Annotated in this window: 53 protein-coding genes and 1 pseudogene; 32 read left to right on the forward strand and 22 right to left on the reverse strand. The window is 45.4% G+C overall.

The genetic code is table 11. The features are described from left to right. The 3 genes from QUB44_RS12630 to QUB44_RS12640 all read left to right on the forward strand — a co-directional run. Nucleotides 1-1423 (forward strand): calcium-binding protein (locus QUB44_RS12630; protein WP_445299896.1); only part of this gene is annotated, 1423 nt, incomplete at its 5' end. A gap of 152 nt (nt 1424-1575) precedes the next feature. Beyond that, complete coding sequence (locus QUB44_RS12635; protein WP_333367546.1) at nt 1576-1992, forward strand: hypothetical protein; 417 nt, start codon at nt 1576-1578, stop codon at nt 1990-1992. After that, the gene (locus QUB44_RS12640; protein ID WP_333367550.1) at nt 1989-2570 is read left to right on the forward strand and encodes an Imm30 family immunity protein; all 582 of its coding nucleotides are present in this window, start codon (nt 1989-1991) and stop codon (nt 2568-2570) included. Before QUB44_RS12635 ends, QUB44_RS12640 begins: the two co-directional genes overlap by 4 nt. A 155-nt stretch (nt 2571-2725) precedes the next feature. On the opposite strand, the gene QUB44_RS12645 is transcribed toward QUB44_RS12640, so the two are convergent. From QUB44_RS12645 to lepA, 3 genes are all read right to left on the reverse strand, one after another. Beyond that, nucleotides 2726-3130 (reverse strand): transcriptional regulator, encoded by a 405-nt coding sequence (locus tag QUB44_RS12645; RefSeq protein WP_333367554.1) that lies wholly within the window; start codon nt 3128-3130, stop codon nt 2726-2728. Then, a complete protein-coding gene (locus QUB44_RS12650; RefSeq protein WP_333367557.1) occupies nt 3114-3413 on the reverse strand; it encodes a type II toxin-antitoxin system HigB family toxin in 300 nt (99 codons plus the stop codon). Before QUB44_RS12650 ends, QUB44_RS12645 begins: the two co-directional genes overlap by 17 nt. Before the next feature lie 219 nt (nt 3414-3632). Then, nucleotides 3633-5447: a translation elongation factor 4 gene (gene lepA / locus QUB44_RS12655; RefSeq protein WP_333051855.1), complete on the reverse strand. Its 1815-nt coding sequence runs from the start codon at nt 5445-5447 to the stop codon at nt 3633-3635. A 331-nt stretch (nt 5448-5778) separates the two neighbouring features. Here lepA and QUB44_RS12660 point away from each other — a divergent pair, with 331 nt between their 5' ends. From QUB44_RS12660 to QUB44_RS12670, 3 genes are all read left to right on the forward strand, one after another. Further along, nucleotides 5779-6006: a type II toxin-antitoxin system CcdA family antitoxin gene (locus QUB44_RS12660; RefSeq protein ID WP_333167632.1), complete on the forward strand. Its 228-nt coding sequence runs from the start codon at nt 5779-5781 to the stop codon at nt 6004-6006. A 545-nt stretch (nt 6007-6551) separates the two neighbouring features. After that, on the forward strand, nt 6552-8471 hold the full coding sequence (locus QUB44_RS12665) for an ATP-binding protein (protein ID WP_333367561.1): 1920 nt from the start codon (nt 6552-6554) through the stop codon (nt 8469-8471). Between the two features lie 752 nt (nt 8472-9223). Further along, a complete protein-coding gene (locus QUB44_RS12670) occupies nt 9224-10033 on the forward strand; it encodes a GAF domain-containing protein (protein ID WP_333367564.1) in 810 nt (269 codons plus the stop codon). A 292-nt stretch (nt 10034-10325) separates the two neighbouring features. Here the strand turns inward: QUB44_RS12670 and QUB44_RS12675 are convergent, their stop codons facing one another. Beyond that, complete coding sequence (locus QUB44_RS12675) at nt 10326-11864, reverse strand: PAS domain S-box protein (protein ID WP_333367567.1); 1539 nt, start codon at nt 11862-11864, stop codon at nt 10326-10328. 320 nt (nt 11865-12184) lie between these two features. Here QUB44_RS12675 and QUB44_RS12680 point away from each other — a divergent pair, with 320 nt between their 5' ends. The 7 genes from QUB44_RS12680 (at nt 12185) to QUB44_RS12710 (ending at nt 20662) form a co-directional block, all read left to right on the forward strand. Further along, nucleotides 12185-12835 (forward strand): DUF3386 domain-containing protein, encoded by a 651-nt coding sequence (locus tag QUB44_RS12680; protein WP_333367570.1) that lies wholly within the window; start codon nt 12185-12187, stop codon nt 12833-12835. A 280-nt stretch (nt 12836-13115) separates the two neighbouring features. After that, the gene (locus tag QUB44_RS12685) at nt 13116-13352 is read left to right on the forward strand and encodes a NifU family protein (protein WP_333069956.1); all 237 of its coding nucleotides are present in this window, start codon (nt 13116-13118) and stop codon (nt 13350-13352) included. 208 nt (nt 13353-13560) lie between these two features. Further along, nucleotides 13561-15807: a glycoside hydrolase gene (locus tag QUB44_RS12690; protein WP_333367712.1), complete on the forward strand. Its 2247-nt coding sequence runs from the start codon at nt 13561-13563 to the stop codon at nt 15805-15807. Between the two features lie 357 nt (nt 15808-16164). Further along, nucleotides 16165-18732: a PAS domain S-box protein gene (locus QUB44_RS12695; RefSeq protein ID WP_333367574.1), complete on the forward strand. Its 2568-nt coding sequence runs from the start codon at nt 16165-16167 to the stop codon at nt 18730-18732. Between the two features lie 537 nt (nt 18733-19269). Next, nucleotides 19270-19662, forward strand: a complete 393-nt coding sequence (locus QUB44_RS12700; RefSeq protein ID WP_333367577.1) for a response regulator — start codon at nt 19270-19272, stop codon at nt 19660-19662. A 462-nt stretch (nt 19663-20124) separates the two neighbouring features. Next, nucleotides 20125-20343, forward strand: coding sequence for a hypothetical protein (locus tag QUB44_RS12705; RefSeq protein ID WP_333139831.1), 219 nt, complete (start codon nt 20125-20127; stop codon nt 20341-20343). 196 nt (nt 20344-20539) lie between these two features. After that, on the forward strand, nt 20540-20662 hold the full coding sequence (locus QUB44_RS12710; protein WP_333367580.1) for a hypothetical protein: 123 nt from the start codon (nt 20540-20542) through the stop codon (nt 20660-20662). A 195-nt stretch (nt 20663-20857) separates the two neighbouring features. Here the strand turns inward: QUB44_RS12710 and QUB44_RS12715 are convergent, their stop codons facing one another. The 3 genes from QUB44_RS12715 to QUB44_RS12725 form a co-directional block, all read right to left on the reverse strand. After that, nucleotides 20858-21001 carry a chlorophyll a/b-binding protein gene (locus QUB44_RS12715; protein WP_015176459.1) on the reverse strand — a complete coding sequence of 48 codons (144 nt, stop codon included), beginning with the start codon at nt 20999-21001 and terminating at the stop codon, nt 20858-20860. A 373-nt stretch (nt 21002-21374) separates the two neighbouring features. After that, complete coding sequence (locus QUB44_RS12720; RefSeq protein ID WP_015176458.1) at nt 21375-21629, reverse strand: hypothetical protein; 255 nt, start codon at nt 21627-21629, stop codon at nt 21375-21377. Between the two features lie 74 nt (nt 21630-21703). Beyond that, nucleotides 21704-22063, reverse strand: coding sequence for a hypothetical protein (locus QUB44_RS12725; RefSeq protein WP_333172864.1), 360 nt, complete (start codon nt 22061-22063; stop codon nt 21704-21706). 274 nt (nt 22064-22337) lie between these two features. Here QUB44_RS12725 and rnc (QUB44_RS12730) point away from each other — a divergent pair, with 274 nt between their 5' ends. The 3 genes from rnc (QUB44_RS12730) to QUB44_RS12740 all read left to right on the forward strand — a co-directional run bounded on the left by rnc (QUB44_RS12730) (nt 22338) and on the right by QUB44_RS12740 (nt 24927). Beyond that, nucleotides 22338-23540, forward strand: coding sequence for a ribonuclease III (rnc, locus tag QUB44_RS12730; RefSeq protein WP_333367583.1), 1203 nt, complete (start codon nt 22338-22340; stop codon nt 23538-23540). A 46-nt stretch (nt 23541-23586) separates the two neighbouring features. Continuing rightward, nucleotides 23587-24279 carry a ribonuclease III gene (gene rnc, locus QUB44_RS12735; protein ID WP_333367586.1) on the forward strand — a complete coding sequence of 231 codons (693 nt, stop codon included), beginning with the start codon at nt 23587-23589 and terminating at the stop codon, nt 24277-24279. 219 nt (nt 24280-24498) lie between these two features. Continuing rightward, the gene (locus QUB44_RS12740; RefSeq protein ID WP_333367589.1) at nt 24499-24927 is read left to right on the forward strand and encodes a DUF1824 family protein; all 429 of its coding nucleotides are present in this window, start codon (nt 24499-24501) and stop codon (nt 24925-24927) included. A 105-nt stretch (nt 24928-25032) separates the two neighbouring features. Here the strand turns inward: QUB44_RS12740 and glgA are convergent, their stop codons facing one another. From glgA to hemC, 3 genes are all read right to left on the reverse strand, one after another. Further along, nucleotides 25033-26460: a glycogen synthase GlgA gene (glgA, locus tag QUB44_RS12745; protein WP_333367592.1), complete on the reverse strand. Its 1428-nt coding sequence runs from the start codon at nt 26458-26460 to the stop codon at nt 25033-25035. A 409-nt stretch (nt 26461-26869) separates the two neighbouring features. Continuing rightward, a complete protein-coding gene (locus QUB44_RS12750) occupies nt 26870-27697 on the reverse strand; it encodes a S1C family serine protease (RefSeq protein ID WP_333367596.1) in 828 nt (275 codons plus the stop codon). 357 nt (nt 27698-28054) lie between these two features. After that, complete coding sequence (hemC, locus tag QUB44_RS12755) at nt 28055-29026, reverse strand: hydroxymethylbilane synthase (RefSeq protein ID WP_333367599.1); 972 nt, start codon at nt 29024-29026, stop codon at nt 28055-28057. Nucleotides 29027-29542: 516 nt separating this feature from the next. Between hemC and QUB44_RS12760 the strand changes: the two genes are divergently transcribed. Continuing rightward, on the forward strand, nt 29543-29974 hold the full coding sequence (locus QUB44_RS12760; RefSeq protein ID WP_333367602.1) for a type II toxin-antitoxin system antitoxin SocA domain-containing protein: 432 nt from the start codon (nt 29543-29545) through the stop codon (nt 29972-29974). A 58-nt stretch (nt 29975-30032) separates the two neighbouring features. Here the strand turns inward: QUB44_RS12760 and QUB44_RS12765 are convergent, their stop codons facing one another. From QUB44_RS12765 to QUB44_RS12780, 4 genes are all read right to left on the reverse strand, one after another. Then, complete coding sequence (locus QUB44_RS12765) at nt 30033-30470, reverse strand: type II toxin-antitoxin system VapC family toxin (protein ID WP_333367605.1); 438 nt, start codon at nt 30468-30470, stop codon at nt 30033-30035. Continuing rightward, nucleotides 30467-30703: a type II toxin-antitoxin system Phd/YefM family antitoxin gene (locus QUB44_RS12770; RefSeq protein WP_106147641.1), complete on the reverse strand. Its 237-nt coding sequence runs from the start codon at nt 30701-30703 to the stop codon at nt 30467-30469. The genes QUB44_RS12765 and QUB44_RS12770 overlap by 4 nt, the downstream gene beginning before the upstream one ends. Nucleotides 30704-30773: 70 nt before the next feature. Beyond that, on the reverse strand, nt 30774-31778 hold the full coding sequence (locus tag QUB44_RS12775; RefSeq protein WP_333367609.1) for a hypothetical protein: 1005 nt from the start codon (nt 31776-31778) through the stop codon (nt 30774-30776). A gap of 146 nt (nt 31779-31924) precedes the next feature. Further along, nucleotides 31925-32485, reverse strand: coding sequence for a hypothetical protein (locus QUB44_RS12780; RefSeq protein ID WP_333367612.1), 561 nt, complete (start codon nt 32483-32485; stop codon nt 31925-31927). A 190-nt stretch (nt 32486-32675) separates the two neighbouring features. Between QUB44_RS12780 and QUB44_RS12785 the strand changes: the two genes are divergently transcribed. The 3 genes from QUB44_RS12785 to QUB44_RS12795 all read left to right on the forward strand — a co-directional run bounded on the left by QUB44_RS12785 (nt 32676) and on the right by QUB44_RS12795 (nt 35493). Continuing rightward, nucleotides 32676-33761: a T4 RnlA family RNA ligase gene (locus tag QUB44_RS12785; protein ID WP_333367615.1), complete on the forward strand. Its 1086-nt coding sequence runs from the start codon at nt 32676-32678 to the stop codon at nt 33759-33761. A 228-nt stretch (nt 33762-33989) separates the two neighbouring features. Continuing rightward, entirely contained in the window at nt 33990-34838 is an 849-nt protein-coding gene (locus tag QUB44_RS12790; protein WP_333367618.1) for a phosphatase domain-containing protein, read from the forward strand. Nucleotides 34839-34908: 70 nt separating this feature from the next. After that, nucleotides 34909-35493, forward strand: coding sequence for a Uma2 family endonuclease (locus QUB44_RS12795; protein ID WP_333367621.1), 585 nt, complete (start codon nt 34909-34911; stop codon nt 35491-35493). A 253-nt stretch (nt 35494-35746) separates the two neighbouring features. Here QUB44_RS12795 and QUB44_RS12800 read toward each other — a convergent pair whose 3' ends face one another. Both QUB44_RS12800 and QUB44_RS12805 read right to left on the reverse strand, forming a co-directional pair. Continuing rightward, nucleotides 35747-37282, reverse strand: a complete 1536-nt coding sequence (locus QUB44_RS12800; protein ID WP_333367624.1) for a mercuric reductase — start codon at nt 37280-37282, stop codon at nt 35747-35749. Nucleotides 37283-37298: 16 nt separating this feature from the next. After that, nucleotides 37299-38030, reverse strand: a complete 732-nt coding sequence (locus tag QUB44_RS12805) for a TVP38/TMEM64 family protein (RefSeq protein ID WP_333367629.1) — start codon at nt 38028-38030, stop codon at nt 37299-37301. A 78-nt stretch (nt 38031-38108) separates the two neighbouring features. On the opposite strand from QUB44_RS12805, the gene QUB44_RS12810 reads away from it, so the two are divergent. Further along, nucleotides 38109-39140, forward strand: a complete 1032-nt coding sequence (locus QUB44_RS12810) for an isochorismatase (protein ID WP_333367632.1) — start codon at nt 38109-38111, stop codon at nt 39138-39140. Nucleotides 39141-39336: 196 nt separating this feature from the next. Next, nucleotides 39337-40212: a GIY-YIG nuclease family protein gene (locus QUB44_RS12815; RefSeq protein WP_333367635.1), complete on the forward strand. Its 876-nt coding sequence runs from the start codon at nt 39337-39339 to the stop codon at nt 40210-40212. Nucleotides 40213-40371: 159 nt separating this feature from the next. Here the strand turns inward: QUB44_RS12815 and QUB44_RS12820 are convergent, their stop codons facing one another. After that, nucleotides 40372-41394: a cysteine peptidase family C39 domain-containing protein gene (locus QUB44_RS12820; protein WP_333367638.1), complete on the reverse strand. Its 1023-nt coding sequence runs from the start codon at nt 41392-41394 to the stop codon at nt 40372-40374. 446 nt (nt 41395-41840) lie between these two features. Here QUB44_RS12820 and QUB44_RS12825 point away from each other — a divergent pair, with 446 nt between their 5' ends. Further along, on the forward strand, nt 41841-43298 hold the full coding sequence (locus tag QUB44_RS12825; RefSeq protein WP_333367642.1) for a CHASE3 domain-containing protein: 1458 nt from the start codon (nt 41841-41843) through the stop codon (nt 43296-43298). An 80-nt stretch (nt 43299-43378) separates the two neighbouring features. Here QUB44_RS12825 and QUB44_RS12830 read toward each other — a convergent pair whose 3' ends face one another. Beyond that, nucleotides 43379-43792: a hypothetical protein gene (locus QUB44_RS12830; protein WP_333367645.1), complete on the reverse strand. Its 414-nt coding sequence runs from the start codon at nt 43790-43792 to the stop codon at nt 43379-43381. Nucleotides 43793-44072: 280 nt separating this feature from the next. Between QUB44_RS12830 and QUB44_RS12835 the strand changes: the two genes are divergently transcribed. The 8 genes from QUB44_RS12835 (at nt 44073) to QUB44_RS12870 (ending at nt 55334) form a co-directional block, all read left to right on the forward strand. Further along, the gene (locus QUB44_RS12835) at nt 44073-46838 is read left to right on the forward strand and encodes an HAD-IC family P-type ATPase (protein ID WP_333367648.1); all 2766 of its coding nucleotides are present in this window, start codon (nt 44073-44075) and stop codon (nt 46836-46838) included. Between the two features lie 412 nt (nt 46839-47250). Continuing rightward, on the forward strand, nt 47251-47463 hold the full coding sequence (locus tag QUB44_RS12840; protein ID WP_333367715.1) for a class I SAM-dependent methyltransferase: 213 nt from the start codon (nt 47251-47253) through the stop codon (nt 47461-47463). 112 nt (nt 47464-47575) lie between these two features. Further along, complete coding sequence (locus QUB44_RS12845; RefSeq protein WP_333367650.1) at nt 47576-47833, forward strand: hypothetical protein; 258 nt, start codon at nt 47576-47578, stop codon at nt 47831-47833. Between the two features lie 303 nt (nt 47834-48136). After that, nucleotides 48137-48922 carry a class I SAM-dependent methyltransferase gene (locus tag QUB44_RS12850; RefSeq protein ID WP_333367653.1) on the forward strand — a complete coding sequence of 262 codons (786 nt, stop codon included), beginning with the start codon at nt 48137-48139 and terminating at the stop codon, nt 48920-48922. An 817-nt stretch (nt 48923-49739) separates the two neighbouring features. Next, nucleotides 49740-51035: a CmpA/NrtA family ABC transporter substrate-binding protein gene (locus QUB44_RS12855; protein ID WP_333367656.1), complete on the forward strand. Its 1296-nt coding sequence runs from the start codon at nt 49740-49742 to the stop codon at nt 51033-51035. Between the two features lie 189 nt (nt 51036-51224). Further along, nucleotides 51225-52070, forward strand: a complete 846-nt coding sequence (gene ntrB, locus QUB44_RS12860; RefSeq protein WP_333367659.1) for a nitrate ABC transporter permease — start codon at nt 51225-51227, stop codon at nt 52068-52070. Between the two features lie 249 nt (nt 52071-52319). Beyond that, nucleotides 52320-54320: a nitrate ABC transporter ATP-binding protein gene (locus QUB44_RS12865; RefSeq protein WP_333367663.1), complete on the forward strand. Its 2001-nt coding sequence runs from the start codon at nt 52320-52322 to the stop codon at nt 54318-54320. 168 nt (nt 54321-54488) lie between these two features. Next, nucleotides 54489-55334, forward strand: coding sequence for a nitrate ABC transporter ATP-binding protein (locus QUB44_RS12870; RefSeq protein ID WP_333367665.1), 846 nt, complete (start codon nt 54489-54491; stop codon nt 55332-55334). A 597-nt stretch (nt 55335-55931) separates the two neighbouring features. On the opposite strand, the pseudogene QUB44_RS12875 reads toward QUB44_RS12870, so the two are convergent. From QUB44_RS12875 to QUB44_RS12890, 4 genes and pseudogenes are all read right to left on the reverse strand, one after another. Beyond that, nucleotides 55932-56075 (reverse strand): annotated as a pseudogene (locus QUB44_RS12875) (DUF6745 domain-containing protein); the annotation flags it as partial. 30 nt (nt 56076-56105) lie between these two features. Beyond that, the gene (locus tag QUB44_RS12880; RefSeq protein ID WP_333367672.1) at nt 56106-56600 is read right to left on the reverse strand and encodes a DUF6745 domain-containing protein; all 495 of its coding nucleotides are present in this window, start codon (nt 56598-56600) and stop codon (nt 56106-56108) included. Next, nucleotides 56584-56871: a hypothetical protein gene (locus tag QUB44_RS12885; protein ID WP_333367675.1), complete on the reverse strand. Its 288-nt coding sequence runs from the start codon at nt 56869-56871 to the stop codon at nt 56584-56586. Before QUB44_RS12885 ends, QUB44_RS12880 begins: the two co-directional genes overlap by 17 nt. Next, a complete protein-coding gene (locus QUB44_RS12890; RefSeq protein ID WP_333367679.1) occupies nt 56858-57151 on the reverse strand; it encodes a hypothetical protein in 294 nt (97 codons plus the stop codon). Before QUB44_RS12890 ends, QUB44_RS12885 begins: the two co-directional genes overlap by 14 nt. Nucleotides 57152-57425: 274 nt before the next feature. Between QUB44_RS12890 and QUB44_RS31165 the strand changes: the two genes are divergently transcribed. After that, complete coding sequence (locus tag QUB44_RS31165; RefSeq protein ID WP_445299897.1) at nt 57426-57545, forward strand: DUF6888 family protein; 120 nt, start codon at nt 57426-57428, stop codon at nt 57543-57545. The last annotated feature ends 126 nt before the right edge of the window (nt 57546-57671 follow it).

Raw genomic sequence — 57671 nt, forward strand, 5'->3', positions numbered from 1 at the left:
GCCTGTGACGACTCCGACGCCTGTGACGACTCCGACGCCTGTGACGACTCCGACGCCTGTGACGACTCCGACGCCTGTGACGACTCCGACGCCTGCACCTGTAAAACCGACAGCGTTTGATGAAAAATTCTACTTGGTCAATAATTATGATGTTGCTAAAGCCGTTTTGACTCGTCAAGTGAAAAGTGCTTTGGAACACTACGAGACTGTGGGTAAAGCTCAAGGTCGGGCTAGCGCTCCTTCCCAGGTAAGCACTTTCAACATTACATTCGACTATCGGTTTGATACTGATGGGTTCTTCAATGACCCCAACCGCAAAGCTACTTTGGAAGCAGCAGCAGACTACTGGGAATCTGTCATCCTAGACGAGTTTCCTAATATTGCCACTGGTACCGAGTTTTGGGTACCAAATCCTCAAACTTCAAAATTGGAAAAGGTCGTTTTAGATAACGAAATCGACGATGTGTTGGTATTTGTCGGGGCTCGACCTATCAGGACTTTCGCGGTTGGAGTAACAAACAGTTCTGGTGCTGGTTATAAAGATGAAACCAGTTTTTCGTATGTTTTGCCCGATCGAGTAAATGGAGTCAATTATGAACCTTATTTAGGAAGTATTTCCTTTGGTTCTGATATTGCATATAGTGTTGACAAAACTCCATATGACTACAGCGATACTCCCAGTGAAAATGGTAATGAGGCTAGCCTTTTTATCACTGCCACCCATGAACTGGCTCATGTACTGGGGTTTATGGGGGCACCTATAAATAGTGCCCGAGTTAATGGTACATCTTTTAATGGTGTCAACGCCAAAGCCGTTAATGGAGGCAATCCCATTCCTGTAAGCAGTGCAACAGATATCACTCATCTAAGCAATATTACAACGCCATCAGGTGTATCGTCTCTGATGGGTAGTGGCGGTGCTTCATTTGCATTTATCCCCACAAAAGTTGACTTAGCCATTTTGGCAGATATTGGCTACAAATTTGACGGATTTACCGTTCAAGATTCAACGCCAACCACTGCAACTGAGGGAGATGATAACGTCATTGGCACAGATTTGCCTGATACTCTCAACGGTTTAGGTGGTAACGATCGCATTTACGGTGTCGCTGGCAATGATAGCCTGATTGGAGGTGCTGGGAATGACCTGCTCTATGGTGGTGGAGGTCAGGATACTTTTGTCTTTGGGGTAGCAAACGGTCAAGATGAGATAGGTGATTTAGCGACTGATGACAAGATACAGTTAGCTGCTAGTTTTGGTTTTAGCAGTGGATCTGATGTTTTAGCAGCACCAGGAAACTTCTTTAATGGCCCAAATTCTTTTACTGGAGAGCTTTTTTCTCGGATCACCCTCAGTCCTGGAAATACAATTCAAGTATTCCATAAAGATCCCCTAACTGCCGCAAATTTTATCATCCTCTAGTCTAGTCGTCAGACAAGTTGAGAATTAAAGCGATCGCCCTTAAGCTCCAAAAGTGCGATCGCTCTTTCCATTTACCAAAAGTAATCTTCCATGATTTAATTAAAAGCCAACTATTTTTTACTATAAAATAAAAGGCATTCTCAAAAATTCAAGTGACAAATAACATACCTAAATTACTTCCAGGTGAAAGCACAGTCGGACAGTTTGGCGACTTGAACAAAATCCGCCGTACAGGGGACAACCTTACACCCCACCATATTCCGTCCGATGCTTATATGAAACAAATAGGAATCTCTGGTTACACTAGAAACAAGGGTATTGCTATCTTGATGGAACAACCATATCCAGGAAGGGGTGGCCGTCATCGGCGTACACAATCCTATGGACAAAGACCAGACTTTAGTCTATCACCCCGGCAAGCTCTAGCTCGTGCGGTGTGGGATGTGCGATCGATTTATCGCCAAGATCGGCTGTATACACCACAAATTAGGCGGAATTTACAACAAGTCATCAAACAAAACAAACTGGCATGGTCGGGTAATTTTGAGAAAGTGGGAGAAATAAGATGAACGTTACTCAATTAATAGAAACATTAAATGCTAATAAATTTATGCGCTCTGATGAGGAAGTGATGAGTTTTGAATACGCTTTAGCCGAACTTGCCCTACATCCTAATAGCGAATATTTGCCAGAACTCTATCTGGTTTTAGATGACAGATGCGAACAACATGAAGTCATGTATGGTCTCATTCATTTTCTGGAGTCTTTTGAACTCAAAGACCAGTTGCAGGCGTTTATTGATAGCATAGACCGGATGATTGTTAATGCTAAAGAATGGAAAATGATTCTAATTTATGGAATTCTCAATCAGGATTTAGCCCGGAATTTATATAGCCAGATGTTACATTCTACAGATTCTCAAAATCGGGATTTATGTACGCATTTGCTGCGCGAAATAGCCGCTAATGAATCCCCTCCTTTATCTTCCCATGCTGAGTCAGTTATTTCCAGCGCAACTGCGATCGACATTAATATTGATGAAATTCAGAGGGATTTGTCGAGCTTTCTTAAACTCATCCAAGAGGGGAATATCTTGGTACTCTTGCAAGACGATCGGCCAATAGCCGAAATTAAACCTATCAAATAAAGCCTCTCGCGCAAGTACAGTAGATTGCGATTTACTGTTGGGTGGGGGCGGGTTTGTTAAGATTGTTTGTACTTGTTAGATATTGTTGGTGAACCCGCCCCTACAGAATTTAATCAGATACAATTCTGACTTAAATCGAAATGATTTCACTTCCCTTAATTACAGAACAAACTCGGCTCTACCTGAAAAAAAATTCCCAGAATCAAGGCCAGCTCTTTGCCAATATCTCCCTCACCATTAACCAATTCATACACTCTTTTTTCAGATCCAATGACTCCTACCAAATCCGCAGCCTTTAACTCTCTTTGTTCCATCAAAAACAGCAATATTGAATTAGGAGTAGCTGTGGCTCCCGGTGCATAGTATTCTTGCTCAAATTTTTCAATCAATGCAATCAGCAATTCATATAACTCATCTTCTTCTGGAGTGCGATCGCCCCGGTGCATCAACTCTTCCACCATAGCCAGAGCCTTCTCATTATCCGCTTCATTTCTAATTATTTTCGGCTGATACAGAGACAATAACTCTTTGTATTTATCTGGATTAAAAGTAAGGGTCATTTTTCCATTTCTCCTTATCATACTCAGCATGGGTGAGAATATATTTGATATAAATTAATTTGCTTTCATAATCAATACTAACAATTAATCGATAATTATTACCTTTGATATTAAAAACTATAAACCCTCCAACAGCTTCGGCTTTAGGAAAAACAGATTGTACCTCAATTAAATTAGACCATTTAGCCTTGCTAGCAATTTTAAACCAGTTATCCAAAGCTTCCCCGCAATCAGCATGAGTTTCGCTGTATTCACGCACCCGTCGGTAGCTGATTATGTGCATCTACTATACGCAATTTAAACTAAATTTTAGTTTAGCTCAACCAATTTCTTTGGTCAAGAGCGATCGCCCTTAATCTGCAAAAGGTAGAATAGGCCGGAAAGCCTGTTCCTAGAACCCCATTTGTGGAACAGACCGGAAAGCCTGTTCCTAGAACCGACAAAAAAACAGACTCTTTGTGGAACAGGCATCTTGCCTGTTCCTGACAAAAAGCCACAGAGATTACGAATCTCGATCGAGCTTCAGCACAGCCATAAAAGCCTCCTGCGGCACATCCACAGTACCCACAGACTTCATCCGCTTCTTACCCTTCGCCTGCTTTTGCAGCAACTTCTTCTTCCGCGAAATATCACCGCCGTAACACTTCGCCAACACATCCTTCCGCAAAGCCGGAATGTGTTCCGAAGCAATCACCTTCGCGCCAATTGTCGCTTGAATCGGCACCTTAAATTGATGGCGAGGAATCAACTCCTTGAGTTTTTCCGTCAACCCGCGGCCCACATTGTAAGCCTTATCGCGGTGTACGATCATCGCCAAAGCATCAACCGGATCGCCATTAATTAAAATGTCCATTTTCACTAACGGATTTTCGCGATAACCGATGAGGTGATACTCCATGCTCGCATAACCGCGCGATCGCGATTTCATCTGGTCGAAAAAGTCCGTCACCACCTCCGCCAAAGGCAACTCGTAAACCAGCGTAGTTCGGCCTTGACTCAGATACTTCATATCCATAAAAATGCCCCGCCGACTTTGAGACAGTTCCATCAGCGCGCCCACATAAGTTTCCGGCGACAGCATTTCTACCCGCACATAAGGTTCCTCAATTTTCTCGCGATACTGAGGATCGGGCAAGTGGCTGGGATTGTCAATTGTTAACACTTCTCCTTTAATTGTTGTGATTTGATAAACCACAGAAGGAGCCGTAACAATCAAATCCAAATTGTATTCTCTCTCCAGTCTTTCTTGCACAATTTCCATGTGCAGCAAACCCAAGAAACCGCAGCGGAAACCAAATCCCATCGCACTCGATGTTTCCGGTTCGTAAGAAAGCGCCGCATCGTTGAGTTCGAGTTTTTCTAAAGCTTCCCGCAAATCGGGAAATTGGTCAGCATCGATCGGGAACAAGCCGCAAAAAACCATCGGTTTTGCTTCTGTATAACCCGGCCAAGGCTCCGGTGCAGGCTTTTTGACCAAAGTAATCGTATCGCCGACGCGAGCATCAGCTACTGCTTTAATTGCCGCGCCCAGATAACCCACTTCCCCGGCGTGCAGTTCGTCTACTTGAACTTGAGTCGGTGAAAGGATGCCCAATTCATCGATGACATATTCCTTACCCGAAACCATCAACAAAACTCGATCGCCCTTTTTGACACTTCCGTCCATCACCCGGAAATACACAATTACCCCGCGATAAGGGTCGTAATAACTATCAAAAATTAGCGCCCGCAGCGGTTTGTCAACTGTATCCTGCGGCGGCGGCACCAATTCGACGATCGACTCCAAAATTTCATCTATACCAATTCCTTCCTTAGCCGAAGCCTCAATCGCCCCGCTACAGTCCAGACCGATAATTTCTTCAATTTCCCCTTTTACCCGTTCCGGTTCTGCCCCCGGCAGGTCAATTTTATTTAAAACTGGAATAATTTCCAGATTGTGTCCCAAGGCAAGGTAGACATTTGCCAGGGTTTGTGCTTCCACTCCTTGAGATGCGTCTACCACCAGCAGCGCTCCTTCGCAAGCAGCGAGCGATCGCGACACCTCGTAAGAAAAGTCCACGTGTCCGGGAGTGTCGATCAGATTCAGCACGTACTCCTGACCGTCTTTGGCAGTATAGTTCATCCGAGCCGCTTGCAGCTTGATCGTAATGCCGCGTTCGCGTTCGAGATCCATATTGTCTAAAAACTGCTCCTTCATCTCCCGTGCCTGCACAGTCCCAGTCGCCTGCAACAGGCGATCGGCCAAGGTCGATTTTCCGTGGTCGATGTGAGCAATAATCGAAAAATTACGAATGCGAGATACAGGGACGTTAGTCATGTTTTTTATCGAAGAGCTAATCGGCAAAGGATACTTTTTGTTGTATGATTACACAAGCAAGAGTGGAGTGCTTACTACTTCAACCTCTTACTGGGGATTGAGATGAAACCACAACTGAGGCAAACCTCAAGAGTATCAGTTATTAGCCTTTCAAGTGTCCGACCGAGCCCAGACACCCAAAAGGAAAAAACTTTTCTCTGTCTCATTGTACAGAAAGCTGTTAAGCGGTTGAGGAAAGGTGGGGTGCAAATCAGGGACTGCAAATATCTAGTCCAGTCGGTTGTCATCAAAAGAATTGAAACTTAAGAATTAAAACTAGGATTTTTTAACTATGAGCCAGTCAAGTATACCCCCCCACAGTTCGTCAGAAAAAGTGGAACTATCTATCCATATAGATTCTGAACTCCTAGACCAAATTAAGCACTTGACGAATGACCCCAGCAAAGTCATTGAAACAGCAATCAAGCAGTGGCTCAGAGGCGAGCGTCGCGAAGACGAGCTGGCTCTGAGTTTACGCCGCAACCCCCCAGTCCCGCCGCGTGGTGAATGGAACGACTGAGGTTTCCGGGTACGAGACGGCGCGCGCAAATCTGCTGGCTGTAAAGTTTCTGGCTATGAAATTTCGATCGCGCGAGCGATATCCTGCAGATTTCGCGGCGAAAGCTACAAGTTGTGGGCGAGCGAACTAGGCTAACTCACAACCTCGGAACTTTTCCAGGTGGTGGTTCGCAGCCTCATATTTTGGCGTAATTTTCACACTTGATAGTTAATCGGTGCAGATTCCTAATTTCTCAATCTTAATTTTTATCTTTAAATTACCCAAAACGGCTGAGAACGAATAGTTTTGAGTTTTGAGTTGAGTTCAGAATTAAATAATTAATGTTTTATGAGTTCATTGATGACTCAAAACTCAATAAGAGAAGCCTAAAATTTTTGCTAATTGTGAGTTTTTAGCGATTAATGTTTTAATTAAAAAGCCAACAACTTTTTAATTGATTACTAACTCACAAATTAACAGTATAAGCCCCAAACAATGGGGAGTCTTGAGATATTTATTAAAAACTCAAGACTCCAAAATCCGAACTACTTTCATCCCCTACTCTGATGGACTCTAACACAGATTTTCGGCGATCGAGCCTCGCCTCTACAGTTTTTTTTCAAGAGTTAGGGGCAGAATTAGTATTTACCCAAGACGCCTCTGGTCGATATCTATCTTTTTACTGGCAAAAAGCTGAGCAGTACAACCTTACAGCAGAACAAATTGTCGATCGCCCCCTCAGCGAAACCCTGCAACCCATCGCCCCAGCGCCTTATCTCGATATCCTGCGGCGGGCGCTCGAAACCCTCGTCCCGCAACGGTTCAGCTATCCATTTTGCCACGCCGGACAATATTTTCTCTTCGATTTGACACTCACTCCGGCGATCGACTCAAACGGCAAAGCTACAAAAGTCTTAGTTATGGGAAGGCTGCTGTCTGACAAACCCACAGACAGACGGCCCGACTCCCCAGAATTCATGCTCTATCGAGCTTTGCCATCTCCCTTGGACGCCCGCCAACAAATGTCGCTTCCAGCGAGCCGTATCCCCGGTCGATCGCTCCCTTCCTACTCCGAAATCGACCGTAAAATCATCTCCCAAATCGCTCAAAACCTGCACAAAACCCTCGATTTGGCCACCATTTGGCAGCAAACTGTTAACAGCTTGGGTCAAGTTTTAAACGCGAGTCGCTGCATCATCTGTTCCTACAAAAAAGACAGCGAAAATCTCGAAACATCCCCCTTCCTCGCCTCCGAAAATCAGCAAAAATCGACCGCCGCAGCCGAATTACAACAGTCAATAGCTAGCTACCCCTCGCCCCCGCTTTCTCCAACTCAAATCGAAAATCTCCAATCGAAAACTTTTAAAGTAGTAGCTGAGTACCGCCAAGAAGCTTACTCTTCTATGCTGGGAGTAGAACTGCGCGCAGCCGAACAGCCAGGGTGGATTCAAACTTTAGCTACCTTAAAACCAGTAGCAGTCGATTACGCCTCCCCCGCTACCGATCCCTTCCACCGCCATTCTGTGCTCATAGCAGCTACCTCCTATGAAGAACAACCCAATGCACTGATATGTTTGCACCGCTGCGGCAGTTCCCCGAAATGGAGTCCAGTCGAACTCGAATTCGCCCGCGAGTTAGTGGCTCAAGTCGGCAGTGCGATCGCCCACGCTACACTTTACCAAGAATTAGAACAAGCTCGCGCCGAAGCCGTAGCTCTTTCCCAACTTAAAAGTCAATTTCTTGCTAATACTTCTCACGAACTCCGCACCCCCCTCAACGGCATCCTCGGCTTCCTAAAACTGCTTATGGATGGCATGGCAGATGACCCCGAAGAAGCGCACCAATTTATCGAAGAAGCTTACCGATCAGCAGTACATTTGTTCAATGTGATTAACGATATTTTGGATGTCGCTAAAATCGAAGCTGGCAAAATGGAGTTAGACCTCGCTCCCGTCAAACTCGGTGAACTTTTGCAACAAGTTGAGGATTTTACACGGGTTCAAGTCGAGCAAAAGCGATTGCAATTTCAAATCCAAAAACCCCCTGTGGAGGACGAGATTATTGTGTACGGCAACTACCAACGCCTGCTTCAGGTAATCTTGAACCTCACGGGAAATGCGATTAAATTTACCGGGGAAGGGGGAATTCGCATCAGTGCCGAAATTATTAAGAAAAAGGTGACTGTTCACAACCAGCAGTTTCCCGGAATGGTGAAAATCCGAGTCGCTGATACTGGCATTGGCGTTTCTCTCGACAAGCAGGATAAATTATTTGAGTCGTTTTTTCAGGTGGATGGCGATCGTACCAGGCAATACGGCGGCACCGGTTTGGGGTTGGCTATTTCTCAAAAACTGGTAGAAGCAATGGGGGGTACAGTAAATTTTTACAGTATGGGAGAAGGACTCGGCTCGACGGTTACTTTTACTGTGCCTCTTTATCAAGAACCACTATTTAAAAATCAATCATCGGTAATTAATCATCAGTAATTGGTCATCTGGACGTTGAAGGAATCAGGAATCAGGAATCAGGAATCAGCAAAAATTAAGAAGCAAGAGGGAATCAGGAAGCCGAAAAAACAAACTGCGAGAGCGGTTCTCAATTTTCGTGAGGTACTCCTTAGTTTTCTTACCAATTACCAATTACCAAACTTTACCTGACTCACTTACAAATTGCTATATTCCTGTATTCGTAAGTTCCGTTGCGTGAATAAAAGTCATCGATAATTGGTAATTATCCTACAAACACAGTTCGATCGCCCACCAGCGTATCAATTTTGACTTTTATCCGTCGCCAAGCTCCCTCCTTGGGAGTTTTGGACTCATATCCATCACCCCCGCCACTTCCGAGCCCAACCCAGAATTGGCATAAATCAAATCCGGGGGATACGGATAACAGCAAATCTTTAATCTGTCGGCTGGCAGCTCACACCTCCGAGTAAACCCCCACAAACCGCCAACTTTACAAGAACTTAATGCCTACTTTTAGGACTGATTCAGCTTTCCAATCCCCTACTGTCAAGGACTTTTAAGAAAACAGGATGCTCTCCCTTCTATGTGAAAATCATAAAGATCTTGTAAAGACACCGCAAATACTTAGTAATGTTTGACGGTCTGTGGCAATATTTAAGTAGAATTACGTAATCCATGAGTCGGACAGCGGCAGGCTGGCAAATTCAGTAACTCCCTGCTCTGTTGCCGGAGTGGTAAACTTTTGCCAGTCTAGTAGAAAAAGGGTTGCTATGAATCAGCAAATATCAGCTCAATCGCAAAAGCTTTTACTCCAAATTGGCAGAAATATTCGTCGCACCTTGGATCTCAATACCATCTGGCAGCAAACAGTTAACAGTCTGGGAGAAACACTAGGCGTCAGCCGCTGTATCCTTTGTCCCTATGAAAGTTCTAGCCTGCAAGTCAAAGTAGCTGCTGAATACTGCCAAGAACCATTTTTACCCATGCTGGGAATGGAAATCTCGCTCACAGCAGCACCTCATTTCCTTCAAGCTCTAGCCACCCTCGAACCGGTGGTAGTAGACTCCTTTGCAGCCAATGACCCTTTTGGGCCGCAGTCGCTGCTAGTGGTGGCTACCGCTTACCAAGAGCAACCTAACGGCATAATTAGCTTGCATCAGTGCAAAGGTCGATCGTCCGGGAAGGGTAAGACCGATCAACCTTGGACTCAATCGCAGATCGAATTTGCACAAGAACTTGCCGAGCAAGTAGGAAGTGCGATCGCCCTCGCCACCTTGTACCAAGAGCGCAGCAAGCGAGTACAAGGACTATCCCAGCTCAAAAAGCAATTTTTGTTGAAGGCGTCCCACGAGCTCCGCACTCCCCTAAATCACATCATCGGCTATCTACAACTAACCATAGATGACCAAGCTGACGATCCCATAGAGGAGAGAGATTTTATCGAAGAAGCTCACCGTTCGGCTATCCACCTTTCTCAGGTAATTTCCAATATCTTAGATTACATTGAGTTAAGTGAAGCTTGCCAAACTCACGCAGAGTTAGCCACTTTCAGGAGTCAGGAAAAATCGGGGCATCAGTAAAGATTCGAGTGGCTTATTCAACAAGTCTAATATTTACCGTGCCAACAAGTTTTACCCTGAAAAAGCTGACACTTTATCGATAGATTCCCTCAATAAATTCGGTAGCTGGTTCATCAATTATTTTTAGGGAATTATAGTTTTACACGGTACAGCATAGCAACTACTACACGTAGTAGTCCGGTGTATTTATCATATTATGTCCGATCAAACGACTCCCATGGAATAGGTTATTTAACTAGGAAGGATATTGCACTTTCGCACTTTTAATGCTTTTAAATTGTGATTGGTAGAATTACCCGCCGCCCTTTTTTTTCGGAGTTTTTGGAGGGCTGACATAGCGCGCCCAAAAAGGTTCCTCCATATCTTTCATCGCTGCTAGTTTTTGGCGCTCTTCCTCTATGCGCTTGCGTTCTGAAAGATTAGAAAATATGTTGATACTACCGACAGTCTGGCCGCCCGCATCTCGCACCCGTGCGGCCCAAAGCCAAACATCGATCGAACTACCGTCTTTTTTCAACAAAGATATTTCCAAACCGTTTTGCGGTTTGCCATTAGACGCAGACTTTAGCAGCGCGTAAAAATCTTGCTTTTGGCCTTCAGGAATATTCGGTAAAGGTTTCCCTAAAACCTCAGCCGCAGTCCAGCCAAAAAGTTGTTCGGCGGCGCGGTTCCAAACAACGGTATTGCCGTCATTGCTGGTACAGTTAATCGCCAGCGGCGCCGATGCTATCTGGGCTTGTAAAACTTGGTTAACGAGTTGCAGTTTCAATTCTACTTGCTTGCGATCGGTAATTTCCTGACAAGCGCCCCACAAACGGACAACCCGTTCAGCAGTTTTGTCCCACACCACTTGCCAGTAGTCCTGCACCCAGCGCACCTCGCCTTTTTGATTAATAATGCGATACTCATTAGCTCCAGTGCGGCTGAAAGTACAGCCTTCTAATTGTTTAATTAACATTTCCCTGTCGTCGGGATGAACGAGTTCTGAGTTCCACCAACCAAACGATTCTAATTCTTCAGGAACCATCCCAGTGCAGCGCTCAAAAGCTTCTGTCACCCACTCGCAGGCGAACTTGCCGTCGGGCAGTCCCTTAAAAGAATAGGCAAAATCCGAAGTGATTTGCGACATAACTCTGTAGTGGAGTTCCGACTCTCGGACTGCGATTTCGGCTTGCTTTCGTTCCCCTATTTCTCGCGAATTAATTATAATTCCCTGTACACTAGAATCGTAAAGCAAACTGTTGCCTATCGACTCCATGTAGATCCAAGAACCGTCAGCGTGGCGTTTCCGATATTCGATTGTCCCCCCAATTCCTGGAGATTCTAACAACTTACCAAAATACGTCTGCCAAGCCAGCAAATCGTCTGGATGGATTAACTCACCGTGAAATTTGCCAATTCTTTCTTCTGGGTTGTAACCCAAAAGCCGCTGTAGGGCTCCGCTGTGGTATCGAACTCGCCCGTCGGAGCCGACAATGGTAATTAGATCGGGAGAATTACGCAGCATAGCTTGCAGTTTGGCTTCACTTTTAGTTAATGCTTGAGTGTCCCTGCGATGCTGGCTGATTTGTTTTTCCAACTGCTCCCGTAGCTGTCTGATTTGCCCTACTTGCTGGGCTACAGTGCGTTCCAAAAGGCGATTATTTTTTTCAATTTCAACGAGCTTTGCGGCGTTATTTGTGGCGCTTTCAAACAAGCGGCTGCCTGCCATTTCCTGTAGAGAATTTGATAAATCTTCCAAAACTTTTGTGAAAATTGCCTGTTGCGGGTGTGGCAATTCCCTAGCTTGTTCCTGCAATGTTTCTAAGTGTTTGTAAACAGTTTCTAGCATTTTATTAAGGGGGGAATCTAATAGTTGCCTGCGGGTGCAACCCCTAAAAAGCGGACACAAGTTTTTTCAACATAACCCATAACTAAGACTGGTGTCTGGCGATCGACCCATCGCGCTCTCAATAACCAGGCATTTTGGGACTTTCTCTTCAAATCATAGCAACCGATAGAGAAAGTAAATTCTTGTTGCGCCCTAATTGCCAGCCCAGCAGCAGCACCAAAAAGTGTTCGCCTGGAGTGCGGGTAACTCCCCTACCCAGTGAATGTGGGGCTTCTCGCGGTTAAGCTAAACTAGATGGGTGTCTAGAGAAAGAGGGATTTATGACAGAGCAAGCCAACGCTCGCGATTTGTTTCGCGCTGCTTACGAACACCGCTACACCTGGGATGCCAATTTTCCCGGTTACAGTGCCGATATTGAACTCAAACAGGGCGACGAAGTATATACGGGTCATGTTTCCATCAAACCCGACATGAGCGTGGAAGTCAGCGGCATTGAAGATGAGGAAGTGCAGCAAAGCGTCTACACCCAAATGCGCGATATTGTCACCCACCGCAAACGATCGACATTTGAAAAATCTCACGGCAAAAATAGCTTCACCCTGGGCGAGAAAGACAGCACCGACGCTGTGGACATCTTGGTGCAAGGCGACTCAATGGGGTCTAATTATAAAATCCGAGGTCTCTCAATTTGTCAAGTCAGCCGGGTGATGGGCCGCATGGCTTTCGTAATTGACACGCACAAAAGCTTAGAGACACCCGAAGGTTCTTTGGCCAGTCACTACGATGCCGTTTTCCGCAACCCCCAAACCGACGAAATCATCAAAGAACTCGAATTTGAAGATACCTTTGAGAAGATAGGCGACTATTATGTCATGACAAAGCAAGTAGTTCGATCGAAAGAAAAAGGTCAATTGACAACAACCGAGTTCAACTACTCCAACGTCAAACTGCTAGAACCAGCAGTAGTGTAGCGCGATCAAAAACCCGATTTCTTAAATAAAACGGGTTTTTTTGGATAACGTATCAGAATCAACTTGATTTGGCGGCAAGTAACGCTACGATCGAACCAGAGAGCTAATTCAGATCGAGCATCAGCGTGACAGAAACCGGGTTTCCTGCCGCGGGCTCACCTGAGTGCCTAAGTATTTTATCAAAAAACCCGGTTTCTTAAATCCCGCGCGGGTTGAGAATGCTGTCCTTGAGTCAAATCGAACTTTCATCAACTGCAAGAAATCATCACAGAGGCGAAATATGACACTAGCACTAACCAGAGATAACGTCGAAACAGTTCTCGATGAAATGCGTCCCTACCTGATATCCGACGGTGGCAACGTCGAACTCGTAGAAATTGACGGCCCAGTGGTACACCTGAGACTGCAAGGAGCTTGTGGCTCTTGCCCGAGTTCCACAATGACTCTGAGAATGGGCATTGAACGTCGCCTGCGCGAGGCTATCCCAGAAATTTCCGAAGTCGAACAGGTAATGTAATTAGTCAGTTGGCAATTGGGAGTTGGCAGTTGACGGTTGACTGTTGACGGTTGACTGTTGACTGTTACCAGTTGACGGTTGACTGTTGACTGTTACCAATTACCAAATTTAATTGCCCATGACCAATTACCAATTACCAATTACCAATTACCAATTACCAATTACCAATTACCAATTACCAATTACCAATTACCAATTACTAAATTCAATGTCTCATCCCCTTTATGTAGCCTTCATTTGGCACCAACACCAACCGCTCTACAAATCCAGAGTATCAGCTAGCGCAGGAGCAGCTCAGTACCGACTGCCTTGGGTGCGCTTGCACGGAGTCAAAGACTACTTGGATTTAGTGCTAATGCTGGCCAAATATCCCAAGCTTCATCAAACCGTAAACTTGGTTCCCTCCTTGATTTTGCAGATAGAAGACTGCATCGCAGACAGAGCATTAGACCCTTACTTGACGGTGACATTAAAGTCAGCAGAAATTTTAACCATCCCAGAACAAGAGTTCATTTTAGAACACTTTTTTGACGCCAATTACCACACTCTGATTCAGCCACACCCCCGCTACGCTCAACTCTACACTCAGCGGCAGGAAAAAGGCATTGAGTGGTGTTTGGCAAACTGGAAATTGCAGGATTTTAGCGACTTGCTGGCCTGGCACAATTTAGCTTGGATTGACCCGCTGTTTTGGGACGACCCGGAGATTGCAGGGTGGCTGAAACAAGGACAAAATTTTAGTTTGGTAGACAGAAAAAACATCTACTCAAAACAAAAAGAAATCCTCGCTCGCATCATTCCCCAGCACCGTAAAATGCAAGCTGAGGGACAGTTGGAAGTCTCCACAACCCCCTACACGCACCCGATTTTACCGCTGCTTGCCGACACTAATGGCGGCCGCATAGCTATTCCAAACATGACGCTGCCACAACATAGGTTTCAGTGGGAAGAAGATATTCCCCGACACCTGAGAAAATCCTGGGAAATGTATCAAGATCGGTTTGATTGCCAACCGCGCGGTTTGTGGCCGTCGGAACAAGCAGTCAGCCCGGAAATTTTGCCATACATTGCCAAACAAGGCTTTAAATGGATAGTCTCGGACGAAGCAGTTTTGGGGTGGACAATTAAACACTTTTTCCACCGCGACGCGACAGGGAATGTCTACGAACCAGAATTCTTATATCGCCCTTACCGTTTAGAAACTCCTGACGGCGATTTAGCCATAGTATTTAGAGACCACAGATTGTCCGACTTGATCGGGTTTACCTACGGTTCGATGGAACCGGAAAAAGCAGCATCCGATTTAGTGGGACACTTAGAAGCGATCGGCAGAACTCTCAAACACCGACAGTCCGACGGCCAAACAGCATTAGAAAATCCCTGGTTAGTTACGATCGCCCTAGACGGCGAAAATTGCTGGGAATTCTATCCCCAAGACGGCAAACCGTTCTTAGAATCCCTCTATCAAACTCTCAGCGATAATCCAGATATCAAATTAGTCACAGTCTCAGAATTTCTCGACCAATTCCCAGCAACCGAAACAATTCCCGCAGCCCAACTGCACACCGGTTCCTGGGTGGACGGTTCTCTGACAACTTGGATCGGCGATCCCGCGAAAAATCGCGCTTGGGACTTGTTAGGGGCTGCCAGACAAATGCTGGCAAACCATCCAGAGGCCACAGAAGAAAGCAACCCAGAAGCTTGGGAAGCGCTTTATGCGGCCGAAGGTTCCGACTGGTTCTGGTGGTTTGGCGAGGGTCACACGTCGAACCAAGATGCCATGTTCGACCAGCTATTTCGGGAACACGTAGCGGGAATTTACGAAGCTCTCGGCGAGCCCGTACCCCCGGAAGTGCGACGGCAAGTAGAGGTGCACGAGGCTCAAGGCGACCACCTGCCGCTGAGCTTTATTCACCCGGTGATTGACGGTATCGGCAACGAACAGGATTGGGACAAAGCCGGTCGGATTGAAGTTGGGGGAGCAAGAGGTACGATGCACCGGAGTTCGGCAATTCAGCGGCTTTGGTACGGGGTTGACCACTTGAATTTTTACATTCGCGCCGACTTCAAGGTAGGGGTGCGGCCGGGAATTGATTGCCCGCAGCAGTTAAATTTGTTCTGGTTTTATCCCGATCGCATCATGCACAACAGTTTGATTCCGCTGTCGGGTTTGCCTGACGAAGCACCGCTCAATTATCGGTACCACCATCAGTTAGAGATTAATTTGCTGACGAAATCGATTTGGTTTCAGGAAGCAGAAGAGGGCGATGAGTGGCAGCCCCGCATTAGCCGCGCTCAAGTGGGAGTGGATAAATGTTTGGAGGTAGCAGTGCCCTGGGCGGATTTGCAGATTATGCCCGACTGGCAGGTGAGGCTGATTGCGGTTTTATCGGATGGGAGTCGTTACTCTAGCTGTATGCCGGAAGATGCTTTGATTCCGATCGGAATGCCGTAAAAAGTCATTAGTGATCAGTCATTAGTCATTAGGCTGTAGGGGCGGGTAGCACCAGCTTTCATAGAACTGACAACCCAAATAAATATAAACCCGCCCCCTGAATTAGTCATTAGTCATATTTTGAACCAACAAACAATTAAATAATTATCAAATTATATTAAATTGGAACTTCAACTCTGGCTACTTAATGCCTTGATAATTTCGATCGCGTCCGGCAGAGCTAAGGCTATAAAATTTCTTTGTAGTGAGGTCTTAATTTCTCCTCTAAAAGAGGACTTAAGTCCTGACTACCAAACATATAATAATGGTTAAGTTACCAGACATCATATCATTAGTCATGGGGAAATCAACAAACTAATGAGCCGCATTTTACTCTTGGTAGATCGCCACCAACAACTTAATTTGCCGATCGCCCACCTCAACACCGACCATGAGGTGATTGTACTCGATCGCGCTTTAGATCCCAACTTTGGATTTCCCGTTCCCCAAATCGCTTTTGACTTGTGCATTCTCGACGAGGCAAATTTTGATCGCATCGGGCCGCTAGTAGAATCATTAAAAGCTGCCGCCGATCCGATATTTTTACCGTTCTTGCTGGTTACTAAATCCCAAACGCCCGCTCTTTTTGAGCAGCCATTTTCGCAGCAGGCAAAACAACTCGAACGCCGAATAGACGATTTGATAGTAAGTCCCGCCGAACCTGCCCAACTGCAGTTGCGGATAGAGAATTTGTTGGCGCGCAGGCGGCAGTCGCTAGAAATCCACAGACTTGAGGAACTAATTAAAGAACAGACTTTTACAGAAAGTTTGTTAAAGGACTCGCTGCAAACGGCAAACGAAAACTTGCAACGGGAAATCGCCAAGCGGGCCGAGGTAGAAACTGCATTGCGAGAAAACTCCTATCTCGACTTGCTGATGAATGCCATGCCAGATATTGTCTGCTTCAAAGATGGCGAGGGCAGGTGGCAGGAGGCAAATCAAGCGATATTGGAAGTGTTTGAGCTAGAAAAAATAGACTACCGCGGCCTCAAAGATTTTCAGCTAGGAGCACTCAGCAGTTTTTACCGCGAGGCGCTACAGGCTTGCGAGGTAAGCGATCGAGAAGCGTGGGCAAAAGGTAAGCTTTCTAGGGGGGAAGAAATGATTCCCCGATCGGACGGTACTGTGAAAATCTACGACGTGATTAAAGTACCCGTATTTCACCCCGACGGCAGACGCAAAAGTATCGTGATTTTGGGTCGCGACATCACGGAATATAAGCAAACTAGAGACGAACTCGTGCGCTTGGCGTCGATTGTCGAGTCTTCCGACGACGGCATCGTCGGCAAAACCCTCACCGGGACAATTCAGAGCTGGAACACAGGAGCAGAGAAGATTTACGGCTACTGTGCGGCGGAAATCAAGGGGAAGTCGATCGAGATTTTAGCCATACCCGAACGCCCCAAGGAAATGCCCCAAATTCTGGAAAATATTAGGGCTGGAGCCACCATTGACCATTACGAAACCGTACACTTGCGGAAAGACGGTCAACAGATAGATGTCTCCCTGACGATTTCTCCGATTAAAGACGCGACTGGAGCGGTAACGGGCGTTTCGACAATCTCTCGCGACATCAGCGACAGCAAGCGAGTCGAAAAAGCCTTTGAACAACTCCGCCACCAAACAGAAATGATTTTGTTCTCCGCAGGAGAAGGAATTTGCGGGTTGAACAAAGAGGGAAAAGTAACTTTTGTCAATCCTGCGGCGGTGAGAATGGCTGGGTGCGAATCGAAGCAATTGATCGATCGACCACTCTATGAAAGCTTACACCGTGCACAGGAAGAATGCTCAAGGGCGATCGAGCAACTGTCACCAGCAACAGACATCAATTCAGGATCTGAACTTGTCCCACACTGCGCCGCACCGCAGGCGGGCCAACGGCTGCCGTCGAGGGTAAATTCTCAAATTTTAGCCACCTTGGAAGACGGAGAGGCGCGGCGCGTCACCGATGAGATTTTTTGGCGGCGAGACGGCAGCAGTTTTCCGGTTGAGTACGTTGTCGCTCCGATGCGAGAAGGAGGCGAAATTATTGGAGCTGTGGTGACTTTTAAGGATATCACGGAGCGGCTTGCCGTCGAGCGCATGAAAGATGAATTCATCTCTGTTGTCAGCCACGAACTGCGGACGCCCATGACCTCGATTCACGGCGCCCTCGGCCTCCTCAACAGCGGCCTGCTTGACGCTTACCCCCAGAAAGCTAAGCGGATGCTGGAGATTGCTGTCAGTAACACTGACCGTTTGGTGCGCTTGGTCAACGACATCCTAGATTTAGAGCGGATGGAGTCGAGTTACAGCACTGCGATCAAACAAACTTGCAATGTGGCTGAGCTGATGTTGCAGGCGGCTGACGAGATGCAGGGAATGGCTCAGCAGGCGGGAGTTACTCTGTCGGTGAAGCCTGTGGGGGCGCAATTGCAAGCTGTTCGCGATCAACTAATTCAAGCCTTGACAAATTTGCTCAGTAATGCAATAAAATTTTCTCCCTCCGGCGCTACAGTTTGGCTGAGCGCGGAGTTGACCCACAATCCGGATTTGGCAGAAAAAGCAGCGCACAAGTCGGTTTCGTCTCCGTCTTTGTTGTCTCCTGAGCCTGCCGCCGCGCCTCCGCATTTGCCAGTTCCGAGCTCGTGGTACATCGTGATTGCTGTGAAAGACCAAGGGCGGGGTATTCCGCCAGACAAACTGGAGATGGTCTTTGAACGCTTTCAACAAGTTGATGCTTCTGATTCTCGCCAGAAGGGAGGTACTGGTTTGGGGCTGGCTATTTGTCGCAGTATCGTGCAGCAGCACGGGGGGCGGATGTGGGTGGAGAGCGTTTTGGGGGAGGGCAGCACTTTTTTCTTAAGTCTGCCACTTCTCAGGGAGGGGCTTGCAACTGAAAGTTAATTTCTACCCCGGTGTACCCAACGTTACTGATTTTGTGCAGATTGTTCGATCGAGTCAATCGATTTTAGATTTTAGATTTTAGATTTTAGATTGAAGCATTGACCCCACGTATAAATTCGGGGGGCAAGTTTCTCGGATACAGGTTTTTTATTTCTGGACGGATGAATCCGGGGGCTTGTATCTTGGATGCTTTCGGTCATCGACAAACAATCTCAGCCTTTTAGGCCAATCGGGGACTGCGAGCAAAAATCGCGATTTGAGGTGGAAAAGCGGCTTTTTTGGGGGGAGATTTTACAGCAACCGCGCCCGACAGTTAGGATATTCTTAATTGTTAAAACCCAGGCGGTCGATTGCAACAGAGGTCTTCTTTTTTCCTTCTTTTTATCTGCTCAGGAAGCCTCCGGGAGCCGAAGGGCCTTCAACATCTGCTATACAGTTTTGAAAATTTACTGTAAAGTCCGATCGGGTAACATAATTTGCTTTATAAAATATTCGCATTTCGCTTCTAATCTGTGATCAGTTCTCATTCCTAAAAAGATGTTAATTTTGACTGCCAAGCGCATCTTGGTTATTGACGATGCGGAAGATATTCGGGAAGTGGCTCAAGTCAGTCTTGAGATGGTGGGGGGCTGGGAAGTCCTGACCGCGAGTTCGGGTCGCGAGGGTGTTGCTAAGGCTCTTGCCGAACAGCCTGATGCGATTCTATTGGACGTGATGATGCCCGACCAAGACGGGCCTACTACTTTTCAACAGTTACAAGCTAATAAGGCTACGCAGCACATTCCGGTAATTTTATTGACAGCTAAGGCTCTTGCTGGGGACAGGCGGATGTTCGCGGATTTGGGGGTGGTGAGCGTGATTGCTAAGCCTTTTGAACCGATGTTTTTGGCGGCTCAGGTCGCTGAGGCTTTGGGCTGGGAGCAAGAATAGATCGATCGCCCGCATTGAATTATGCAGCTTTTCAAGCAGTAGTTTTGCAGGCAAAGAGAAGTAAAAAAACTTAGTTTCTTTGGTATGGTGCCGAGCGAGCGAATCGGGTGGATCGGACAGGATATATGTAGCGACTTAGACGCCGTGCCTTTCGTCCTGTCAGCTTAAGACTAAAAGCCTCAGTCCGGTATCAGTTTCAACCCTGTCGGCTTGGGGTGAAATTGATACCAATTAGGGATGCCTAAATCCCTATTGGTAGTGCGTTCATTTAACCGAATTCGGACTCAGCCATGAGTTCAGTATTCCTACTTATTTATCGGGAAAATATAAGCTGGCAGGATTATTTTACTTTTTGTAACAACTCACTCATCTTCATAAGTTCTTCAGGTTTTAGTTTTAAGTTTAAGCACATGGTCAGGGATCGCTCCTGACTGTTGGCAGACACATTGGGAGAAGACGACTATGCCCTCAGCTTACATTTTGCTACTAATAGTTTCTCTGGCAGCAGTCTGGGTTTACTGGCAAACCTCTCAAGATATTTTTGTTCTTGTGGCTTGGGCAGGGCTGGGTTGTTTTATTTGGGGTTTTTCTTGGGCTCCTTGGAGCGTTCAGCTTTTGATTGTGGTGTTGCTGTTGGGCATCCAAAAGTGCTACTTGCGAGACGCTCAAAGCTGTGAGTGAAAGAGATTTTTTATTTTTGTGCCTGGAATTGAGATGTGCAGGCATTCGTGAATCTCTGTAATGACTTGGTTATCGCTTCATATCTTCAAAAAAGGTTTAAAATATCATGAATAGTTGCCCTTGTTGCTCCTCTAAATTGCTCCGCCACGCTCGCCACAATCGCGTTTATTGGTTCTGCTCACACTGCTGGCAGGAAATGCCGGATCTGTCGGAGATGATTTTACTTAACAGCGTGCGGAATCACAAACGCGACGGTTTGGTGAAACATCCGGCTTTGACTCCTAAATTGAGGATTTTTGATTCTGTAGAAATTGCTTAGTTTGCTGGAGTTAGTCTCGCGATAAATATTGAGACTGAAAAGATTTTTGTTTGTGCCCTCTGTTGGGTTTTTTGATAAAAAATGCAAAAGCCCCTTCCGTGTGAAGTGAAGGGGACTTATGAGCGGGGGGCTTTTGCAATTGTGATGGGGTCGATCGCCCGACTGAATTTCAGCTATTGTATGCAGTTAAGCTGATTACATCAAACCGATTTGAGAGAGAATGCCTTGACCGGTGAGGAATTCGGTAGCTAGACCGATAACGAAGCCCAACATTGCCAAACGGCCGTTCCAGGTTTCAGCAAACTCAGTGAAGCCAACTTTTGCGTCTTTGTTTTCCATGACCAGAAACCTCGTTTAATTTCAACCTTATGTAACTAAACTTAACACAGCAGTACAAAGTTTGCAACATATTTTTACATTTACTGTTCAAATGCCGGAGATAAGCGGGATGGGCCCGCAGCGAGAGGGGCGATCGCATCGGAGGCGAGAAACCCGGTTTCTTCTTGTATTTTTTGTGACTCGTCGCAAAATCTCGTAGAAACCGGGTTTGTGAGGTCAGGGCGCGTGGGTCGAAGGATGTCAGAAAAATAATTTTTAGTTAACATAAAATAGCAAAAATCTAGTGACACTCCCCCTGGGGTGCCCCGGAAAAGCAAACCCTAATTGTTTCGCACACAGCATAATTCCGGGGCATCATGCAATCTGATATCTATCAGATGCGAAGGTATTTCACAAAAATACTCATCACCTCACCACTTTTAGCAGTTGGTAGCAGGGGACTCCAGACACCAACCTCAGCGTACCCGCGCGCGTGGAGTAGGTAAATTGTACTCCTGACAGCTTGGGGAGAACCTATCAGCAGATGTTTGAGGGGTTCTTTCTCAGGATTTGCTGCGTCGGGAGTTAGCAGGGACGCGGGAAGTTGAATGGCGTCGCTGCTGGAATTCGATAAAAAACTCTGTGTCACAGTGATTAAAGACTTTTGCTAGTTGAGTGCTACATCCAAAAAATACAACACCCAGCCCGCTTGACACCACAAATTCAGTGTAAATATTCCCCTATTTTCTTAGATTTGTTTTTGATTCGTTCTAGTACCTCCTCCAAAAAATCTTCATTTTTGCCAGCAACCTCTATCATCTCTCGCAGCGTGTCAGCGTATGACAAGGTACGCTTGTGGTGGTCTGGCATTTTTTCAAAACTCGGCCCCCACCGCTTGACGGCATCAATATTAACGCCTAAAACCTTTACCAGAAGCAGGTTGCAACGCGCTTTGTAGCCTCTGGCTTTTTCTTCTTCTTGTGTGGCGTGGAACCACCGACGGCAAAAATCCCAAGCTTCCATTGACTCACTCAGCCAGCTAAACCATTTGTCGCGTCGCGACGTTCTGCAAGTTCGCAACATAGGGTAAAAATTACACTGTTTTAGGATTATGGTATCATCCCATTTGGTGTAAAATTTCCCCTAATAGACTATAGCTGAGAATTGATGCGACGATCGTGCAGAATGAAGTTCCGCTCGCACTTGGGAGACTTCCTCCGCAGCAGTCGATCGTTCAGGGCGATCTGCAAAAGATTATAAACTAATTAAATATAAGCCGGTTTATTGAAAAAATCAGCTTTTACGAAAAACTCACAACTCTGAATGTAGCAATAAGAAAGGCAAGTAAAAACAACATATGGCTATTAGCAATCGCGAACGAGTTGACAGAGCTTTAAACCTCTTATGTCAGGGATTGTATCCTTATCTTAAACAGGAAATGCAGGGAGTTTACAGTAATAGCTGGGAAAAAGAGGCTAAGTCCTGCTTACCTAAGCATAAACCATTGAAACAAAAATCAGCAGACAGTATTCTGAGTGAAGATGTTGCGATGCTGCTGTTAGTCATGTCAAAGCAGTGGGATAAAGTTTTCAACGAAAAGCTAAATTCTACAGGAAACGGCCTGGTAACTGAACTTATCCAAGTCCGCAACGATTGGGCACACCAAGCCCCATTTTCCACCGCTAACACCTATCGCGCCCTGGATAGTATTGCCCGACTACTAAAAGCTGTCTCCGCACCACAAGCCGATATTAAAGAAGTAGAAAAGCAACAGCAAGAAGTCCTGCGACTCCTGTCTCAAGAACAAACTCGTCAAGAAAATCGCCATTTTTCTGCTGAAGAAGACCGCATTAGAGAAAGATTGAGCGATTTACTAAAACGGCTACCTTTTCAGGAAGCCGATCTGCTAAATCAGGCACTCACTCACCGCTCTTACCTTTACGAAAACCCTAAAGCAGTCAGCAAAGACAACGAGCTATTAGAATTTCTAGGCGATGCCTTGCTGACTTTTCTAAGTGGCGAATATCTCTACCGCCACTACTCAGATAAAAATGAAGGTGAACTAACTGACCTGCGTTCTTTGTTGGTGAAAGACAGGCAATTGGCAAGGTTTGCTGTCGCCTTGGATATCGGCCAGTGGATGCTGCTAGGCAGGGGTGAAGCAACAAGTGGAGGTACTGCTAAAGAGTCGTTGCTAAGCAATACTTTTGAAGCAATTATCGGCGCCTATTTTCTTGATTCTGGCATTGATGCTGTCCGGGATTTTGTAGAACCGCTATTTACGCCAGTAGTGGAAGAACTTATTTCTTCTGGGTCAGAACCGAACTCTAACATTCTTGGAGACCCAAAAAATCGGTTTCAGGAATGGGTACAGCAGAATATCGGGCCAATTACCCCTCAATACATCACAATCAACGAGGCAGGGCCAGATCACGCTAAAGAATTTACTGTTGAAGTGCGCGTAAATAGTAAGGTGTACGGTCAAGGAAGTGGTCGCAGTAAAAAAGAAGGTGAAAAACGTGCGGCTGAAGACGCACTTAAAAAACTCAGGCTAATATAGAAACGTTTTCCATGCTATTAATTTCCCAGCAAGTCCAGACATCAAAATGTACAAATTTCCAAAATTTAAAGATGAATCGCTCTTGCAACGTGCTTTAACCCACCGTTCCTATGTTAACGAACACCCCGAAGCAGGCGAACATAACGAGCGACTAGAATTCCTCGGCGACGCCCTCCTAGGTTATCTAGTTGGCGAAATCTTGTACAAGCGCTATGAAGATTTTAGCGAAGCTCAATTAACTCGGTTGCGCTCTGGATTAGTCGATCAGAATCAGCTAGCAAAGTTTGCTGAGCAACTAGGTATAGGCAAGTTAATGCGCCTGGGAAAAGGGGCAGAACAAGATAAAGGTCGCCAAAATCCCTCTTTGCTTTGCGATACTTTTGAAGCGATTATTGGTGCATACTATCTCGACTCAACCATTACACCTGTCCGCGCCTTTGTTAAAAAGCTGTTTATTCCAGTTGCTGATAGTATGATTTACCCTCAGTCCGATGCTGGGCAAAAAAACCTTGTAGACTCTAAAAATCGATTTCAGGAGTGGGCTCTGGCAAAATTCGGTCAAAACCCCGAATATTCAATCATTGACGAGGAAGGCCCAGATCATGCTAAAGAGTTCACTGCTCAAGTGTATGTCAGCGGTAAAATGTACGGTGTTGGCCGGGGTCGCCGTAAACAAGATGCTGAGAAAAATGCGGCTGAAGATGCGCTAGCAAAGCTGAAAAAACGCGGACTGATCTAAACTTGAAAACATCGGTAAAAACTACTAGCTTTTTTGTGCGATACGGCAGTTGGCAAAGCCCTCGAAGACGATCGCCCGAATTGATTGCCAGAGCACACAATGGGCTATAATCAAGACTTGCGTAAGTGTTACCGCCGTCGATCGAGGGTTGCAAGGGCAGAAATTCGTTGACGAGTACCCGAGTGTTGATCGTAATTTTGGGAAATATCAGAGCAATTCATGTCTACTCACAACCCGACTACCCTAACTGTTGAAGAAGCACAGCAAATCCTCAAAGATTTCACTTGTCTGGATATGCAATCTGTAGCATCGCCGCTGGAAAAACAGGCACTCCGTCAAGCAATTTTGCTGGTAGCAAGTTTATCGGATTATCAAATGTTGGGAGTGTGCGCTTCTTCGACGGATGAGGGGTTTTTAGCTTTAGAAGCTTATTTGAAAGCTTTGGGATATCAAGCTGTTTTAGATCCCAATGCTGTCTCGACCTTTGCTGGTTCGGTTTATATTAAGTTCAATACTTTGAAGGGGTCGTATTATGTTGATGGCTATCCCGGAACTTACCGGGGCGTTTTGATTTCGTGTCAATCTTCCTTTGAAGGTGGAGTTAGCGGAACTTACGGTCATTTACCTCTCGATTTATTTGTTGATTAATCGGGCATAGGGCATAGGGCATAGGGCATTGGAACAAAAAACTAACAAAAAACAACAGTCAACAGTCAACAGTCAACTGTCAACTGTCAACTTACCGATTACCAATTAACCCTTGCCAACGATCAATTCTGCCTCTGGTGCCGGTGTGGTTTCTTCCGGTGGCAGTCCCAAAATATCGCTGTACAAGTTGATGTATTTCCGGGCAGAAATATCCCAGCTAAAATCTTCTCTCATGCCGCGCTGTTGCAGTTCTCTCCACTTATCTTTGTAGCGGAAACCTTCCCAAGTTCTGATCATGCAGGTGAACAAATCGAGGGGTTCGTAGCGATCGAAACAGTAACCGGTACCGGTATTGTCGATCGGGTTGTTGTGGGAAACGGTATCGACTAAACCGCCGGTGCGACGAACCATTGGCACGCACCCGTAGCGGAGGGCGAGCATTTGGCTAATGCCGCAGGGCTCGAAACGGCTGGGCATCAGGAAGCTGTCGCAGCCTGCGTAAACGCGCCGGGAGAGGGCCTCGTTGTAAAGTAGTTGGGTGGACATCCTACCGGGATAGCGCGCTGTCATTTGCCAAAGTTGGGTTTCGTAGTAGCGATCGCCCGTTCCGAGTACAATAAATTGAGCGTCGGTATAAGCCATGAACAGATCGAGCATTTGAATTATTAAATCCAATCCCTTTTGTTCTACCAGCCGCGTCACCATGCCGATCAAAAAGGCATTTTTATTCACTTCCAAGCCGACTTCTTCTTGCAGCGCAATTTTATTGGCGGGGCGCTTTTCAATAGTATCAACACTAAATTGTTGATGGAGGTACTTGTCAGTTGCTGGGTTGTAAGATTCTGTATCAATTCCGTTCAAAATGCCCGATACTTTACCGCCGATGTAAGATAGCAAACCTTCCAAAGTTTCCCCATAAGCTGGGGTTTTGATTTGCTCGGCGTAAGTCGGTGAAACTGTATTTACTCGATCGGCAAACTGTACTGCGGCTGCCATTGTATTGTGACCTTGCATATACCAAGGACACCAAGTCATCTGTTCCAAACGCCAGCGCCACGGCCCTTGATAAGCTAAATTGTGAATAGTAAAAACCGTGCTGATATCGGGGTCTTGGCTCATCCAAACAGGTATCATCCCCGTATGCCAGTCGTGACAGTGGATAATTTGGGGCTTCCAATGATTCCAGGCAAATTCAGCCGCAGCATTGGCAAAGAAAGTGAACCTCCAATCTTCATCTAAACCGCCGTAAACGCGGCGCGGCAAGAAAGATGGATGTTGTAATAAGTATAAAGGTACATCGGTTCCCGGCAAAACAGTTTCAAACACCGAGAAGCTTTGGAACATGGCAGACCCATCCCAAACAGGTTTTTTGGGAACGTCCATTTTGTCGGGGATGAAACCGTAGTAGGGCATGAAGATGCGGACATCGTGGCCCATGCGCCGCAGAAATTTCGGCAAAGCGCCGACGACATCGCCCATACCGCCCACTTTGGCGAGGGGTGATGCTTCGGCGGATACAAATAAAATACGCATTATTTTTTTGTGTTCCTTGAGATTGTTAGTCTAGATTAAGTTTAAATGGCGAGTGGCACAATATTAACGCGCCTGCCAAAAACAAGTATAAATCTGAGTTGCTGTAGCGATCGCAGTTTACTCAAGAATGCGATCGCCATTTTTCCCTCCGCGTCGCTGTGCGGTGAAAAAAATAGCGATCGCCCAGACTACCCTCCCGCGACAATTTTCAGGATCTAATCAAATTTATATGTCACTTTCTGATTGACTGTAAACATCAAAAATGGTAGGCAGTGTGAGAATTTTTACGCATTAGTAAAACTGAACCCAAAGCCATCAGTAATGTAATTCAGGAAATAGCGATCGCCTTTTCTATCCCCTCTGAGAAAAAGGGCGATCGCCCGAATCACATATTACGGACAACTCCCGACTAATTCTGAGAATTGTCCTCAAAAGTCTCCTCAAATCCCGCTAGAAAATCATCCAAAGCTTCAGAGGCGATCGCCAAATTAATATTATCAGCATCTTCCCATCCCCACGTATTCACCCCAACCACTTGACCTGCCATATTAATCAGCGGCCCGCCGGAATTGCCCGGATTAATCGCCGCATCAGTTTGCAACACCTTCACCTCAGCAACATCATCTTCTTCATCGTCGCCTTCTTCATATTCCTCTGGTTCGCGAATTGCACTCACAATACCTTGAGTTACAGTTGAAGCAAACTGCCCCAAAGGATTACCCACAGCCACTACTTTATCTCCCACTTTCACATCAAAAGATAACTCTAGGGGAGGATATTCTTGGGGAGAGTCCACTTGTTCCCCTGTGTTCGGGTCGAAGGTAAAATCGCTAATTAAGAGTAATGCTAAATCTTCTTCGGCATTACCAGTAAACACCACCTCTGCCAATCTCAATTTTCCGTCGTGAGTTTCGACTAAAACCTGTTCGATTTCATCTTCTTCATAGAAGTAATCTTCATCGGCAATATCTTCTACCACGTGATAGTTCGTGACAATTATGTCCGGAGATACAAAGAACCCGCTTCCTGAAGAAATCTCTTCTTCTGTATCCCAATCCATGACGTAAATTGAAACTAAGGACGGCAAGACTTGCTCGACTGCATCCGAAAAATTTCCTGCTTGAGTTTTGAACTCTTTCAATTGCTTCTGCAAAGCTTGTTGGTCTGCTTGCATTTTGCTATAGAGTTGCTGAACCTTTTTCACTTCCAGCTTTAATTGAGTTTCTCTAGCGCTCATATTTGGCTTTTACCTGAAATAAATTGCTGATTAATTTTGGATGTTTGATTGTAGATTGTGGATGGGGATGTTAAGAATTATAGGACTTACGAAAAAAAACCGGTTTTTACCATAAATCTTGGGCTATACAGCGAGACTTACATCAGAAACCGGGTTGCTCCACACTCGTGCGGAGCGTCCTAAATTAGTCAGATATTTTTGAAATCTATCGCGCAAGTCCTACCTAAAATCCCATCAAAAATCTACAATCAGACTGCTACTCTACCTGTTTGGCCGAAGCAAACCGCCTGTTATTTTTATTTTACAAAAGGCGATATATCGCGTCTAAAAGCATTGACAAAGAGATGCGGATAGCCTTTAGGAACCACGTTGAACTTGGACAAATATTTCCTCCAAAATTTCACTAGCTCCCTGTTGGCGCAAGCGGTGAGCGAGGTCAATTCCCAGCAGTTCAGCAGTTTCGGCAGCGCCGGAAACAGTATCTTTGACGAAGCGCTGGCCGTCCAGACTCGATACCATTCCGGTTAAGGTTAATTGACCGTTTTCTATTTTGGTATTGACGCCGATCGGCACTTGACAGCCACCTTCTAATTCCCGCAGAAATGCGCGTTCTGCATAACATCTTTGGGCGGTTTCCGAGTGTTCGAGAGCTTTAATCACTTCCATGATTTCTGTGTCTCCGGCGCGGCATTCGATGCCCAAAGCACCTTGTCCGACGGCGTGAAGGGAGATTTCAGCAGGGATAATTTGGTGGATACGATCGCCCATTCCCAATCTTTCGAGGCCGGCAACTGCTAAAATAATCGCGTCGTAACCGCCATCATCTAATTTAGCGAGTCTCGTATTGAGATTGCCGCGAATATCTTTAAATTCAAAATGAGGGAAATGGTGCCGCAGTTGAGCCAGCCGCCGCAGAGAAGAAGTCCCGATTACTGAACCTTCTGGGAGGGTGTCGAGTTGCTTGTCTTTGTGCTTGGAGTGAACTACCAAGGCGTCAGCGGGATTTTCCCGTTCGGTGACGCATCCTAAAATTAAACCTTCGGGCAAATTGGTAGGCAAATCTTTGAGGGAATGAACGGCAAAGTCCGTTTCATTGTTAATCATCCCCGTTTCTAATTCTTTGGTGAAAAGTCCTTTATCGCCAATTTTAGCGAGGGCGACATCAAGAATTATGTCCCCTTGGGTGGACATGGTGTGGACTTCAAAAGTGTGTTCCGGGAAGTGTTTCTGTAGCTGTTCTTGCACCCAGTGGGTTTGCACGAGAGCGAGTTGGCTTTTGCGGGAACCGATGCGAACGGTTCGGGAAGGGGCAGATGTGGTTGGGGACATAAGATCGATCGGAGGATAGCTTGAAATCAGCCAATATATTCACCTGATCTAGCGTACCGCAGGTGGGGACTTTAATTGCTGGTTGGGATAATTCGGGCGATAAAATAGAAATACCAGATTTTGACCGCCTGTTTGAAAAAAGGATGCAACGGTAGGCAAGCTTCAAACCTTTACATAATAAGCCATTGCCAATCTAAAATCTAAAATCGTATGACGGCCCGTAGCAGTGATTCTTGATGATGTTTCCCATCCAGCATTGGGCTTTGCTGGCATGGGGGCGATCGACATTCCGAAGCAAAGGCTGCCGGCGATGTAAGATTTACCTAGGGTCGAGCCGGATGAACCTGGTTGACATTAGGAGTTAGCTTAGCTGCGGCGAGAAAGAATTAGCTCAAAAGTTGCCAGATTTGGATAGAAAAATGTAGTGGCGAGGGAAAAAGGGCGATCGTACTTCTAAAGCCACCAAATAGCTTAGCATCAAAAGTGAATTTGTCAAATTACTCAAATCCTAAAACTATGAAAAGTGATCTTGACGTAGCTCGTTACTTTTTATCTCGTGTCGATCGAGAAGCAGGCGATACCATTTCTCCTCTGAAACTGCAAAAGCTCGTGTATTATGCACAAGCTTGGAGTTTAGTCTTTAGAGGCCAGCAGCTATTTTTTCAAGATATTGAAGCTTGGGTTTTCGGCCCCATTGTCCGCCATGTTTGGGATGAGTACAAAGCTTACAAATATACCGATATTCCCGCTCCTGATAATTTTGAGGGAGAATTTGAAGAAGATGAGATTGAGGTACTCGAAGAAGTTTGGAATGCTTATGGAGAATTAAGTGCTAAACATTTGGCAGAATTGACACAATCTGAGACACCTTGGCTCAACGCCCGCCAGGGATTAGAACCTGCGGAAACATCAACTAAAATCATTTCCCACGAGGATATGAAATCCTGATATGCACCTTTGGTGGAGGCGTAAGTGCAGCTTCGCTGACAAAAGGTCGATCGAACTTTTAGCCCTCAGTTACGGCAGTCAATAACTGAACTTCAATTCCTAAAGTCCGAGCACTGCGAGCCCAAGCCTCATCGCCAGTCACCAAAAGCAACTGATTAGAACTTGCTACTGCTAAATGCAGTGCATCTAAGGTACGCAACGGTACTTCAAAGTGGCTAATCCAATCGCGAGCTAAATTGTAATGAATTGACTCTAAGGGGATGCGAGTATAAAAATCACTGTCCAAGTCTGCCTGAAACTCTATTGCTATTTGTCTTGCCCTTTCCTGAGAAATTTCTCTCATTCGCACTCTGCGAGACAGTGCGGAAAAAAATTCTACCTCAACTAGCTGACTTAACCCTAGTTCAGTCTCAGTCCCCAGTAACTGCTGAGATGCTTCGCTAAGACCTTCTGGCCAGTAATTGGGAGCAATGACGCTAGTATCCAAGTAAATCAATAGCGTTCCTCCTGTCGTAGCCTAATGACTGTTGCACTCAGGGGTTCACCCTTTACTTGAATAGAGTCTCGGAATCTCTTGAGTTCAGCTAACCGCTGCTTTTTCGTGAGCGGCGGGACTACGCGAGCTACTACTTTACCTTCGTGTACGATTGTCACTTCTTCTCCTTTGGCCACCTTTTCCAAGATAGCTTGCAGGCTCTGCTTGGCTTCTTCAACACTAATCGCAGGCATCTTATTAGTTGTTTAGGTACAATTTAATTGTACATCAAGGAAAACTTCAAATTTCAAATCTAAAATAGTATTAACGTGACCCAGCTTGAAGTGCAGAATTTGCTATCCCAACAACTTCTGACTGCCTTCCATTTTTGAGACTTACTCGGTAAAGTACACCCAGCCTTTGCCACTCCACATAAGAAATGCAGTAATTACCACAAGTCTGGAAATAAATTCCCCTCATTCCGCCTGCTAATTCAATGCTTCTATAAGTATCCCTAGGCAATTGCGATGGAGGCGAAAACGGTTCATTTTTTTTAGCTGTGATTGTGCCAAAAGCACAAGCTCCGCCGCGGCAGTCTTTGCCTAAATACATTTCAACAATGTAACCGTGGGAGCCAGCTTGCACGTCAAAATCAAGTTGCTGAGAGTCAGATAAAGGAAGTAGGCTCGGTAGAAAAACAGGTACTCGTGTTTTGCCTTTGATTTGCTGAGAAATGTTACTTACTGGAAAACGAGTATTAGCTTGATTTGTACCTGAATTGTTGGGAATTGGGGGGAATTTTTGGACAAAGTTTCTCCATTGTACAACTCTAGTTTTCTCAACGTTCAGAGTAGGAATAGAATATTTTTCTACAGCAACAGATGGCTGGCCGCCTGGAAGGTCGAAATTGCGGCGAATTACTGTAATTTCTGGTTTCCCTAGTCCGTAAGTTGTGGCTGTGGTACGGGCGAGATTGCAGCTAATTTTGAAGTTTCCCATGTCAATGTTGCCATTTGCGGCTCCGTAAGACCAATTGTAACCGGCCCAAGTGCGATCGCGATCGCACAAAAAACGCGAAATCTCAAACATCTTGGCAATATGAACATCGTACAACCGCAACTTGGAGCTGCCGGCAGATTGTGTAGTATTGCGATCGGGTACAATAAATTGTATCGGTTGCCAGCTATCTTCACGGGAATAATTAAACCAGCGGATTTCTGTAATCGGGAGTTCAGTCCTTGCTAACGCTGAGTTTGGTGTCAAAGGTGCGATAGTAAAAGCAGTCACCACACAAGCAAAAATCGCCGCAAATAGCCATCTTCCCCTCATCCTGATTTCTCCCTAAGTAGGTCAGCGCAAAAAAACAATAGCATCTTGTAAGGGGCGAGTGCGAGTTAAGATATATCATACAATAAGGGTAAGGTGCGCCCTTACGCACCCTACATATAGAAGTTGCGCCTCCCCGACTGCTAAACTTAACGCTTCCCAGCTTGAATAGCAGAATTTCCTATTAAAAATACATCAGATTCTCGTCCGTTCTTAATGGCGACGGTATACATAAAACCCTGAGTTTTCCACTGAAGAGTTGCTGTGCAGTAAGCCCCGCAACCGTTATGATAAACTCCTTTCACTCCGCCCGCAAGTTTGACATTTTTTAACGTCTTAGTTACCCCTTCTAGTTTTGTAGTAAACTCCCCGCCTTTTTGACCTAGAATTGACCCAAAAGAGCAAACTGTCGTACCGCCGCAATCTGGTTTATAATCGATTGAAATAGTATAGCTGTTTGCTTGTGCTGTAGTTGGATAGTACATTTTTCCCGAAAGCGGAATCCTGCTGGGAATAAAAATAGGCACTTGCGTTTTGCCTTTTAACTTTTGCAAAATTGGATTTACCGGAACCGCAGTGCCTCCTTGAGCAATTTGTGTTGTTCCCGATTGTCGCTGCGACAATTGCGAAGAGCCAAAAACAACCGAAAGAGGTACTAAAGCAGTCAATACACCAGCAGAAGTAGCCAAAAGTAATAATTTCTTCTTCACGGTCTTTTTCCTTAATATTCCAAGAGTTTAGTTGGGTGGCAAACCGCATTCACCTATCTACAACCATAATTTAAAATACTAAATTAACACTCGCTTTTCCGGGAAAAATGTTTTTTGACTATCTTGACAAGGTTGCCAGAATATGAAGTCATCTATAATATAGAGAAGGCGAGCAATTTAGGAATAGAACGTGGAACTGCAAGAGTATTTACGCCAGCACGGATTGGAAACCTTGTCCGAAACTTATCATATCAAAGTTACCCGCCACCGCCAATATCCCGATTTAGTCTGTCTGAAATACTCGCAGATAGAATCTCCCCTGGGCGAAAAAATAGTCCAGCAGTGCCGAGGTATTATTTTAGATTCATCTCAAAATTGGCAGATAGTTTCTTATCCCTACGACAAATTTTTTAATTACGGAGAAATTCACGCCGCTGCAATTGATTGGAGTCATGCCAAAGTTTATGAAAAACTAGACGGTTCTCTGACTGTACTGTATTTTTACAAGGGAGAATGGAGAGTGCAATCTAGCGGTACTCCCGACGCCGCCGGCGAAGTTAACGGTTTTGGATTCACTTTTGCCGAACTTTTTTGGAAAGTCTGGCAAGAATTGGGATATCAATTGCCGGAAGAAACCGACCAGTGTTTTATCTTTGAATTGATAACGCCTTACAATAGAATAGTTGTCCAGCCAAAAAACAATCAAATCGTGCTGCACGGGGTTCGCAACACTCAAACGCTGCTAGAAACCGACCCGAGTATTTGGGCAAATAAATACGGATGGGAATTGGTCGTATCCTATCCTTTAACTAGCTGGAAAGAAGTTATCGAAGCGGCTCAACATTTAGATCCGATGAATTCGGAAGGGTATATTATCTGCGACGCTAACTTCAACCGAGTTAAAGTTAAGTCTCCGCAATATGTCGCGATTTCCCATCTGCGCGCAGGGTTTTCGACTCGTCGCCTGATAGAAATTGTTTTAACTAATGAAGGAGAAGAGTTTTTAGCTTATTTTCCTGAGTGGAGTGAGTTGTATCAACAAGTTAAGGACAAATATCAATCTTTGATTGAAGAAATTGAGGAAGCTTACCGACAACACGAACATATTGAAGTTCAGAAAGATTTTGCATTAGCTGTGAAACATTTGCCGTATTCCGGGATTTTGTTTTCTTTGCGGGCCAGAAGAGTTGCGGGAGTGAAAGAAGCTCTCCGTGATGTTACGATCCATAAAATAGAGGAGCTATTGGGTTTAGATTACATCCATCTAGGTTTGTAGTAACGACTACAGTCGTTTCTTGAATGAGGACTAAAACCCTCACTACGAACAAAGATTAACATTATATTTTAGGTGACAGAATAAAGAAGTAAATGCACCTAATTCAACCTAAGATACAGGTGGCTAAAAAGCTTGCTGTATCAGCCTTCTTCCTTCTTTCGACGGACATCGGACTGACATCCGTTACATCCGTTACATAATCCGTTGTCGAACTTCCTTCTAATTACCATGAAAAGAGTTATTGTACTTGTCGGTTTACCCGCTTCGGGAAAATCTCAATTTGCTAGGGAATTGCTGCTGTCGGAACCTGCAAAGTGGGTGCGTAGCAATAAAGATTTGCTCAGAGAAATGGCTCACGCTTCTCATTGGTCGCCGGCGAATGAAAAGTTTATTGTGCAGTTGAGAGATACGATTATTTTGATGGCTTTGGAAAGCGGCAAGCACGTCATTGTTGATGATACTAATTTCGGGCATCACATCGAGCATATCAAACAGTTAGTAAAAGGTAAAGCCCTCGTCGAAGTTAATGATTCTTTCCTGCAAGTTCCGGTTGAGGAATGTATTAAACGGGATTTGAAAAGGCTTAATTCGGTGGGCAAAGATGTGATTATGAAGATGTACAATAAGTATGTGCGGGTTCCCGTTGGGCCGCCGGAATATAACCCGGATTTGCCGGATGCAATTATTGTCGATATGGACGGTACGCTGGCACTTCTCAATGGCAGAAATCCTTTTGATGCTTCGACGTGCGATCGCGATTTGCCAAATCAGCCAGTTTTAGATACCGTTCGCAAGTGGCAGTCCAGCGTTAATATTATTGTAGTGTCGGGCAGGACGGATGACTGTCAGCCTCAAACTAAAAAATGGTTGCAGCAGTACGAGGTGAATTATGCCAACCTTTATATGCGGAAAACCGGAGATATGAGGAAGGATTCTATTATTAAAGAGGAGTTCTATCGGCAGCATATTGAAGGAAAATATAACATTAAGTTTGTTTTGGACGATCGCCAGCAAGTTGTTGATATGTGGAGAGGCTTGGGATTGACGGTATTCCAAGTAGATGAAGGGGATTTTTGACCTATGGTTTTTATGACAATTGTCCCATGCCTAATGCTATAATCAAAGTAACATTACAAAAAATTTTGTTATGATAGCCATTCCCCAAGAACCCCAAAAAATGACGGTTGAGGAATATCTCGAATGGGAAGCTCAACAAGAGATTCGCCACGAATATGTCAACGGCGAAGTTTTTGCCATGACAGGCAGTACAATTCCCCATAACGATCTTGCACTCAACTTTTACAGGAACTTGTACCCGCATCTGCGTTCTAGAGGCTGTCGGATCAACGTGTCAGACGTGAAATTGCAAGTCAGTTTTCAAAGCCGTTACTACTACCCTGATGTGATAGTCAGTTGCGACCCTCAAGACATGAATTCCCGCACATTCATTCAGAATCCTAAAATCATTGTGGAAGTTCTTTCTCCCAGTACAAGTGCTAAAGATCGGGATGAAAAATTCACTTGTTACCTAAAAATTCCGACTTTGCAAGAGTATATCTTGATTGATTCACAAAAGATTTTTGTTGAACGTTACTGTCGGGGCGAGGGCAGAATGTGGCTTTACTATTCTTACACTGCTGGAGAGATTATCACTTTATCAAGTATTGGGTTTGATTTGCCGATCGCACTTTTGTATGAAGGTGTTGGATTTGAAACAGAAACAGAAACGTAAATGGGAATATTGAAAACCGCAATCTCTGTAGGGGCGGGTTCACCGAAATCTTTAACACAAATCAAACAATCTGATAAACCCGCCCTCCAACACCCTATTTTACATCAACATTTGATTCAAGAAATTAATGGTAAATTTGTATTTTCTATCGGGTGGGGGCGAGTTTAGGAGATTATTAATTTTTTCCATAGATGGTTGGTGAACCCGCCCCTACGGTTCAATTGTACCTGGTGTTGATTCAATACAGTTCAAACTACCGCGTCCAAGCCAGCCAGCGATTAAACAAATTCTTCACAAACGGAGTCAAACGAGTGCGATTGTAAGCATCTCCGGCTTTCCGAATTGCATCAGCTTGTGTCGGATACGGGTGAATTGTGCTAGCAATCTTTCCCAAACCAATATTGTTAACCATTGCCAAAGTAATCTCGCTGATCATATCCCCAGCGTGTCGCGCTACAATAGTTGCACCTAATATTTTATCGCTGCCTTTTTTGACGTGAATTTTCACAAATCCTTCCTCTTCGCCGTCAATAATTGCCCGATCGACTTGACTGAAAGGAATTAAAAATGTATCGATATCAATGCCTTTTTCCTCAGCCTCGTGTTCGCCCATTCCGACGCGCGCAATTTCCGGATCTGTATAAGTACACCAAGGTATCGTCAAAGCGCTGAGCTTTTTGCGCCCGAAAAACAGAGTGTTTTGAATCACCATTCTCGCGGCAAAATCAGCAGCGTGAGTAAATTTATGCTTCATGCAAATGTCCCCAGCGGCATAAATGCGGGGATTGGTAGTTTGCAAATTGTCATTGACAAATACGCCTTTTTGTGTATCGTATTCTACGCTGACAGATTCCAGATTCAATCCTTCGACGTTGGGCGATCGCCCTGTACTCACAATAATTTCATCTACTGTTACCGATGCTTCCTCACCTTGACATTTATAATAAATTACTTTGCCTGCATTTGTTTTCTCAACGCGCTCTATTTTGGATTCAAGTATTAGCTGAATTTTTTCCTTTACAAAAGCCTGCTGTACAATCGTAGCAGCCTCCGCATCTTCTTTGTCTAAAATCTGAGCATTTTTGTGCAGCAATACGACTTCCGAACCCAGTCTGCGAAAGGCTTGGGCCAATTCGCAGCCGATCGGCCCTGCGCCAATTACAGCTAAGCGTTGTGGCCTTTCCGTGAGGTTAAAGACAGTTTCATTTGTCAGATATCCAGCTTCCTGTAAACCTGGAATTTGCGGTTGTAGCGCCCTTGCACCTGTGGCAATTACTGCTTTTTTAAAGCGGAGAGTTTTGCCTGCAACTTCTACTGTATTATTGCTAGTAAAACGACCAGAACCTAAAAAAACATCAACTCCTAATTTGTACTGGTAGCGTTCAACAGAATCAACATCGCTGATTCCCGCCCTGATGCGGCGCAGCCGTTCCATCACAGCGGCAAAATCCACTTCTACACTGTCAGAAACATTAACACCAAATTTACTTGCTTCCCAGATATCGCCGACAGTGCGAGACGATCGAATTAAAGCTTTTGACGGCACACAACCGACATTCAAACAGTCACCGCCCATTAAATGTTTTTCAATCAAAGCAACTTTCGCGCCCAAACCTGCGGCACCTGCAGCAACAATTAATCCAGCGGGCCCCGCGCCAATTACTACTAAATTATAAGAACTAGCCGGCTGCGGATTTACCCAATCTGGCGGATGCAAATAGGAGACTAATTTCTGGTTGTGTTCGTCCATCGGGGGGACAGTTACGCGATCGACTTCTGACTGGGGCATTCGCAAATCCTCCTAATTAAATACTTTCTTCCAAAGCTTTGCTGGCTATGCGAGTGATAAAGACAGTAACAGCGACAGTAGCAAGAAAACTGATAATATTAATCAACCATTTTACTGCGGAATCTTGAGGACTTGCATACATAGTTTGCGTGCCTATCGCAGCAACCTCTCCCACCAAAGAGCCGGAATAGACGTACATAATTGTACCCGGTATCATGCCAAAGGAACCCAGCACGTAATCTTTCAAAGAAACTTGAGTGATTCCCAGAGCGTAATTCAATAAATTGAAAGGAAATAAAGGACAAAGACGAGTTAAAAAAACAATTTTTAATCCTTGTTGGGAAACTGCGCGATCGAGAGCTTTAAACTTGGGGTGAGATTCCATATATTTTACCACGCGATCGCGGCACAAATAGCGCCCGATCGCAAAAGCAAATACAGCACCTAAAATGGACGCCGCAAATACGTAAACTGAACCCCACCACAAACCAAAAATCGCCCCCCCTCCCAGCGTCAGTACCGAACCCGGTACAAACAGCACAGTAGCCAAGTTATAAGTAGCTACAAAAGCCACCGGCCCCCACCAGCCTAAATCCTCGATCCGCATTAACAGAGTTCTCAAAACATCTTGAACGTAGGCAGAGCGAGTTGCTACAATTAAGAGAGCGAGCAAAAGTGCGATCAAAAAAAACAACACTATGCGTTTAAATTTTACCCTAGCATAATCTTGGATTCGTTCTTTTGCCATGATTCACCCGCAAATATTGATCAGCATTATACTCCAAACTTAAATTATTACTGTCAACTACCATAAAAGCGATAGGTTATGACACCAAAAGCCCAACTCCCAATCCCCGAACATTTCGACCCCAAAAAAGTAGGCGAAGTCTGGCGAGTCCCCTACCAAGAACGGGCCACCCAAGCGAAAGATTGGGCAAAGCAGCACAGCATCCAGCCAGCATCCAGCGACAAAAAACGCATTTGTTTGCTGATAATCGATGCCCAAAATACCTTTTGCTTGCCCGAATTTGAACTATTTGTTGGCGGGCGTTCCGGTAGTGGTGCAGTTGATGATAACCTGCGGCTGTGCGAATTTATTTACCGCAATTTAAACGCGATTACAACCATTGCGCCGACAATGGACACCCACACCGCCATGCAAATTTTTCATCCAATCTTTTGGATAAACGAAGCAGGCGAACACCCCCTACCCGCCGCCATATCAATTACTTTAGAAGACGTGCAGCAAGGCATTTGGAAAGTCAATCCAGCCGTCGCCGATAACATCAGCGGGGGCAATTTATCAGCACTGGAAAAACAGGCTTGCCACTACGTCAAAAAACTCAGCGACGATGGGAAATATCCCCTGACAATTTGGCCCTATCACTCGATGCTGGGTGGCATCGGACACGCGCTGGTTTCTGCGGTGGAAGAAGCAGTATTTTTTCATACTATAGCTCGCAATAGCCAAGCACTTTTTGAAATCAAAGGCGGGAATCCACTGACAGAAAACTATTCGGTTTTGCGACCCGAAGTTTTAGATGGATTCGACGGCAATCCGATTGCTGAAAAGAATGCTAAGTTTATTGATAAATTGCTGGATTTTGATGCAGTAATTATTGCCGGACAAGCCAAAAGTCACTGCGTTGCTTGGACAATTGATGATTTGCTGACGGAAATTTTGGCGCGAGATCGGAATTTGGCAAAGAAGGTTTATTTGCTGGAAGATTGCACTTCGCCTGTGGTTGTTCCGGGTGTTGTTGATTTTACGGAACAAGCAGATGCAGCTTATCAAAAATTTGCGGCTGCGGGAATGAATATTGTTCAATCTACTCAGTTTGAGGTACAATCAAGATAAGTTAGCAACTGGCTGTGAGTATGAGCTTAGTATCTAATGATCTGTCGGCTATTATCCGTACAGAGCGCGGGTTGACGCTCGCAGGTACCGCAGTCCTATCTGCGAGCGTAAAGATTGCCCAGTCAATCGCTGCTTAACTCGTGATATTAAATCCGGTTAGCTATTAAATAATAAAACAAACAAGGATAATGAAATTATGAATCCAAGTAGTGTAGAGCCTTTGTCTGGGCAGTTAACCCTACGCCTTCGCCACCAGCTTCCTGACCATCCAGGTATTTATTTTGTGGTCGGTGAACGCGAACAATTATTTTATATTGGTCAAGCCCAAAACTTACGGAAACGTTGGGCAGGAGCGAGCCATCACCGCTACAAGCAACTTGCTAGAAAAGGATTGGATAAAATCGTTATTAAATATATTCTAGCTTCCGTTTCTGAATTGAAAGAGTTAGAGTGTCAATATATCGAGCAATTTAATCCCTTACTGAACTATGGCAAAGTCAAGAAATACTTGCCCAAAACCAGTCCCCGGTTTTCTGAGTTGCAGCGATTGCTTAAGCTTGCCAGCCAGCCTCTTTTTCCTTCAGTAATATACAAATCGCTTAATGGGCAAACGATTCCCAGAGAGCCGTCAGATTTATTTCGGGGTTTGGTTGCTGGTGTATATGAAGACCAGCAGTTACATATTTTAGTTTTGTGTAGGCAAAATATGGGACAATTGTTATGGAAAAGCTCTGCCGATCGTACAAAAAAACGTTTTTACATCAGCCATGAACAGCAACTCCTAGGAAGTTGTTATTTTTTTGATGCCCGACAAGTTATTTTTACATTTGTGGAGCTATTCGATTGTAATTTTGCCGATGCCGTTTTTCAAGATGTTTATCCAGATATATTAAATTATGAGATAGCAGGTGTGACACTTAAAGGGCTTTCTAAACCTACATTGTTAAGTTCATATTTATTAAAAAACAGCACAAACATCGATAACTTCGCCAAAGATTATCTTTTAGGTGTTGCTGAAAAGTTACAACCATTGCCTGCTGAGTTTAGCCTTAATAAAGAGCTAATTTGGTAAAAACACAAATATTATTAATTTGAAGTATCAAAAAAAAGTACCTTATTTATAATAAGGTAGATTTTTATTTTTAGTAGGTGGGGGCGGGTTTTTGAGACGAGCAATTTTAGGCTGCTCTGGTTGGTAAAACCCGCCCCTACGGTTCATGATTTTCAATAACTATTTCCCATCCAATCTCGGCACTCCCTCCAAAAAAGAGCCGCTCAACATTAACTCAGTCATCCGGTCTAACTTGCCGCTAACTTTTAATTTTTTATTTGTTTGAAAGCGCTGGATATCTGCTTTTAAATTCCCGCTATTATATCCTAATTTACTCAAATAGTCAATAGCTTGTTTGTCACTTAACAAGATATCCGCCGAACGAAAAATCGGCACGTATTCTTCGCGCCAAATCTGGGTAAAAGTTGCCCTATCTAAATAGAAAATCCTGCCCCGTGCCGGGTCTCCAATGGCAGCTACACTGTCATTCATTCCCAGCAAAGCGACCGCGTGGGGTAGCTTCCGAGGGCCGTCAAATAGCCAAAATGCTAGCACTCCGGGGCGATTAATTTGCTGAATTTGCTCCCAAGTTGGCGTTAGTTCGATCGCATTTACGCCCAAAGCTCTTGCTGCTATAATTAACTGCGGCATCGAAGTTCCCAAGCGACTCGTGCCGGCAAAACGCGCTACAGTCGATTCCGTCGCATCGATTCCCCAACGCCTTAACACTGTTGCTAGGGCGGCGGGGGCGCAACTGCTGTTAGATGTTTGCCGAAACACACCGTTGGGCCGCAAATTATCTATTAAATCAGCGTAAATTGGCGCCATAAAATAGTTTTCAGCGCCTGTAAATCCTCCCAATCCCAACAAGCAAATTAAAATTACTGCGATTACTTGCGATCGCGCTGTCAACCAACTTATACTAAAGCCAATACCGCAGACTCCCATCAACATCACTCGTAGCAAAGTCCAAGTAACTCGCATCCCGTGAAAGCGCCACTCGATCGGCAAAACAGGCATTTGAGGCATATTTAGAGCCAGTAGCAGCAAGGCAATATAAAAACCCAAAAAAGCTAAGGCGATCGAATTTCTGCCCTTAAACAAATCGTTAGCCGTCACTCCCGACCGAACTAACACCCGCCCGAACCGCATTCCCCAGACAAACAGCACCGAACCCAGCACCAGCGTCACTAATATTTCCATGAACTCAAAATTTTGTTGCTTAACTAGGTTGTAACATTTATGCGATCGACTTGAACCCCAATCAATACTGGGAGAGAGGAAGAGTGGGGGAGAGAATTTGACGATGTTTGGGTTTCGTTCCTGAATTTCCAGCTACAATCGAATAAACAGGATTTATCCCAAATCCAAGCAGTCCAAACAACTCTTAACCCTAAAGGCTTGACCTGCATCGCTTGCTCGACATTAAGTTTTGCAAGATTTTTATTGATGAGTATGAGTCAATGGTTGAGTTGGTAAAGCAAAGAAAGCAAAAAGAAGCGCTGGAAGTTTTTCCACGAAACAAGGGGCATTAATTATGAATTAGTATTAGGGATTAAATAAATACTTTGGTGAAAAAGATCAGCAAATTATTGACTCCGTAACTTTCTCCACAAAAGTCAACAACGAATCAAGGAGTAGAAAGTGCAATGTCGCAAAATATTATTCGGCTTAGTAAAGTAGTTCCGTTGGGCTTCGGCTCCATTTTTTTGTTAATGATGAGCATTGGATTTGCCACTAAATTGAGTATGGATAAGTTAGCCGAAGCTATTGAGTGGCAAACGCACACTTATGTAGTCCAGACAAATTTGCAAGCCCTAGAAAAAACTTTATTGGATGCTGAAACAGGACAGCGAGGGTTTATATTCGCTGGAAAGGAAGAATTTTTAGAACCTTACAAAAAGGGGACAGTCGCTTTTTATAAAACAGTAAAGGAGACAAAAGAGTTAGTAAAAGATAACCCTCAACAAGTTAAAACTTTGAAGGAAGTTGAAAATTTTGGTCAGCAAAAACTCGATGAATTAGCGGAAACTATATCCCTGAAAAGGGCTGGTAAAGAAGCAGAGCTAAGAGCATTGGTGATTTCAGGTAAAGGCAGGATATTAATGGATGAAATTAGGGATAAGCTAGCAGAAATGCTTACGGTAGAAGATGATTTACTGGTTCAACGAACAAAATTAGCAAAACAGTCGGAGCAATTAGCGACGATTGTTTCTATAGGAGGTACGGTTGTTGCTGTAGTATTGGGTTCATTTATTGTATTATTTATTTTTGATAAAATTATCCGACCAATCAATCAGGTAGCAAATACGATCGCCAGTTCTTCCACAGAAATTGCGGCGACAGTTGAACAGCAGGAACGCACAGCCGCACAGCAATCGAGCTCTGTAAATCAAACTACAATCACAATGGATGAGTTGGGCGCTGCTTCCCAACAATCAGCCCAGCAAGCCCAAGCTGGTGCGGAATCTGCACGGCAAGCTTTAAAGAGCACTGAAAGGGGAACCCTAGCAGTGGAGAAAACCCTGGAATCGATGACAATATTGAAAGAAAATGTCGGGGCAATGGCGGCCCAAATTCTGAAATTGAGCGAACAAACCCATCAGATTGGCAATATCTCTACTGATGTCACAGATTTAGCCAATCAAACAAATATGCTGGCACTGAATGCCTCAGTAGAAGCAGTCCGGGCGGGCGAAAACGCCAGAGGTTTTACTGTCATAGCCACAGAAATCCGCAAACTAGCAGACCAAAGTAAGAAATCAGCCGAGAAGATTAACCGCCTAGTCGATGATATCAAGACAGCGATAAATTCCACCGTAACGGTGACAAAAGAAGGTACTAAAACAGTAGAAGAAGGAACCAAAATCAGTCAAGAAACAGCAGCAGCTTTCTCGGAAGTGGCAAATGCTGTTAACAATGTGGTATTGAACAATCAACAAATTTCTCTAACTGCTCAACAACAAGCAGTTGCTATTAAACAAGTAGTCGAGGCGATGAACTGCCTCAACCTATCGGCAAAAGAAACTGCTAGTGGTATTACTCAAACCAAAGTAGGCACTCAACAATTGAACGAGGCAGCCCAAAATCTCAATTCAATTGTCTAAAGGGTGCTCAGTCTTTTGGGCTAGCAGATTAGCAATTGATAGCATTGAGTCAATCGATTTTAGATTTTAGATTTTAGATTTTAGATTGGAGTATTGACCCCACGGATAAATTCGGGGGTTCCTTTATCGGATACAGGTTTTTTATTTCTGGACGGATGAATCCGGGGGCTTGTATCCTGGATACTGTCGGTCAAAACGATCGCACGCGAGTGTATCGCCAAAGCCAGGGCGATCGAATTTCTGCCCTTAAACAAATCCTCTTCTGTAACGGGCGATCGAACTAACACCTTTCCGAACCCCCTTCCCCAGACCAACAGCACCGAACCCAGCACCAGCCTCACAAGTATTTCCATAAGTTCAGAATATGGTCGCTTAACTAGGTTGTAACACGCTCTGCGATCGTCCGCGGGGAGCGGGGCAGGAGAAGACGGGGGAGTGGGAGTATTTTTATTTTGCCTCCTGCCTTCTTCCCTCTTTCCTCTTTCTTTAACCACACCTAAAATTTGCCAAATGTCAAGGGACTCGATCGACTTTCCCCCACCTTAGCCACCAAGTCCCAAACAAGATTTAGCGCCGCAAATAATTCCCCAAATCTCTTGCCACAAACGGCCACATCCGTTGTAATATAGATGTAAGTCGCAGCCCGTTAAAGTAATCAACCAAAAATTAAGCCGCTCAATATATTCACGCTCCAACGAGCGATGAGTTGTATTGAGCGTGCCTATTCAGGAGCGATAAAAGCTCGTCAGACACCCAAAATATTCAGGAAGAATCATGCCATCAAGAGCCGCCAACGATGTAGACGTAGCAGAGCAATATTGGCACTACCTAGAAATATCCAAGGTTGCAACTATCTTAGAAACCAACCTGGAAAGCGGTTTAGAACCGACAGAAGCCAACCATCGCCAACAGAAATTCGGGCCCAACGAACTAACAGTTAAAGCAGGGAAACCAGCCTGGTTAAAATTTATCCTGCAATTTAACCAACCACTGTTAATCATCTTGCTGAGTGCGGGTTTAATCAAAGCAGCGATCGGAGAATGGCTAAACGCTAGCGTAATTTGGGGCGTAACAACCACCAACGCTACTATTAGTTTCATCCAAGAAGCTGGAGCCGAGAAAAAAATCGAAGCCCTAGCCCAAGCTGTCACCACCGAAGCCACAGTCATTCGGGGTGGCAAAAAATTAAGAATTCCCTCCAAAGAACTCGTTGTCGGCGACTTAGTAATCCTGACTTCCGGCGACAAAGTACCGGTAGACTTGCGATTAGTGAAAGTCCGCGACTTGCAAATCGACGAATCGGGACTTACAGGGGAATCTGTTGCTGTCGAAAAAGAATTAGGACAGTCTGGAGACTTGGTTCTGCCACAAGAAACGCCACTAGCAGAACGGGATAACATGGCCTATGCCGGCAGTTTTGTCACTTTTGGCCAAGCTAGTGGCATCGTAATTGCGATCGCCAATAAAACCGAAACCGGCAAAATCTCCCAACTATTAGATCGGCACATCGATCTCACCACCCCCTTAACCCGCAAATTCAACCAATTCAGTCAAAACTGGCTGTTATTCGTGTTGGGAATGGCAACCTTGACCTTCGCCGTCAGATTGGGGCGGCCAGTCCCTGCGGGAGTTTCAGCCTTTAAAGAAGCAGTCGAACCCGCAGTCGCCCTGATTGTCGGCGCAATTCCCGAAGGCTTACCCGCCGTCATCACCGTCACCCTAGCCGTAGGCGTTTCCCGGATGGCAAATCGCCACGCGATCGTCCGCAAATTGCCCGCAGTCGAAACCCTCGGCGGCGCTACAGTCATCTGTTCCGACAAAACCGGAACTTTGACGGAAAACCAAATGACGGTGCAAGAAATCTATTCTGGCGGCGAATCCTACTCAGTTACGGGTACGGGATACAGCCCTGAAGGCGAAATTCAGCTCAACAAACTACCAATTACTGTCAGTCAAGCTCCAACTTTGCAAGAATGTTTGCAAGCTGGAATGATGTGCAATGACTCTCACTTGGAATTTAAAGATGATGATTGGATTGTCGTCGGAGATCCGACAGAAGGAGCGTTAATTACTGTTGGCAAAAAAGCCGAATTGAGTCAGCAAACTTTGTCCAAGTCAATGCAGCGGCTGGATTCAATTCCCTTTGAATCTCAGTTTCAATACATGGCGACGCTGCACCGAACTCCCACTGGCAAAATTTTGTACGTCAAAGGTTCCGTAGAATCTGTTTTGAGTCGATGCGGTTCCAGTCTCGACACTCAAGGAAATCTGGTAGAAGTCGATCGCGAACAAATTCACCATCAAGTCGATGAAATGGCAAAGCAAGGCTTGCGCGTCTTGGCTTTAGCAAAAAAGCCAGTACCCCAAAGCCAAAATTCCGTCGATCACTCGGATTTGGAGTCGGGGCTGATTTTCTTGGGACTGCAAGGTATGATCGACCCGCCGCGGGCTGAGGCGATCGCAGCCGTCCAAGCTTGTCAAACCGCCGGCATCCAAGTCAAAATGATTACCGGCGACCACATCGCTACAGCCAAGGCGATCGCCCGCCGCATGGGATTCCGCAAAACTAAACACCACAGAGAACTTGTAGCCTACACCGGCGCTCAACTCGCCTCGATGAGCAAGCAGGAACTTGGCGAAGCTGTAGAAGCCGGCTCAGTTTTTGCCCGCGTCGCCCCAGAACAAAAACTACGCCTCGTAGAAGCTTTGCAACTTCAAGGCGAAATCGTGGCGATGACGGGAGACGGCGTTAACGACGCGCCGGCGCTGAAACAAGCGGATATCGGTATTGCGATGGGCAGCGGTACCGAGGTTTCTAAGGAAGCCGCCGACATGATTCTTACCGATGATAACTTTGCGTCGATCGAATCTGCTGTCGAAGAAGGGCGATCTGTTTACAAAAATCTGCTCAAAGCAATCAGCTTCATTCTCCCAGTCCACGGCGGAGAATCGATGACAATTTTGCTCAGCACCCTCCTCGGTCGAGAATTGCCGATTTTGTCGCTACAAATTCTCTGGCTGAATATGCTCAACTCGATCACCATGACTGTGCCTCTGGCTTTCGAGCCCAAGTCACCGGGAGTCATGAAACAGCAGCCCCGACCGGTAAACGAACCTTTCCTCACCGGAAATCGGATCAAGCGAATCATCGCTATTTCTCTTTACAACTGGACTCTGATTTTCGGAATGTTTGAATGGGTACGCCAAGCTCCTTGGGGAACCTTGGAACTGGCCCGCACGATGGCGATTCAAGCTTTGGTAATGGGGAGAATTTTTTACCTGTTGAGTCTGGGCCAGTTGTTGCCTTCTTTGATTGCTAAGTTTAGCGGTTCTAAAGAAGAAGTTAGCGGCGCTCCCGCCCTCGGTGTGGGAATTGTCCTGGCGGTGATTTTGCAGATTATCTTTGCTAATTCTCCGTTTGTCAATCGCATATTTGAGACGGCTCCAATGAACTTGGATCAGTGGCTGATTTGTTTCGGCGTAGCGCTGCCGATGATCGGTGTTGCTCTGTCCGTCAACCGCTTTGACCCGCCCAACTAATTCACCATTAACCTGTATGGTGCGTCAGGCTTGTGGTTAGCACGACAAACTCTGATTTTCCCACTGACGCACCCTACTACCATTAACTTGTATGCTGGTAGGGTGCGTCAGGCTTGTGGTTAACACAACAAACTCTGATTTTCCCACTGACGCACCCTACCGCCTTTCACCTGAAAGTAAGCAATCGATCTGAAATTAATATTTTTTAGCTATGTATTCATCTTCTATACAATCTTACTACAATAACCCTTGTTCCTTTCATTTTCGCATGAAGCATTTAATATCACAACTCCAATTGCGAGGTGATGAAAAAATTCTAGACGTAGGATGTGGAGACGGGAGACTAACTGTAGAAATTTCCAAATATTTGCCCCAAGGTTCTGTTATTGGTCTTGATTGTTTTCCATAAATTATAGCATTTGCTAAAGGTAAGTTTAATTGCGAAAATCACCCGAATGTAGAATTTCAATTAGGCGATGCAAGAAGCCTTGAATTTGAAAAAACATTTGACGTAATTGTTTCTTTCGCAGCTCTTCATTATATCCACGATCATATCCCCGTGCTAACAAGATTTAAAGAAGCGCTTAAGCCTTCAGGAAAAATTTTACTATCTATCTATGAATGAATGCTCTCACAATTCTATTCCATTTATAGTACAAAAAATACTGTTGCATAGTAATTTCCCAGAATTAAAAAAACTTCATTATCAGTTTTATTCGCCAGACGAATATCGACAAATGTTAAAGTCTCTGGGATTTTGTATAAATAGTGTCGAAGTTTTTTCTTATCCAATAAACGATCGTAGCAAACAAGAAATAAAGCAACGAATTGAAAAAAATTGGATTTCTTTGACTTCTCGGATACCTCCAGAAATTTACGATATTTTTATTGACGATTTAGTAAATGCTTATATGGAACGCAATCCTCCCAACCAGAGCGGTTTAATTGAAAGTGAAGAAGGATGGTTAGAAATTCAAGCAACTGCAATACCGTAACCCAAAATTATTTCTGTATTGTAGACTACAATTAACCGCAACCTTAAAAAACGAGACATATATTAACAAACTAAATGTACGGTGGCTTAGATGTTGGCCGCTTATTGACAATAGATTTGAATGCCGCGCGATCGGAATTCGCCCACGATATCCGTATCCCGGCAATACCTATATACCCACTGGCAGGTGTGTTCACTCACCTTTATGACGAAATGTTAAAAATCTCTACATTAATGCAGTAGGTGTGATTTAATTTAAATCGTTAAAAGTTAATGATTAATCTGCAATTAATATTTTTTAGCTATGTATTCATCTACTATAGACTCTTACTACAATAGCCCTTTTCCCTTTCATGTTCGCATGATGAATTTAATATCACAACTCCAATTGCGAGGTGACGAAAAAATTCTAGACGTAGGATGTGGAGACGGGAGAATAACGGCAGAAATTTCCAAATTATTGCCCCAAAGTTATGTTATTGGTAGTGATATATTTCCGGAAGTTATAGAGTTTGCTAAAAATAAGTTCGATCGCCAAAATCACCCGAATTTAGAATTTCAAGTAGGCGATGTGAGAAGCCTTGAATTTGAAAATTCATTTGACGTGATTGTTTCTTGTGGAGCTCTTCATTATATCCACAATCATATCCCCGTGCTGACAGGGTTTAAAGAAGCGCTCAAGCCTTCAGGGAAAATTTTACTATCGTTTTTAGGGGAAGGCTCTAACAATTCTTTTCATTCTGTGTTGCAAGAATTACTCCTGGATAGTAAATGGAAAGAATTAAATAATCTTAGTTATCAGTTTTATTCGCCTGCCGAATATAGAGAAATGTTAAAAGCTGTGGGATTTACTACAGATACCGTAGAAATTTATTCCTACCCGTTAAAGGATAATAAGAGCAAAACAGAAATAAAGCAACGAGTTGAAAAAGATTGGTTTTCTTTGAGTACGAGGATACCTCCAGAAATTTACGATACTTTTCTTGAGGAGTTAGTAAGTATTTATATGGAACGCAATCCTCCCAACGAGAGCGGTTTAATTGAAAGTAAAGCAGAATGGTTAGAAATTCAAGCAACTACAATACCGTAACAAAAAAATATTTCTGTATTGTAGACTACAATTAACCGCCACTTTTAAAAAGTAGACATATATTAATAAACTAAATGTACGGTGGCTCAGATGTTGGCAGCTTATTGACAATAGATTTGAAGCCCCTCCGATCGCCATTCGCTACAACCCTTGCCCAGCCACTCTTGGTTTGAACCAGTTTTGATAAGCAAATCCGATCGCTCTTCCCAACGCATCCTTATCGATACAGAGCTGTTTCATTCTCAGGAAAACCAGCGTTTTGACTCTTGTCGTGCCTCCGTGCCGACCCTCCCTATCCACGATTTATTAAGCGTTTCATGGATTAGGGCAGCCACGGGGGGCAGCCCCTACAAGAGAATGAAACAGCCCTGCTCATCGATAGCGTTCTCCGAAAAGATTTACTTATCAATCAAATTTAATAATTGTTTTAGAATTTCCGCAAGAGTACGGTAGAGTTAATAACCAAGTCAAGAAAACGTGCGGCTCGCAAAAAGTGAGTTCACACAACAGGGCCGATCGAAATATCGATATTAATCAAACCAGTCAAATCAGCAGGGATAGTTTAAAGACTTATACTAGCGCTAAATCTTTAGCTCTCTCCTGCCAACCTGCGCTCTAAACAGTTAGCTAAACCCAATTAGCGAACAGCAAAAAAGCGCATTGATAACCTTCAGTGAATGTTGTTACAGAAGATTATGAATTGCAGCGAGGCTAGGCTAAGACAAGATTTTCAGATGAATTTTCTGCGCTTTCTCGGCGTAAATTTATCATCAAAGCAGGTGCATCTGCCCTAGGTTGAATACTGCTCAAAGGGTGTTTGGGAAATCCCCCAGAACCCGGTGCAACTGCCGGTGCTGACGGCGCAATACCCGCGGCTACCTCAGTAGTGGCTGTTGCCAACGAGAAAAGAGTCGAAGGAATTGAAAGCACTAAAATCACATTGGGATATATCCCGATCGTCGAAGCAGCACCTTTAATCATTGCCCAAGAAAAAGGCTTTTTTGCCAAATACGGTATGACTGAGGTAACAGTTGCTAAGCAAGCCAACTGGGGCTCGGCCAGAGATAACCTAGAAATTGGCTCGGCAGGCGGCGGCATTGACGGTGGCCAGTGGCAAATGCCGATGCCTTATCAAATTAGTAAAGGTCTGATCACCAAAAACGGCGTCCAAATCCCGATGTATGTTCTGGCCCAGTTGAACACTCAAGGAAATGGAATTGCGATCGCAGCCAAACACCAAGGTAAAGGCATCGGGCTCAAACTAGATCAAGCAGCCCAAGACTACATCAAAGGCCTCAAACAAGCAGGTACTCCCTTCAAAGCAGCCTACACCTTCCCCAAAGTCAACCAAGACTTTTGGATTCGCTACTGGCTAGCCGCTAACGGTATCGATCCTGACGCAGATGCCGAGTTGTTAACAGTACCGCCGGCCCAAACCGTCGCCAACATGAAAACCGGAAGCATGGACGGTTTCAGTACCGGCGACCCCTGGCCCCTGCGGATCGTCCAAGACAAAATTGGCTTCATGTCCGCCCTGACTGGCCAAATCTGGAAAGGTCACCCGGAGGAATATCTAGCAATTCGCAGCGACTGGGTAGACAAACACCCGAAAGCCACCGAAGCCCTCTTAGCAGGACTTATTGAAGCCCAGCAGTGGTGCGACAAACCAGAAAATCGCCCAGAATTAGTTGCCATTACTTCTGGAAGAAACTACTTTGATATATCTCCCCAATTTTTGACGCCTCCCTACGAAGGCAAGTACATGATGGGTGATGGTCAACCAGACATCAACGACTTCAACAGTAGCCCGCTGTACTGGAAGGATGGCGTCGGTAACGTTTCTTATCCCTACAAGAGTCACGATTTGTGGTTCTTAACCGAAAGCGTCCGCTGGGGTTTCCTGCCCACAAAAACATTGGCAGATTCTAAGACAATCATCGATAAAGTCAACCGAGAAGATTTGTGGAAAGCCGCAGCTAAATTAGCAGGAGTTGCTGATGCTGAAATTCCCACAAGTACCTCTCGCGGCGTTGAGAAGTTTTTTGACGGCACAGAATTTAATCCTGCTCAACCAGAAGCTTACCTCAAGAGTTTGGCAATTAAAAAAGTGTGATGGCGTCTTAGCTTCGCATAATTTGGTCTCGAATTGTAGGGTGGATACTGTCCGCCATTGGTGTCAACTTAACGCTCTTTCTCTCAGTCCGCTAGGGACTAAATGTTGAACGTGTTTGTTAACACCAAGGCTCGCCCTACCCTTAATTTATTCTCGAAAAAAACAGCAGAAACATAGGAGATTAACAAGATGGCTGTCAGCACAAATCGGAGAGGCGGAGTCGATGTCCAAGGATCATTTGGCGAGTTTTGGAAGAAGAATTCCCCAAATATCTTGCCGCCAATTTTAGGAGTTTTGGGGTTTCTGTTCGTTTGGCAATTCTTGTCAAGTACGGGACTGATCAAACTGCCTGGGCCGATCAGCATTTGGACTGACGAACGGACGCGGATTTTGTTGCTGTATCCTTTCATGAACTCCAAAACCTACGGGATCGGCTTGTTTTGGCAAACTTTGGCTAGTTTGGAACGGGTGGCAAAAGGCTACACTCTCGCGGCCGTTGTGGGAATTGGTACGGGTGTTTTGGTAGGTACAAATCCTTTTCTAAACCGTGCTTTAGATCCGCTTTTTCAGTTTTTGCGGATGGTGGCCCCTTTGGCTTGGGTGCCGATCGCCCTGGCTGCACTGCAACAAAACGAACCTGCTGCTTTGTTCGTGATTTTTATCACTTCAGTTTGGCCGATTTTAATCAACACGGCTGAAGGTGTCCGCCAAATTCCAGACGACTATAACAACGTTGCGAAAGTGCTGCAGCTTTCTCGTCAGGAATATTACATGAATATTTTGTTTCCGTCAGCACTTCCTTACATCTTCACAGGCTTGAGAATTGCGATCGGTTTGGCTTGGCTGGCGATTATTGCTGCGGAAATCGTGATGTCTGGGATTACGGGTATCGGCTTCTTTATTTGGAATGCTTACCAGCAAAACTACATCAGCGAAATTCTGTTAGCCGTGTTCTACATTGGGGCTGTTGGTTTGTTGCTCGATCGCATGATGGCTTGGTTGCAGCAAAAGATTGCTCCCCCTCAAGGAAAGTAGTTTTGATTTGTGAGTTACCCGTTCCCAGGCTCTGCCCAAGGCGTGACAACAAGCGCGTAAAACCGACCGTCTCTCTTGTTTGTATCCAAGTCTCGATCCCCCCTAACCCCCCTTAATAAGGGGGGGACAAGAGTGTAGTCAAAGTCAACCCCTACTCCCCTTCTTAAGGGGGATTTAGGGGGATCTAGATTCGAGTAAAAGCGACATTATCTATCGAAATAACAAACCTACAAAAAAGGCAAGAAAATCATGTCTGTTTTGATTGCAGTAGAACAAGTCGAAAAAGTTTTTAATTTGTCAGACGGTGGCACATACATAGCCCTCAAAGGCATCGATCTGGAAATTAAAAAAGGCGAATTTATCTCATTAATTGGACACTCGGGCTGCGGCAAATCTACGCTGCTCAATATGGTTGCAGGTTTGGATTTGCCGACAGCCGGATTGGTGACAATTGACGGGCAAAGAATCACCCAGCCAGGCCCCGATCGCATGGTAGTATTCCAAAACTATTCTCTGCTACCTTGGCGGACGGTCAGAGAAAACATTACCCTAGCCGTAGACTCGGTAATGAGCGGCTTACCCAAAGCCCAACGCCTCGAAATCATTCAAAAACACATCGATATGGTGGGCTTAACTCCCCACGCCGACAAGCAACCCGCACTGCTGTCGGGCGGACAAAAACAGCGCGTGGCGATCGCCCGTGCTCTGGCCCTGCGTCCCAAACTGTTACTCTTAGACGAACCCTTCGGCGCTTTGGATGCTTTGACTCGCGGCAACTTGCAAGAAAAGTTGATGGAAATTTGCCAAGAGTACGAAATCAGCGCCCTGATGGTAACTCACGATGTGGATGAGGCCGTGTTGCTGAGCGATCGCATCGTCATGCTCACCAACGGCCCAGAATCGAAGATTGGCGGCATTCTCGAAGTAGACATCCCCCGCCCCCGCAAACGGATGGAAGTAGTCTCACACCCCAGCTACTACGCTCTACGTAGCGAAATGATTTACTTCCTCAACCAGCAGAAGCGCGTCAAAAAACTGCGGGCGCGGAAAGTACCCGCGATCGCCCGCCACGGCCTGGAAAAAGTCAACCTCGAACTCGGCTTTATCCCGTTAGCAGCCTGTGCTCCCCTCGCTGTCGCCAAAGAAAAAGGCTTTTTTGCCAAACACGGCCTCGATGAAGTCCACCTCGTGCGGGAAACAAGCTGGCGCGGCATCGTAGACGGCATCGCCGCAGGTTACTTAGACGCAGCTCAAATGCCCTCTGGGATGGCAATGTGGTTGAGCTTGGGGGGCCACCAAGAGAAGCCGATTCCGACGGTTACAGCCCTCACCATGAGCCGCAACGGCAACGGAATTACCCTCGCGAGGCGCTTTTACGACCAAGGTATCTACACTCTGGCCGACTTTAAAAAAATGCTCCAGAGAACGCCCGCGCAAACGCACCGCATGGGCATCGTTCACCCTTCTTCGATGCACAACCTGTTGCTGCGTTACTGGTTGGCTTCCGGCGGCATTGACCCGGATCGCGATGTGTTGCTCAAAAATATCCCTCCAGCCCAGATGATAGTTGACTTGCAGGGCGGCACTATTGACGGTTTCTGCGTCGGCGAACCTTGGAACTTGCGGGCCTCGATGGAAGGAGTCGGCTTTACGGTGGCGACAGATTTGGAACTGTGGCCCGGACACCCCGCGAAAATTCTCGGAGTTCGGGAAGACTGGGCAAATGCTTATCCCAACACTCACATTGCTCTAGTCAAAGCTTTGCTGGAAGCTTGCAACTATTGCGCCGATCCAAATCACGCCGCCGAGGTTTCGGAAATTGTCGCGGGAAGGGAGTACGTCGCAACCGACAAGAGTTACATCCAACTCGGCGACCCGAAATCGGTTGCTTGCAACCTCGATACTCCCATGCGGGAATACGCCCACCACTTGTTTTCTGGAGAGGGGGTGAATCGCCCAAGCCGCACCGAACAACTCTGGCACATGGTGCAGATGGCACGCTGGGGCGATACTGTGTTCCCGCGCAACTGGGTGGAAATTCTGGAGCGGGTGGTGCGAGTCGGTGCGTTCAGCACGGCGGCGCGCGAGCTGGGGATGGCTGATATTACTTACACTCGCGGTTCTCTCAGCTTGTTTGACGGCTCGGTGTTTAATGCTGACGATCCGATCGGCTATCTCAACAATCTGGCGATTAAACGCGATTTCACGATGGCTGAAGTTGTACTCGATTCCGGCCGCAGAGCTGCTTAGAGCGGTTTTTAGTTGGATAAAAACAGGGTAATTGCTAATTGTTAGTTGTTAGTTTTTAAGTGCTAATTGCTAGTGAGCAATTCCCTCTTCATGACCTCCGTTACATGCGTTACATAATCCGTTGCCGAACTTCCTTCGCCAATCACCCACTCACAATTTCCTAAACCCATGCTCAACACCACTAAGAACCAGACGAACACAAAAACTCCGATCCAGCGGGGAAAAGACCGCCGCCAACCTTTTTTGGTGATGGACAATGTTTACAAAGAATATCCAAACGGTTACAGAGCTTTAGAAAACATCAATCTGAATGTAGCTGAGGGAGAGTTTATTACTCTGATCGGACACTCGGGCTGCGGCAAATCAACACTGTTAAATATGGTGTCGGGTTTTAGCCATCCGAGCCAGGGCACCGTGTCGATTAACGGGCAGCGGATTACGAAGCCGGGCCCCGATCGCATGGTGGTGTTTCAGGGTTACGCTTTGCTGCCTTGGCGGACGGTGTTTGAAAATGTTTATTTGGCGGTTAATTCTGTATTTCCGAATAAGTCGAAGGTCGAAAAAAATGCGATCGTCAATGAGCATTTGGCGATGGTGGGATTGACAGAAGCTGCCCAGAAAAGACCGCCGCAAATTTCGGGGGGGATGAAGCAGCGGGTTTCGATCGCCCGCGCCTTGGCAATTCGCCCGAAAGTGCTGATTTTAGACGAACCTTTTGGTGCTCTGGATGCAATTACTAAGGAGGAATTGCAAGAAGAATTGCTGAAAATCTGGAACGATCACCGCTGTACGGTGTTGATGATTACTCACGATATTGACGAAGCGCTGTTTTTGGCCGATCGACTGGTGATGATGACTAATGGCCCGTCGGCGACAATTGGCGAGGTTCTGGAGATTCCTTTCCCGCGTCCGCGCGATCGGGTTCAAATGATGGAAGATCCGGAATACTACAATTTGCGGAACTATGCCCTAGATTTCCTGTTCCGTCGTTTTGCACACGATCACGATGCCTAATCGGTTGGGAAATCAAAGTTAAACAGGAGAATTTGAGACTTATGGAACAAGTTTAATTCTTGTGGGCAGTAGGTTTTAGGCATCCTGCGGGCTCAAGACGAGCTTTTTTGCAGAAGTCTATTGAAAAGTTGAAGCCCCAGTGTTCCCCGATGTCAGGGGAACATCGCTACGGGCGCAATTTTCCCGATCCGGTTGGGTAAACTGAAGCTTAATGGTGGGCGAGAAGTTTTTTCGGACGTTCGGATCTTTTTCCGAGATTTTACGTCTACCAGCGAAGAGACCCGATTGCCTAGCTGTCGGTAAGCTGGCATGAACAGAGCCCACCTTCGATCGAGGGTGGGCTTCTTCTTGATGTTATTAACCGTTTGTGGGCGATCGAGGGTGTGTGCATTCCACCCTTTGAACTGGCACAATGCGGGACGTTGATTAGTGTTTGATGAATTAATGTTTTTGTCCAAATAGCGGTTTTCAGTTGAGTGAAGTACAAATACTCGGGTAGGGAAACGGCTGATCCTAAGTCCGGCGCGGGGCTCTGTGACTTTTAACGATTGGTATAAGACTGATGATTGTAGCAAGACTTTTTTAAATTTGTATTGCTCAGGTTTGCACGGAAAAATCCTCTGGATCAATATCCCAATTTACCCAGCGAATTGCTTCTTTAGCCGTTAGCGAAGCCCTCGAAGAGGATCGCACATCAGGCGGCACTCGCAACGCATGAATGTGTCCCGTACTCGGACAAGTCAATCGATTTTAGATTTTAGATTTTAGATTTTAGAGGCGACCCCACGGATAAATGCGGGGGCTTGAGGATTTTCGATTTGCGATTTGGGATTGATTCCACGGATCGATCGCGTGGCGGGTACCACCTTTGAAATTCTTGGTCATTTTTAACAAATAAACTGGCTTTGTATTACCCTCGTTATCAAAATCATCGTCAAACTCGATGCTTAAGAGAGTGTATTCCTGCCAACTATCTAATTCTGTCACCGCTAATTCTTGACAAATGCGATCGTAAGTAATTTCCTGAATTAACGCGCGCCAAACTTCTGCATTCTGTTCCTTCAACACCCATTTAGACTGCCACTGGTGCGGGTGCAGCCTGCCGTACCATTCGGGCAAAATCACGCCGTGATAGGCGTAAATCGAAACACCGTCGGCAAATTGTACCGCTGGTTTTCCTTCGGCGTGCAAGCGGTGGTTGCTGTCAACGGAAAGTGCGATCGGCTTTTCGCAGACAATGCAAACTTTGTCATAGGGATAAATCAAGCCGCAATCCCGGACAATCGATTGAAAAACAATCCAATTTCTGCCGTAAGAATGAGGTAAATTTAGAACCAAAATGCAAAAATCCAACAAACTGCCAAATGATTTCCGGTGCTGTTTTGCCGATCGCACTGTAAGCCGATTTTATTGTTTCTGCAGCTTGCGAGCGATTTATCGGGCCAGTGGAAAGCGATCTCGCTCTCCACTTTTCGCAATAAACTGGAATCAAAGCTGCTTGTTCTGGCGTGAGTTTTTTAACCTTAGTCTGCGACATACCTCCAACCTTGTGGCTCATATTCCCGCTGAATTCGCACCATCCAATTACCTTCGGGAATTGCGATCGCATGGTGTTCTTCGTGACTCAATAAAGCTGTCGGTGAAAGCACCCGCAAGTAGAGAGTGCCGTCTTTTTCGTACAGTTCAGCTTGTCCCTCAATAACCTGGTGAGAATGTCCGGTGACTTCACCTTCGGCGAGAGTTAGGTGAGGTTTTTTTTCTCCTTCGATTTTCGGTACGGGGGTGAGGATTACGTCGCCTTGTCGGATGGGTTGCATAGGTTTTTTCTAAATTTTGTTTGCTGGTGTCGATTGATCGAGCTTTTCTACCGCAACTCTATACTACACACGTAATACACTGGTGTCAAGAGCCACAAACCAAGTTCCATAACTCTTTGCTGCACAGACAGACGTTATCTTGGAGTGTGAAAGTGCGATCGCAAACAGCAATGCTATAAATACACGCGAGTTTCGAGTCGCCTGGGTGAGGGCGGCTTGATAGATATTGTCGATGTGAATGAAAGATTGTTGGTGAAAGCCGCCCCTACAAATATTGTCGTTAATTTATCGAAGCAGTTATTACTTGACCTATTTGGCATTGCAACCTATTCACCTCATCTGTGTTGGCGAGAGAACCTACAACTTGTTTGTATTGCTTGGGTCGGAGGAATAGATTGAGGTTAAAATTCCTCCAAATGGGGAGTTTTTTTAAATGATTCAAGTAGATTATACTGCAAAGGTTCGATACAGCATTGAAGCGTTATTTCCTTAAAAATAGCCGGAACAAAGCTGCACAACC

Origin of the sequence: Microcoleus sp. AT3-D2, assembly GCF_036705715.1 — a bacterium.
GTDB lineage: Bacteria > Cyanobacteriota > Cyanobacteriia > Cyanobacteriales > Microcoleaceae > Microcoleus.

What these genes read in the sequence shown, in the direction of transcription:
- QUB44_RS12650 (WP_333367557.1), bottom strand. Translation starts at nt 3,413, where the DNA reads ATGCACATAATCAGCTACCGACGGGTGCGTGAATACAGCGAAACTCAT.
- QUB44_RS12680 (WP_333367570.1), top strand. Translation starts at nt 12,185, where the DNA reads ATGACAGAGCAAGCCAACGCTCGCGATTTGTTTCGCGCTGCTTACGAA.
- QUB44_RS12800 (WP_333367624.1), bottom strand. Translation starts at nt 37,282, where the DNA reads ATGCCCCAGTCAGAAGTCGATCGCGTAACTGTCCCCCCGATGGACGAA.
- QUB44_RS12640 (WP_333367550.1), top strand. Translation starts at nt 1,989, where the DNA reads ATGAACGTTACTCAATTAATAGAAACATTAAATGCTAATAAATTTATG.
- QUB44_RS12810 (WP_333367632.1), top strand. Translation starts at nt 38,109, where the DNA reads ATGACACCAAAAGCCCAACTCCCAATCCCCGAACATTTCGACCCCAAA.
- QUB44_RS12660 (WP_333167632.1), top strand. Translation starts at nt 5,779, where the DNA reads ATGAGCCAGTCAAGTATACCCCCCCACAGTTCGTCAGAAAAAGTGGAA.
- QUB44_RS12725 (WP_333172864.1), bottom strand. Translation starts at nt 22,063, where the DNA reads ATGTTGCGAACTTGCAGAACGTCGCGACGCGACAAATGGTTTAGCTGG.
- QUB44_RS12805 (WP_333367629.1), bottom strand. Translation starts at nt 38,030, where the DNA reads ATGGCAAAAGAACGAATCCAAGATTATGCTAGGGTAAAATTTAAACGC.
- QUB44_RS12825 (WP_333367642.1), top strand. Translation starts at nt 41,841, where the DNA reads ATGTCGCAAAATATTATTCGGCTTAGTAAAGTAGTTCCGTTGGGCTTC.
- QUB44_RS12815 (WP_333367635.1), top strand. Translation starts at nt 39,337, where the DNA reads ATGAATCCAAGTAGTGTAGAGCCTTTGTCTGGGCAGTTAACCCTACGC.
- ntrB (WP_333367659.1), top strand. Translation starts at nt 51,225, where the DNA reads ATGGCTGTCAGCACAAATCGGAGAGGCGGAGTCGATGTCCAAGGATCA.
- QUB44_RS12845 (WP_333367650.1), top strand. Translation starts at nt 47,576, where the DNA reads ATGTTAAAGTCTCTGGGATTTTGTATAAATAGTGTCGAAGTTTTTTCT.
- QUB44_RS12770 (WP_106147641.1), bottom strand. Translation starts at nt 30,703, where the DNA reads ATGCCTGCGATTAGTGTTGAAGAAGCCAAGCAGAGCCTGCAAGCTATC.
- QUB44_RS12665 (WP_333367561.1), top strand. Translation starts at nt 6,552, where the DNA reads ATGGACTCTAACACAGATTTTCGGCGATCGAGCCTCGCCTCTACAGTT.
- QUB44_RS12820 (WP_333367638.1), bottom strand. Translation starts at nt 41,394, where the DNA reads ATGGAAATATTAGTGACGCTGGTGCTGGGTTCGGTGCTGTTTGTCTGG.
- QUB44_RS12850 (WP_333367653.1), top strand. Translation starts at nt 48,137, where the DNA reads ATGTATTCATCTACTATAGACTCTTACTACAATAGCCCTTTTCCCTTT.
- QUB44_RS12715 (WP_015176459.1), bottom strand. Translation starts at nt 21,001, where the DNA reads ATGGAAAACAAAGACGCAAAAGTTGGCTTCACTGAGTTTGCTGAAACC.
- QUB44_RS12870 (WP_333367665.1), top strand. Translation starts at nt 54,489, where the DNA reads ATGCTCAACACCACTAAGAACCAGACGAACACAAAAACTCCGATCCAG.
- QUB44_RS12795 (WP_333367621.1), top strand. Translation starts at nt 34,909, where the DNA reads ATGATAGCCATTCCCCAAGAACCCCAAAAAATGACGGTTGAGGAATAT.
- QUB44_RS12670 (WP_333367564.1), top strand. Translation starts at nt 9,224, where the DNA reads ATGAATCAGCAAATATCAGCTCAATCGCAAAAGCTTTTACTCCAAATT.
- lepA (WP_333051855.1), bottom strand. Translation starts at nt 5,447, where the DNA reads ATGACTAACGTCCCTGTATCTCGCATTCGTAATTTTTCGATTATTGCT.
- QUB44_RS12835 (WP_333367648.1), top strand. Translation starts at nt 44,073, where the DNA reads ATGCCATCAAGAGCCGCCAACGATGTAGACGTAGCAGAGCAATATTGG.
- QUB44_RS12695 (WP_333367574.1), top strand. Translation starts at nt 16,165, where the DNA reads ATGAGCCGCATTTTACTCTTGGTAGATCGCCACCAACAACTTAATTTG.
- rnc (WP_333367583.1), top strand. Translation starts at nt 22,338, where the DNA reads ATGGCTATTAGCAATCGCGAACGAGTTGACAGAGCTTTAAACCTCTTA.
- QUB44_RS12710 (WP_333367580.1), top strand. Translation starts at nt 20,540, where the DNA reads ATGCCGGATCTGTCGGAGATGATTTTACTTAACAGCGTGCGGAATCAC.
- rnc (WP_333367586.1), top strand. Translation starts at nt 23,587, where the DNA reads ATGTACAAATTTCCAAAATTTAAAGATGAATCGCTCTTGCAACGTGCT.
- QUB44_RS12865 (WP_333367663.1), top strand. Translation starts at nt 52,320, where the DNA reads ATGTCTGTTTTGATTGCAGTAGAACAAGTCGAAAAAGTTTTTAATTTG.
- QUB44_RS12685 (WP_333069956.1), top strand. Translation starts at nt 13,116, where the DNA reads ATGACACTAGCACTAACCAGAGATAACGTCGAAACAGTTCTCGATGAA.
- QUB44_RS12750 (WP_333367596.1), bottom strand. Translation starts at nt 27,697, where the DNA reads ATGAGCGCTAGAGAAACTCAATTAAAGCTGGAAGTGAAAAAGGTTCAG.
- QUB44_RS12690 (WP_333367712.1), top strand. Translation starts at nt 13,561, where the DNA reads ATGTCTCATCCCCTTTATGTAGCCTTCATTTGGCACCAACACCAACCG.
- QUB44_RS12675 (WP_333367567.1), bottom strand. Translation starts at nt 11,864, where the DNA reads ATGCTAGAAACTGTTTACAAACACTTAGAAACATTGCAGGAACAAGCT.
- QUB44_RS12740 (WP_333367589.1), top strand. Translation starts at nt 24,499, where the DNA reads ATGTCTACTCACAACCCGACTACCCTAACTGTTGAAGAAGCACAGCAA.
- QUB44_RS12760 (WP_333367602.1), top strand. Translation starts at nt 29,543, where the DNA reads ATGAAAAGTGATCTTGACGTAGCTCGTTACTTTTTATCTCGTGTCGAT.
- QUB44_RS12645 (WP_333367554.1), bottom strand. Translation starts at nt 3,130, where the DNA reads ATGACCCTTACTTTTAATCCAGATAAATACAAAGAGTTATTGTCTCTG.
- QUB44_RS12705 (WP_333139831.1), top strand. Translation starts at nt 20,125, where the DNA reads ATGCCCTCAGCTTACATTTTGCTACTAATAGTTTCTCTGGCAGCAGTC.
- QUB44_RS12885 (WP_333367675.1), bottom strand. Translation starts at nt 56,871, where the DNA reads ATGTCGCAGACTAAGGTTAAAAAACTCACGCCAGAACAAGCAGCTTTG.
- QUB44_RS12890 (WP_333367679.1), bottom strand. Translation starts at nt 57,151, where the DNA reads ATGCAACCCATCCGACAAGGCGACGTAATCCTCACCCCCGTACCGAAA.
- glgA (WP_333367592.1), bottom strand. Translation starts at nt 26,460, where the DNA reads ATGCGTATTTTATTTGTATCCGCCGAAGCATCACCCCTCGCCAAAGTG.
- QUB44_RS12700 (WP_333367577.1), top strand. Translation starts at nt 19,270, where the DNA reads ATGTTAATTTTGACTGCCAAGCGCATCTTGGTTATTGACGATGCGGAA.
- QUB44_RS12790 (WP_333367618.1), top strand. Translation starts at nt 33,990, where the DNA reads ATGAAAAGAGTTATTGTACTTGTCGGTTTACCCGCTTCGGGAAAATCT.
- hemC (WP_333367599.1), bottom strand. Translation starts at nt 29,026, where the DNA reads ATGTCCCCAACCACATCTGCCCCTTCCCGAACCGTTCGCATCGGTTCC.
- QUB44_RS12775 (WP_333367609.1), bottom strand. Translation starts at nt 31,778, where the DNA reads ATGAGGGGAAGATGGCTATTTGCGGCGATTTTTGCTTGTGTGGTGACT.